The organism is Arthrobacter sp. NicSoilB11 (assembly GCF_019977375.1).
Taxonomy (GTDB): domain Bacteria; phylum Actinomycetota; class Actinomycetes; order Actinomycetales; family Micrococcaceae; genus Arthrobacter.
Genome location: NZ_AP024657.1, coordinates 909,315 through 966,575 on the forward strand (window position 1 = coordinate 909,315; position 57,261 = coordinate 966,575).

The following is a 57,261-nucleotide window of genomic DNA, read 5'->3' on the forward strand; positions in this document are numbered from 1 at the left end:
AGGCTTCCCAACCGATCCAACCGGTTCAACGAGGAATCATGACAAAGATATTTGACGATCCAGCGCAGTTCGCAGACGACGCCCTCGACGGTTTCGTGGCCGCCAACCGCAAGTATGTGGCGCGAGTCGACGGCGGCGTTGTCCGTTCCACCGAAACACCAGAGGGCCAGGTGGCAGTGGTCATTGGCGGCGGTTCCGGCCATTACCCCGCCTTCGCCGGCCTGGTGGGGGCAGGGCTCGCCGCCGGAAGCGCCTGCGGCAACATGTTCGCTTCCCCCTCCGCCGGGCAGGTGTACCGCGTGGCCAAGGCATCCCAGACCGGCGGCGGCGTCCTCCTGAGCTACGGCAACTACGCCGGCGATGTGCTCCACTTCGGCCAGGCCCAGGAGAAGCTGAACGCTGAGGGCATCGAAACCCGCACCGTCCTGGTGACTGACGACATCGCCAGCGCGCCCCTCGAGGAGATCGGCAAGCGCCGCGGCATCGCCGGCGACCTGACGGTCTTCAAGGTTGCCGGCGCGGCGGCAGAGGCCGGGCTGGACCTGGATGAGGTGGAGCGGCTTGCCATCAAGGCCAACCACCACACCCGTTCGCTGGGCGTGGCGTTCGCCGGCTGCACCCTCCCCGGAGCATCCGAGCCCCTCTTCACCGTGCCGGAAGGCATGATGTCCGTGGGACTGGGCATTCACGGCGAACCGGGGATTTCAGACCTGCCCCTGCCCAGTGCCAGTGAACTGGCCAAGCTGCTGGTGGACGGGCTTTTGAAGGACAAGCCGGAAACCGCAGGCCACCGGGTAGTGCCCATCCTCAACGGACTGGGAACAGTCAAGTACGACGAACTCTTCCTGTTGTTCGGCAAGATCGAGGCCCTGCTCACCGCTGCCGGACTCGAGATCGTTGAGCCGGAGTGCGGTGAACTGGTGACCAGCCTGGACATGTCCGGCCTGTCATTGACGCTGTTCTGGCTGGATGCGGAACTGGAGAAGTTCTGGGCCGCGCCGGCTGACACCCCCGCCTTCCGCAAGGGCAACCTGGCCCCGCGCCGGGCCCGGGCCGTCGAGTCCCTGGCCGAGGCGGCCACGATGCCGGGGCTGGCCGCCACGCCGGCGTCCACCGCGCTGGCTGCCACGGCGGTGGGAGTGTTGAAGGAAGCCCGGTCCGTCGTCGTCGAACACGAGGAGGCACTCGGGAAGCTGGATGCCATCGCCGGGGACGGCGACCACGGCATCGGAATGCGCCGCGGAGTGGATGCTGCCGTTGCCGCCGCGGAGAAGTCCCATGCCGGCGGTGCCGGCCTGGAGGAAGTGCTCGCGGCGGCGGGGGAGCAGTGGGCCGAGCGTGCCGGCGGTACCTCCGGGGCCCTTTGGGGCGCGGCGGTCACCGCCGTCGGCAGGACTCTGGGCAGCAAGGACGCCTACACCGCGGCCGACGCAGCGGCGGCCGTCAATGCCCTCCGCGACGCCATTGTCACCTTGGGCAAGGCCGAGGCGGGAGACAAGACCATGGTGGACGCGCTCCTTCCGTTCGCCGAGACCTTCACCAAAGCAATTGACGACGGCGGCAGCCTGGCCGGCAGCCTTCGTGCGGCAGCGGAGGCCGCCGCCGAGGCCGCTGACGCGACTGCCGGACTCAGCCCCAGGAAAGGCCGGGCGCGCCCGTTGGCCGAGAAGAGCCTGGGCCACCCGGATCCCGGCGCCGTTTCGTTCGGCCTCATTGCCCGCAGGGTGGCCGAGTACGCCGCCACCATCGAAAGCCACTAAGGAGAATCGCATGACCGAACACACCCAGCAAGGCTGGCGCATCGTCGTCGGCAATGACGAAGCCGGCGTCGAATACAAGAACGCGCTGCGCGAGATGCTGGAGGCAGACCCCCGGGTCGCCTCGGTGGAGGACGTGGGCGTGGGCGCCGACGACGCTACTGCCTATCCGCACCTTGCCGTCGCCGCAGCCCGCAAGGTCGCAGCCGGAGAGGCGGACCGTGCCCTGCTGATCTGCGGAACCGGCCTCGGCGTGGCCATCTCGGCCAACAAGGTTCCCGGCATCCGGGCCGTCACCGCACACGACAGCTACTCCGTGGAGCGTTCCGTGCTGTCCAACAACGCCCAGGTGCTGACCATGGGCCAGCGCGTCATCGGCCTGGAACTGGCCAAGAAACTGGTGGGCGAGTGGCTTGACCACCGCTTCGATGAAAACTCCGCATCCGCGGCCAAAGTAGACGCAATCTCCTCCTACGAGGACGCGTCGGAAGGACTTGAAGACAAATGAGCAACCGCAACATCGCCGTCGTCGGCTCAGGCTATATGGGCGGCGGGATCGCCCAGGTCCTGGCACTCGCAGGAGCCCGCGTGGCACTCGCCGACGTCTCCGCTGAAATCGCGCAAAGCAACTACGAGCGGCTCCTGAAGGAGTCCGACGAGTTCGTCGCCGCCGGCCTGTTCCCGGCCAACGCCACCGACCTGCTCAAGGAAAACCTCTGGGCAGCCAAGGACATCGAAGAAGCCGTGGCCGGCGCCGAGTACATCGAGGAGGCAGTGCCGGAAATCCTGGAGATCAAGCACGCCACCCTGGGCAGGATCAGCGCCGCCGCCCGCCCCGAGGCCATCATTGGTTCCAACACCTCCACCATTTCCATCGCCAAGCTGGCCGAGGTGGTGGACAACCCGGACCGCTTCCTGGGCGTCCACTTCTCCAACCCGGCACCATTCATTCCCGGCGTGGAAGTCATCCCGCACGAGGGCACCTCCGAGGCCACCATCCAGGCGGCCCGCACCATTGTGGGGGAGACCGGCAAGGAAACAGCCACCGTCAAGGACGTGACCGGCTTCGTGCTCAACCGGCTCCAGTACGCCCTGTTCCACGAGGCAGCCCAAGTGGTGGAGGAAGGCATCGCCACCGCGGAGGACGTGGACACCCTGGTGCGCACCACCTTCGGCTTCCGGCTGCCGTTCTTCGGGCCGTTTGCGATCGCCGACATGGCGGGCCTGGACGTATATGCGTTCTGCTACAAGTCCCTCCAGACCGGGTTCCCGGAGCGGTTCGCCACCCCCAAGATCCTGCAGGAAAAGGTCGACGCCGGCCAGCTGGGCACCAAGACCGGTTCCGGCTTCCTTGACGTCCCCGCAGACCGGACCGCAGCCCTGGTTGCCTACCGGAACAAGGCGTACGTCGCCATGCAGAAGCTCATCGAAGAGCTGGGCCCTGCCCCGCTTTCCTGATCCGAAGGAACACCTCCATGACAGCATTTCCCACAGACCGCACGGTGATCGTTACCGGCGCTGTCTCCGAACGCGGCATCGGCCGGGCCACCGCAGACTACCTGGCAGAGCGCGGCTGGAACATCGGCGTGATCGACATCGATGACGCCGCCACCAAGGCCGTGGCCAAGGAGCTGGCCGAAAAGTACGGAATCAAGGCCCACGGAGCAGGCGCAGACGTCAGCAACGAAGCGTCGGTCCGGGCGGCCATCGACGAGATCGAGGCCGAACTTCCGCAGCTGGTGGCCCTGGCCAACATCGCGGGCGTCAGCTCCCCGGTGCCGTACCTGGAACTGGACGCCGCCGAATGGGACCGGGTACTCAGCATCAACTTGAACGGCGTCCACTACGCCACCCGCCGTGCCGCCGAATCGATGGTCAAGAACCAGCTGGGCCGGATTGTGAACATTTCCTCCGTCTCCGCCCAGCGCGGTGGCGGAACCTTCAGCAAGACCCCGTACTCCGTGGCCAAGGCCGGCGTCATCGGCCTGACCCGCGCCACCGCCCGTGAACTGGGGGAGTACGACATCACTGTCAACGCCATCTCGCCCGGGCCGATCGACACCGACATCATGGGCGGCACCCTGAGCGAGGAACGCAAGGACGAGCTGGTCAAGGACCTGGTGGTGAACCGCGTGGGCAACACGCGCGACATCGCTGCCGCCATCCATTTCCTGATTGGCGAGGACGCCGGGTATATCTCCGGCCAGACGCTGAACGTCGACGGCGGACTGTACATGCACTGACGGCCTCCGTTTCCCTTCGCATCACGAAGACCGGAGCCACCACCAACATGCGGGCCGCCGGCCCGCGGAAACCACCACGTCACCACTCGAAGGAGAGTGTTGTGTCCGAAACCACCGCAACATCCAAGGAACTTCTGGCCCGTCCGGTCCTGAAGTCCGCGATCTTCAAGGCGGCCCGCCGGCTCATGCCGATGCTGGTCATCCTGTACGTCGTTTCGTTCCTGGACCGCACCAACGTCGGCTTTGCCGAGGCGGCCCTCGGGGCGGACAAAGGAGTGTCCGCCGCAGCCTTCGCCCTGGGCGCCGGCATCTTCTTCATTGGCTACGCGATCTTCGAGATCCCCAGCAACCTGCTGCTCAAGAAGGTCGGCGCCAAGATCTGGCTGGCGCGCATCGCCATCACCTGGGGCATCGTTTCGGCGTGCTTCGCCTTCGTCCAGGGCGAGACCTCGTTCGTGATCCTGCGTTTCCTCCTCGGCGTGACCGAGGCCGGCCTGTTCCCCGGCGTGATCATGTACCTGGCCGAATGGTTCCCCAACAAGGTGCGCGTCCAGATGTTCGCCATCTTCTACCTGGCCCAGCCGTTCTCCCAGATGATCGGCAACCCCCTCTCCGGCTGGCTGATCAACATCGGCGACCAGGTGCCGGGCCTGCGCGGCTGGCAGGTCATGTTCTTCGTCGAGGGCCTGCTCGCAGTCCTGGCCGGCATCGCCGCCTTCTTCTTCCTGATCAACGGTCCTGAAAAGGCCAAGTTCCTCAGCCGGGAGGAGAAGTACGCGCTCAAGGAAGTCATGGCACTGGAAGACAACATCAAGGACCAGACCGGCCCCCGCGGCATCCTCGCCGCCATGCGCAACGGCCGGGTCTGGTACTTCACCGCCATCTACTTCTGCCTGCAGATCGCCGTCTACGGCGTGACGTTCTTCCTGCCGCAGCAGGTGTCGTCCCTGACCGGGCAGAAAGTGGGCCTCGCCGTCGGCCTGCTGATCGCGGTCCCGTGGTTCTTCGGCATCTTCTCCTGCTACTTCATCGGCCGGGCGGCTAACACCGTTGCCAAGCGGCGGAAGTTCGGCACCATCCTGTTTCTCTCCACCGGCCTGTGCATCTTCGGCTCGGCCTGGGCGGGAACCAACCACCAGCCGGTCCTGGGCATGATCTTCATAACCCTGGCAGTCTGCAGCTTCCTCGCCGTCGGTCCGGTGGTCTGGTCCTACCCAACCGCGTTCCTCGCCGGATCCGCAGCAGCTGCCGGCATCGGCCTGATCAACTCGCTGGGCAACCTGGGCGGCTTTGTGGCCCCGATCCTGCGGACCGCCGTCAACGAGGCCACGCACTCGCCCACCGGATCCATGGGTGTGTACGCCCTGGGCGTCCTGCCCTTCGTGGCCGCCGCAATGATGTACGCCACCAAGCGGTTCAAGAACAAGGCCGACGACCTGCTCGACTGAGCCCGTCACAACACACCGCAAGGAACTTCATGCGCACCTCCGGCAGCAGCACAGGCAACGGCACCGTCCACATCGGCGTCAGCACCAAAATGTACCTGGGTTACCAGGCAAGCCTGCGCTGGCTGTCGGAGGTGCGCTCCGTTGTGGACGAAAGGCCCGGGCTGGGTGCGCATTCCGCCAAGGACGCACCGGTCCGGGTCTTCGTCATCCCTTCCTTCCCCGTCCTGGAGCCGGCCACACGGATCCTGGCCGGCTCACCCGTCCTGCTCGGCGCCCAGAACTGCGCCTGGGGGGACGGGCCCCTCACCGGGGAAGTCAGCCCCGGCATGCTGGCCGAACTGGGCGTCCAGCTCGTCGAGATCGGCCACGCGGAACGCCGCAGCCTGTTCGCCGAGGACGACGCCGTGGTGGCACGCAAGGTGCGTGCCGCCGTCGACAGTTCCCTTACCCCGCTGCTTTGCATCGGTGAGCCGGACAGGCTCGACGCCGGTGCTGCCGCCGACTTTTGCGTGCGGCAGGTCCACGCCGCTACTGGCGGTGACGCCAGCCTCCTAAGCTGCCTGGTCCTGGCCTATGAACCCGTATGGGCTATCGGTGCTCCTGCACCCGCCCCGCCGCAGCACATCAACTCCGTGTTGACCCTGCTCCGGGCCGCACTGGGCCCGGACTGCCCCCTGATTTATGGCGGCAGTGCCGGGCCAGGGCTGCTGCCGCAGCTTCCCGCAGCGGACGGACTCTTCCTGGGCCGTTTTGCGCACGACGCCGCCAACCTTGGCCGCGTGCTGGACGAAGCCCTCGCCCTGGCTCAGACCCGCGCCCCGGCCAGCAATTCCTCCAGCCGCTCGTAGCCCTCGCTCAGGCCGCCCTCCATCCCGGACTGGGCCATGCCGTCGCGCGCCTCCTGGCTTGGGTAGACGGAGTGGCCCCGCAACCGGGTCCTTCCGTTGCCCAGGTCCTCAAACGTCATGAAGTCCAGGCTGACCACATCCGGGTATCCGCCGAACTCAAAGGTCTGGATGGCGAATTCGTTGTCCCGGACGGTGTGGAAGATGCCCTTGAACTCGTAGGCCACACCGTCCGGTCCTGTGTGCAGGTAGCGGTAGCTGCCGCCGGTGCGGAAATCGTAGTGGTCGATCTCCATTTTCAAGCCCCGCGGGCCCAGCCACTGGACAATCAGGTCCGGTTCTTTGTGGGCGCGGAACACGTCCGCCACCGGGAAATCAAACTCGCGCTCGTAATCGATGAAGGGGACGCCCTCAGGAACGCTGAGTTTCAGGGAATTGCTCATCATGACTCCTTGGAGGATTTTTCGCCGCTGTCCGCAGCGTTTGACCTAAGAACGGCGTCGAGGCTGCGGAACTGGCCTTCGCGGACCAACCGGTACCGGTCAATCCAGGCGGTCAGCTCCTCGAGCCGCGCCGGGTTCAGGTGGACGGGCCTGCGCTGTGCATCCCTGCTTCGGGTCACCAGCGCGGCCTGCTCGAGTACCTGGATGTGTTTCGAGACCGCCTGCTTGGAGATCTCGAACGGTTCTGCCAATTCGTTCACTGTTGCCGGGCCCCGGCTGAGCCGGGCGATGATGCTTCTCCGCACGGGATCTGCCAGGGCCATGAAGGCCGAGTCCAATGCCGCACTTTCAGGGTTCATTGCCTGCCCGTTTCTAATCAACCTCCAGGTTTATCAACCTTTAGGTTGTTTAAGCATAAGAGTCCCAGGGTGACGATTCAAGACCCGGGTCTTCAGGGATTCCGGTTACGTGGAAACAGTGCCCGGTGGCTGGTCCTTCGACTTCGGCTGCGCGCAGTACGCACGGGAGAGTTGGCCGTCGCTAAAAAGTAGTTCCGGCACCCGAAATATTGGGACCGCGGCGCCCGGCAGCTTCAGTTGTAAGTATGTCAGTACAAACCTTTGACAGGACATTGGATCTAAGGCAAAGTAGTGCCTGTGGCCCACGCCACGGCCTGCCAGTCCCGGAACTCCTGCCCCTCGAAGGATCCGCGTTCCACACCAGAAAGGTCCACGATTCCCGTGACCCACGAGCTTCTTACGATCGGGCGCATCAGCGTTGATATCTACCCGAACGACATCGGGGTTGGCCTGGAGGACGTTGATTCCTTCGGCAAATACCTTGGCGGTTCACCGTCCAACGTCGCGGTTGCCGCCGCCCGCCACGGACGCCGCACCGGGGTCATTACCCGGACCGGGGATGATCCGTTCGGCGCCTACCTGCACCGCGAACTGCAAAAGTTCAACGTCGATGACGCCTTTGTTACCCCGGTGAAGGATTGGCCCACGGCGGTGACCTTCTGCGCGATCAAGCCGGCCACGGACGAGTTCCCGCTGTACTTCTACGGCCGGTTCCCCACGGCGCCGGACCTGCAGATCAAGGCTGAAGAGCTGGACCTGGACGCCATCCGTGAGGCCGGGATCTTTTGGTCCACGGTGACCGGCCTGTGCCAGGAGCCCTCCCGATCAGCGCACATTGCCGCGCATGAGGCGCGGCCGCGGACCGGGCTGGCTGAGGGCCAGTTCACCATCCTGGACCTGGATTACCGGCCGATGTTCTGGGCTTCCGAGGAAGAGGCCCGGGCCGAGGTTGCCAAGGTCCTGCCGCACGTCACGGTCGCGATCGGCAACGACAAGGAATGTGCCGTGGCAGTCGGCGAGGGAAGCCCTGATGAGCAGGCGGACCGCCTGCTCGCTGCCGGCGTGGAAATCGCCGTCGTCAAGCTCGGCCCCGAAGGCGTGATGGCCAAGACCCGCACCGAACGCGTGGTCTCCGCGCCCGTCCCGGTGGAAACCCTCAACGGCTTGGGTGCCGGCGACTCCTTTGGCGGCGCCTTCTGCCACGGACTCCTCTCCGGCTGGCCGCTGGCACAGGTCCTGGACTACGCCAACGCCGCCGGCGCCATCGTCGCCTCACGCCTTTCCTGCGCCGATGCCATGCCGACGCCGGAGGAGGTCACCTCGCTGCTGGCCGAACGCGGCCGCGCGGTTCCGGGCGCCTCGATTCCCGAAGGAGCAGCACTGTGACCCTCACCTCTCTTGCTTCCAACAACGCTGTGGACGACGATCCGCGCCGCTATGAGCACCTGAGCACTATACGGCTGGAAGACCCGGAGGCGGTGGCCCGGGCGGCCAAGTCCCGCCGGCGCCACCCCGGCCTGAAGTCGGGGCGGCAGAACTTCATCGTCGCCGCCGACCACCCCGCCCGCGGCGCCCTTGCCGTCGGCAGCGACCCCGTGGCCATGGCTGACCGGCGTCAGCTGCTGGACCGGCTGCAGATCGCCCTGGCCAACCCCGCCGTCGACGGTGTCCTGGCGTCCCCGGACATCATGGACGACCTGCTGCTGCTGGGCGCCCTGGACGGCAAGCTGGTCTTCGGTTCCATGAACCGCGGCGGCCTCTCCGGGCTGGTCAACGAGTTCGATGACCGCTTCACCGGCCACACCGCCGCCGCTCTGGAGGCCCTGGGTGCTGACGGCGGCAAGATGCTCACCCGCATCTGCCTGGGCGACCCCGACACCGTGGCCACCCTGGAAGCGACCGCCAAGGCCATCGATTCGCTGGCGGAGCGCAAGCTGATTGCCATGGTGGAACCATTCCTGTCGGTCCGGGAAAACGGCCGCGTCCGCAACGATCTGTCCACCAACGCCGTGATCAAGTCCATCGCCATCGCAGAGGGCCTGGGCTCCACCAGCGCCTACACCTGGATGAAGCTTCCCGTCGTGGCGGAGATGGAACGCGTCATGGCGGCCACCACCATGCCCACCGTCCTGCTGGGCGGAGACCCGGATGGGTCCCAGGACGAGGTCTTTGCGTCCTGGCAGGCGGCACTGGCGCTCCCGGGCGTCCAGGGCCTCACTGTTGGCCGGACGCTCCTGTACCCGGCCGACGGAGACGTCGCCGGCGCCGTCGCCAGCGCCGCTTCGCTCCTGAACCACACCACGGAAGTATCGGAGTAGCCTCCCCATGGACACAACAGGAACGCGCAGGATGACGGTGGCCCAGGCCGTCGTCGAATACCTGTCCAAGCAATACACCGTCGACAAGGTGGGCGGTGTGGACTACCGGGAGCGGCTCATCCCCGGCACGTTCGGTATTTTCGGGCACGGTAACGTTGCCGGTGTGGGGCAGGCCCTGAAGCAGTACCAGCAGCTGGACCCGGCCATCATGCCGTACTACCAGGGCCGGAACGAGCAGGCCCAGGCGCACCAGGCCGTGGGGTATGCCCGGCATACCCGCCGCCGCCAGACCTTCGCCATCAGCACCTCGATCGGCCCGGGGTCCTCCAACCTGCTGACCGGTGCCGCTTTGGCCACGACGAACCGGCTGCCGGTGCTGCTGCTGCCCAGCGACACCTTTGCCACCCGCGCCGCGGACCCGGTGCTGCAGCAGCTCGAACAGCCCTACGCCTACGACATCACCGTTAATGACGCGTTCCGGCCACTGTCCAAGTTCTTTGACCGGGTCACCCGCCCGGAGCAGCTGTTCTCCGCGTTCCACCACGGCCTGCGTGTCCTGACGGATCCGGCGGAGACCGGTGCGGTGACCATTTCGCTGCCGCAGGATGTCCAGGCCGAGGCGTTCGATGTCCCGGCGGAGTTCCTGGCCGAGCGGGAGTGGTGGATCCGCCGCCCGGAGGCCGACGACGACGACATCGCCCGTGCCGCGGCGGCGATCCGTGCCGCGAAGCGCCCGCTGATCATCGCCGGCGGCGGCGTCCTCTACGCCTACGCCAACGACGAGCTCGCAAAGCTCGCCCAGCTGACGGGCATCCCGGTAGGCAACACGCAGGCCGGCGTCGGCGTCCTGCCGTGGGACCACCAGTTCAGCCTGGGTGCCATCGGCTCCACCGGTACGACGGCGGCCAACGCCATCGCTGCCGACGCCGACCTGATCATCGGCATCGGCACCCGCTACGAGGACTTCACCACCGCGTCACGCACAGCGTTCCAGAACCCCGAGGTGCGCTTCATCAACATCAACGTTGCCCCGATCGACGCGTACAAGCACGGCACCACGCTGCCGATCGTCGCCGACGCCCGCAAGGCACTGGTCAAGCTCAACGCAGCACTGGGCGGCTACCGGGTAGGCGCCGACCTGGAGGACAAGGTCGCCGCCGGGAAAAAGCGCTGGAACGCCACTGTGGACGAGGCCTTTGACACCCGCTACACCCCGCTGCCGGCACAGAACGAAATCATCGGCGCCGCCAACCGGGCCATGGACGCTGCGGATGTGGTGATTTGCGCGGCCGGGTCCCTGCCCGGGGACCTGCACAAGATGTGGCGTGTCCGGGACCCGTTCGGCTACCACGTCGAATATGCCTACTCCTGCATGGGCTACGAAATCCCCGGAGGCCTCGGGGTCAAGCGCGCAGCCCTGGCCGAAGCCGCGCGCGGCGGCGAGCAGCGGGACGTCGTGGTGATGGTGGGGGATGGCTCCTACCTGATGATGCACACCGAACTGGTCACCGCCGTCGCCGAACGCATCAAACTGATCGTGGTCCTGATCCAGAACCATGGATACGCCTCCATCGGCTCCCTGTCCGAATCCCTGGGCTCGCAGCGCTTCGGCACCCGCTACCGGGCACTGGACGAAGAACAGCACAGCTTCGACGAAGGGGACACCCTGCCGGTGGACCTTGCCCTGAACGCCGAGTCCCTGGGCGTGAAGGTCATCCGGATCGAACCCGGCGAGAAAGTCATCGCCGAACTGGAACAGGCCATCCGCGACGCCAAGGCCGCCCCCGAGGGCAGCGGGCCCATCCTCATCCATGTCGAGTCCGACCCGCTCCTGGACGCACCATCCTCCGAGTCCTGGTGGGACGTCCCCGTCTCCCAGGTCTCCGAACTGGATTCCACCAAGCAGGCCTTCCATACCTACGTCGACCACAAGTCCCGCCAGCGCAAACTGCTCGGCTAACCCTCCTCCAGACACCACCCCCTCAAGGAAGAGTCCCCATGACTGCCACCACCCAGACCACCGATACCCAGACCACCGATACCCAGACCACCGTGATCAACCACTTCATCAACGGCGCCGAAACCGCCGGCGCTGGCGACCGCACCACCCTTGTGTACAACCCGGCCACTGGGGCCGTGACCGGCGAGCTGCGCCTGGCCAACCGCGCCGACCTTGACGCCGCCGTCGCCGCCGCCCGGAAGGCTGCCGACAGCTGGGGTGACATCTCCCTGGCCAAGCGCACCGCCGTCTTGTTCAAGTTCCGCGAACTCGTCGCCGCCCACGTGGACGACCTCGCTGAACTAATCACGACCGAGCACGGCAAGGTCCTCTCCGACGCCAAGGGCGAAATCGGCCGCGGCCTGGAAGTCATCGAGTACGCCTGCGGCATCCCCACCCTGCTCAAGGGCGACTACTCGGACCAGGTCTCCACCGGTATCGACGTGTTCAACTTCCGCGAGCCCCTCGGCGTGGTCGCCGGCATCACCCCGTTCAACTTCCCGGTCATGGTGCCGCTGTGGATGGCCCCGATGGCGATCGCCACCGGCAACGCCTTCATCCTCAAGCCCTCCGAGCGCGACCCCTCCGCGTCCCTGCTGCTGGCCAAGCTCTGGAAGGAAGCCGGCCTGCCCGACGGCGTGTTCCAGGTCCTGCACGGCGACAAGGAAACCGTCGACGGGCTCCTGACCCACCCGGACGTGGACGGCATCTCCTTCGTCGGGTCCACCCCGATCGCGCAGTACGTCCACGAAACCGCCACCAAACACGGCAAGCGCGTCCAGGCCCTGGGCGGGGCGAAGAACCACGCCATCATCCTGCCCGACGCCGACCTGGACAACGCCGCCGACCACCTCGCTGCCGCCGCCTTCGGCTCCGCCGGCGAACGCTGCATGGCGATCTCCGTCGCCGTCGCCGTCGGGGACGCCGCCGACCTGCTGGTCAAGAAAGTCGAAGAACGCGCCCTGGCCGTGAAGGTCAACAACGGCACCGCCCCCGACGCCGAAATGGGCCCGGTCATCACCCCGGCCTCCAAGGAACGCATCGTACGGATCGTCACCGAAGCCGAGGCCGCCGGCGCCGCCATGGTGGTGGACGGCCGCGACCTGGTGGTCCCGGGCCACGAAGACGGCTTCTGGGTGGGGCCTACCGTGATCGACCACGTCAAGACCGAAATGACGGCTTACACGGAAGAGATCTTCGGACCCGTCCTCGTCGTGGTCCGCGTCGACACCCTCGAAGACGGCATCAAGCTGATCAACGCCAACCCCTACGGCAACGGCACCGCCATCTTCACCTCCTCCGGCGCCGCCGCCCGCAAGTTCCAGCGCTCCGTCACCGTCGGCATGATCGGCATCAACGTGCCCCTCCCGGTCCCCGTGGCCTACCACTCCTTCGGCGGCTGGAAAGCATCCCTCTTCGGCGACAAACACATCTACGGCCCCGAAGGCGTCTCCTTCTACACCCGCGGCAAAGTCGTCACCTCCCGCTGGCCCGAAACCCACCACGCCTCCGAAGCCTCCTACAACTTCCCGTCCAACTAACACCCAGAGAGACAACGCTGTCATGACTGAGAACAAGCTGATCATCGGCACGGCGCCGGACTCCTGGGGCGTCTGGTTTGCGGACGATCCGAAGCAGACCCCGTGGGAACGCTTCCTCGACGAAGTGGCCGAGTCCGGCTACAAGTGGATCGAACTTGGCCCGTACGGCTACCTTCCCACCGACCCGGCCCGCCTGGCGGAGGAACTCAAGCAGCGCGACCTGAAAGTCACAGCCGGCACCGTGTTCACCGCCTTCCACCGCGGCGTGGACCAGTGGGAGACCGCCTGGGAGCCGGCCCGCAAGGTCGCCGAACTCACCGCGGCAATGGGCGGCGGGCACATCGTGGTCATTCCGGCCATGTGGCGCGACGACGTCACCGGCGAGGCCGTGGAAAGCGGCACGCTAAGCGACAAGGCCTGGAGCGACCTGTTCGCCGGCCACAACCGCCTGGGCAAGACCCTGCTGGAGGACTTCGGCCTGAAGCAGCAGTTCCACTCCCACGCTGACTCCCACGTTGGCGCGCAGGAGGACATCGAAACGCTGCTGGGAGCTACCGATCCGCAGTACCTGAACCTCTGCCTGGACACCGGCCACGCGGAATACTGCGGCGCCTCCAGCCTGGAGCTCATCAAGAACTACCCTGACCGCATCGGCTACCTGCATTTGAAGCAGATCAATCCGGACATCCTCAGGCGAGTCAACGAGGAAAACATGACATGGGCCGCGGCCAACCTCGCCGGCGTCATGACCGAACCGCCGAGCGGGCTGCCCGACCTCCGCGCCGTCATCGAGGCCGTGGAAGCCCTGAACCGCCCCATCTTCGGGATCGTGGAACAGGACATGTACCCGGTGGCCTTCGACGTCCCGATGCCGATCGCCAAGCGCACCCGCAACTACCTGCTGACCTGCGGCTCCCGCACCGCCGTCAACTGACCTCTTCCTGCTAACGCCAAAAGGACCAAACAATGACTGAAACCCTCCGCGTCGCCGTCATCGGCGCCGGCCGCATGGGCGCCGACCACATCCAGCGCCTCAACAAGCGGATCCATGGCGCCGAAGTGGCCGCCGTCGTCGACGTCGACCTCGCCCGCGCCGAGGCCGCCGTCGAAGACATCCCCGGCGCAGTCGCCCTGGCCGACGCTGACGAAGCCCTCAACAACGGCGACGTCAACGCCGTTCTCATCGCCACCCCGGGCTTCCTGCATCAGGACATCCTGCTCAAGGCCATCGCCAGGGACATTCCGATCCTCTGCGAAAAGCCGCTGACCCCGGACGCCGAATCCTCCTGGAAGATTGTCGAAGCCGAAGTGGCGCTGGGCCACCAGCGCATCCAGGTGGGCTTCATGCGCCGCTTCGACGCCGAATACGCAGCGCTCCGCTCCATCATCCGCAACCATGAGCTGGGCGAACTGCTGATGCTGCACCACCAGCACCGCAACCCCAACACCCCTGAGGGCTTCACCAACGAGATGCTCATCAATGACTCCGTGGTCCACGAATTCGACGCCATCCGGTTCTTCACCGGCGAGGAAATCACCAGCATCCAGGTCCGGCTGGGCAAGCCCACCCGCAATGCTCCCAACGGCCAGCACGACCCCCAGCACGTCCTGATCGAGACCGAGTCCGGCGTCCTGGCGGACGTCGAGATCTACGTCAACGCCAAATTCGGTTACGAGGTGGCCACCCAGGCCTCCTTCGAGGACGGCATCGTCAGCATCGGCGGCGACAAGGGTCCCTACACCCGCAGTTCCGGCCGCTGGGGCGGCAGCGTCACCCCAGGCTTCGAAGAGCGTTTCGGCGCCGCGTACGACGTCGAAATCCAGTCATGGGTGGACGCTGCACTGAGGGGCGAAATCGGTGGCCCCTCCGCCTGGGACGGGTACGCCACCGCGGCATGCTGCGAGGCAGGCGTCGAGGCGCAGAAGAACGGCGAAAAGGTCGCCGTGAAGCTGGCTGCGAAGCCCGACCTCTACAAGTAGGACAGGAGAAGGGGACGGAGGGGAAAACGACCATACAGCAGCCCGGCAACCACCAGCGCGCCCTGCGGACCGCCACGATCATCTCCACCTTTGGCGGCCTGCTGTTTGGCTACGACACCGGCGTAATCAACGGCGCGCTGCCCTATATGCAGCAGGATCTGGGCCTCACCCCGCTGACCGAGGGCCTGGTGACCTCGTCCCTGTTGTTCGGCGCCGCGTTTGGCGCCCTGTTCGGCGGCCGCCTGGCAGACCGCAACGGCAGGCGCGGGATGATCATGGTCCTGGCAGTCGTCTTCCTGCTGGGCACCCTGGGCTGCACCTTCGCGCCGAACACCGAAGTGTTAATCGCCGCGCGGTTTATCCTGGGGCTTGCCGTGGGCGGGGCATCCGTTACCGTTCCGGTCTACCTGGCCGAGATATCGCCGCGCGACCGGCGCGGCCGGATCGTCACCCAGAACGAACTCATGATCGTCACCGGGCAGTTGCTGGCCTTCATTTTCAACGCCTACCTGGGCAACTCCTTCGGCGAATCGCACGGCATCTGGCGCTGGATGCTGGTCATCGCCACCCTGCCGGCCATCGCGCTGTGGATCGGGATGAACGTCATGCCCGAGAGTCCACGCTGGCTGGCCTCCATCGGCAGCTTCGGCGAGACGCTCAGCGTGCTGCAGCGGATCCGGTCGCAGGAGGAAGCCCGCAGGGAGTTCGAGGAAGTCAAGGCCATGGCCGCGGAGGACTACAAGTCCAAAATGGGTTCATGGAAGGACCTGGGCATCCCGTGGCTCCGCAGGATCTTCGTGGTGGGCCTGGGCCTCGCGGTGATCCAGCAAGATCACCGGCCGAGTGGGAACCACGACGGCGCTGCTGCTCATCGGCCTCTTCTCCCTGATCCTGCCGGAATCGCCTTTGCCGCCAAATACGTGCCCGAGACCAAGGACAAAAGCCTGGAGGACCTGGAGCACTACTTCAAGAATGTGGCCGGCAGCAAGGCCGGGGCCGCCGCGGCGAAGGTTCCCTGACCGGACCAGCGCCCCGCTGCTCCTTGCAAAGCCCCTATGAGGATCCTCAAAGGGGCTCTGCTGTCCTATGCGCGCGCATGCAGCCCGGGCAGTGCGTCAACCAGCGGTGCGAGTTCCGGCATGGCCATCGCCTGGCCGAGGGCCCGCTCAAGCGTGGCATCGTGGACGGGCCGTGCTTCCTCAAGGAGGCTCAGGCCGGTGGGCGTCAGTTCCGTATAAATTCCACGGCGGTCGTCGTCGCACAGGATCCTGGTCAGGAGGCCGCGGTCCTCAAGCCGGTTCACCAGCCGGGTGGTGGCGCTGGGGCTGAGCGCCGTGGCACGCGCCAACTGCTGCATCCGCATGTGCCAGCCGTCCTGCCGGCTGAGGGCGTCCAGCACTGTGTACTCCACCACGGAGAGCTTCGACTCTGCCTGGAGGGAGCGCTCCAGCTCGCCTTCGATCAGCCCATGCAGGGCCGCCAGGGTGCGCCAGCCCTGGGCGCGGACCTCGACGGCGTCGTCCTTGATGCCCATGGTTGCTCCTTTACGAATTGTCCCGGCGGGAGAGCCCTCCGGCAGCCGCGGGTAGAGATAGTTGCTTGCGCGGCATATTTGCATGTGCAACAATAAATACCGCGCCTGCAACTATCTTAGGCGCCTTCCACTTCACGGAACAACCACACGTACAGCTCAAAGGAGCATTCGCATGCCTGTTGGCCTGATAGCACTCGCCCTGGGCGGGTTTGGCATAGGACTCACGGAATTCGTCATCGCCGGCCTCCTCCCGCAGGTGGCAACCGACTTTGGCGTCACCGAAGCGGAGGCCGGCTGGTTCATCTCCGGCTACGCACTCTCCGTGGTGGTGGGCGCGCTGGGCCTGACGGCAGCCGTGACGCGATTCCAGCGCAAGCCCGTACTGGCCGCACTGCTGGTCCTGTTCATTGCCGGAAACCTGCTTTCCGCCACTGCTGACGGTTACTGGCCAATGATGCTGGGCCGCGTTGTTGCCGCCCTCTCGCACGGCGCCTTCTTTGGCATCGGGGCAGTGGTGGCGGCCGGCATGGTCCCGCCCAGCAAGAAGGCAGGCGCCATCGCGCTCATGTTCACGGGACTGACCGCGGCCAACGTCCTTGGCGTGCCGTTCGGGACGTTGCTGGGCCAGGCGGCCGGCTGGCGTGCCACCTTCTGGGCCATCACGGTCATTGGCGTGGCTGCGCTCGCCGGCATCCTGGCCCTGGTTCCCAAGCCGGCCCGTGAAGCGGGGCAGGCGGGAAGCCTCCGCTCCGAGCTTCGGGCCTTCCGCTCCGGCCAGGTGTGGCTTTCCATCCTGGTGACCATCCTCGGCTTCGGCGGCATGTTCGGCGCGTTCACCTACATTGCGTACACCCTCACCGAGGTGTCCGGATTTGCGGCCTCCACCGTGCCATGGCTGCTCATTGTCTTCGGGGCGGGTCTCTTCGCCGGCAACACCCTTGGCGGCAAAGCCGCAGACCGCAACGTGGACCGGACGCTCCTGGTGGTGCTCGCCGCGCTGGCCGTGGTCATGGTGGTGTTCGCTCTGACGGCCGCCAGCCCTGTCCTGACGGTCATGTCGCTGGTCCTGATGGGCGGCTTCGGCTTCGCCACCGTGCCGGGCCTGCAAATGCGCGTGATGAAGTATGCCTCCGGGGCTCCCACCCTGGCCTCCGGCGCCAACATCGGTGCCTTCAATGTGGGCAACGCCCTGGGCGCCTGGCTGGGAGGGGTCACCATCACCGCCGGCCTCGGCTACACCTCACCCATCTGGGCGGGCGCCGTGATCACCGTTGCGGGCCTGGCCGTCATGGCGTTCGCCGCCGCCACGGCCAAGCGGGAACGGCAGCTTGAAGGCCAGGTGCCGGTGCCTGTCGAGGAGCTGGCCAGCCGCTAGGCGGCGGGGTTCCTTAGGCACCGAACGGAAGCCGCGGGTCGATGTTTTGGGTCTCCCAGGTCTGACGCACCCAGCCATGGTGGGGATCGTCGCTGATCAGCCATTCCCGCACCGGGCCCGGACCTGCCATGACGTTGAGGTAGTAGAGGTCGTAGCCGGGCGCGGCCATCGCCGGGCCGTGCCAGCCGTAGGGGACCAGGACCACGTCGCCGGTGCGCACCTCGGCCGACACATCGATGGGCCGCTCATCGGAGGCGTAGACGCGCTGGTACCCGATGGCGTCGGCGTCGGGTGGTGCTGCGGAGCCGGACGCCACCTGGGTTTCGAAGTAGTAGATCTCTTCGAGCTGGGTCTCGCCGTCCTTTTCCTCGTCATGCTTGTGGGGAGGGTAGGAAGACCAGTTCCCTGCGGGGGTGAGGACCTCGCAGACGATGAACCGGTCGGCCTCCAGCGCTGCCGGGGTGCCGAAGTTGTGGACCTGGCGCGAGCAGTTGCCGGCGCCGCGCAGTTCCACGGGGGTCTCCGCGGCATGGACCAGCCGGGTGGGGTAGGAGGCTTTCGCGGGGGCCGTGGCCACTGCCACCCTGCCGCCGTCGGCGGATTTGATCCTCACGGCGCGTCCGGCGCCGGAATAAAGGACGTCGCTGGGCCCGGAGAAGACCGAGGGCCGGCCCGCCAGGGGATAGTCGGTGCCGTCAACCGTCACGGTGAAGGCCCCGTTGAGGGGCACCACGATCCGTTCCTCGTCCGCGGCGGAGAGTTCGACGGCGGCACCGGCCGGCACCGTGGCCACCTTCAGGCCGGTGTGCGCCCAGCCGTCCACGGCGAGGGAGGAGTCGGAGGTTCCGATCGAAATGTCCCATTTGCCGTCAGCGGCGGTGCCCAGGGGGTAAACCCAGTTGGTCATGGAGTTGGCTCCTTGGATTATCGCTGTACGAGAGTCATTTCAAAACTGTAGGAATCGGCGCGGTACACGTGGTGGCCCGTTTCCACGCGCCGCCCGGTGTCGTCGACGGCAGTACGTTCCATGGTGACCAGCGCGGATCCCGGCGTCGTGTCCAGCATGGAGGCCTGGTAGTCGTTGGCATTGACGGCGCCGATGCGCTGGTTGGCCAGGCGGAAGTTGACCCCGCCGCGCCGGAGGATCGAATACAGGCCTTCAGCGGCGAGCATGGCCTCATCCATTTCCGCGATGTCGTCCCGAACCCAGTTCTCCATGAGGGCCAGCGGATTGCCGCCTACCTTCCGGAGCCGGGTGAAGTGATAGACCTTTGAGCCTGCCGGAAGCTGCAGTGTTGCCCGGGTGGCGTCGTCGGCTTCAACGTGGGAGAAGCTCAGGACTTCGGTGGTGGGTTTCTTGCCGTCGTTGGTGAGGTCGTCGTAAAGGCTGGAAAGCTCGAGCGGACGGCGCACCTGGCTGGAGACCACCTGGGTTCCCACGCCGCGTTTACGGACCAGGAGTCCGGAGCGGACCAGCTCGTCCATGGCCTTGCGCATGGTGGGCCGGGACAGGTTGAGCTGGGCGGCCAGGTCGATTTCGTTCTCCAGCCGGCTTCCGGGTTCCAGCACCCCGCTGTAGATGGCCGCTTCGATGCCCTGGACCACCTGGTGGTACAGGGGCACGGGAGAAGAGCGGTCGATGCTGAGTCCCAGATTGTTCGCCACGGTGCGTTCCCTCATGTTCATGTCTGCGCGTCCGCCCGACCGGCGCCTGCGCCAGTGGCGCACTGCCACCATATGTTCGCTTGATAGGACATACTCTTCTTCCACGATCGTAGCAGGCGCTACTCCCGGGTCAAGGGAGGCAGGCAGAAGCAGGCGGGGTGGCAGGCTTCCGGTCCCCGGGAGAATTTGAGAGGCAACAAGGTCCTGCCAGCGTTGCGTTGCGTGGCCTAGGCTGGCTCCATGATGTGGACTGGAAGGCGGCAGCCGTGAATTTTGCCGGAAGCCTTGGTCCCCGTCCCCGCAACCTCGAGGTCCAGGATCTGGCCAGCTTCGACCGCCTGGTGGCCGGCGGCGCAGTTAACCTGCATGGCTGGCACGCGCAGTCGCTGGACCTGCGGGGCCGGTCGGCCGCCCTGAAGAGCGTCACCGTCGAAGGTGCCATGTTCCTCGGCTGCCTGTTCGACGACGGCATGGAAGGCAACCTGCGCAGCCGCGGTGCACTGATTTTTCCCCGGCTGGAAGGCGTCCCCTTCGACCCCTACCGGGCATCGCTGTACTCCCCGGCTGAACTGTATGCCGGACTGGCATCGTCTCCCTACGAGGAACTGCCGGACGCCCGCATCTACCACTGGAGCATCCAGTCCGGCCAGCGGCGCCGCGTGGATGCGACCCTGGCCTCTGCCCTGCACGACCATGCCATCGGGGACGCGCTGGAAGAGCTGACGGGGTCGGCGGCCTGGACCCGCCGCTCCATCGTCGGGGTCATGGGCGGCCATGCAGCGCCGCGCGGCAGCCTGGAGTTCGCGGAGGCGGCACGGCTGGGCAGGCTCCTGGCCCTCCAGGGGTATTCGGTGGCTACCGGCGGCGGGCCCGGCGCCATGGAGGCGGCCAACCTGGGCGCTTACCTGAGCCAGGCGTCCGACGGCGACCTGGACGCAGCGCTAGGCACGCTTGCCGCGGTCCCCGGGTTCCGTCCCTCGGTGTCGGCGTGGGCACGCGCGGCGGCGGCCGTCGTCGAACGCCATCCGGGCGGGACTGCATCCCTGGGGATCCCCACCTGGTTCTACGGGCACGAACCGCCCAACTACTTTGCCACGCACATCGCCAAATACTTCGCCAACGCCATCCGGGAGGCCATCCTGCTGGAACTATGCCACGGCGGAATCGTCTTCCTGCCCGGAGCAGCCGGGACCGTCCAGGAGATCTTCCAGGACGCCTGCGAAAACTACTATGGCGCCCGCGAGAAAGTGGCGCCCATGGTGCTGGTGGGGCGGCGCCACTGGGAGCAGGAGTACCCGGCCTGGCCCATGCTGCGCAGCCTGGCCGCCGGGCGGCCCATGGCGGACTACATTCACCTGGTGGATACGGTGGATCAGGCCGTGGAGGTCCTCCGGGGCTGAGCCCTATCCGACCGCCGTGCCGAAGAGCAGGCCCAGCAGGTAGGTGATGCCGGCGGCGCCGAGGCCGATGGCGAGCTGGCGCAGGCCGCGGGTCAGCGGGGAGGTGCCGGACAGCAGGCCGACGGCGGCACCGGTGGCCAGCAGGGCGATGCCCACCAGCACCCCGGCCACCACCAATGCGGCGACCCCGGTCAGGCCGAACAGGAACGGCAGGATGGGCACGATGGCGCCGGAGGCAAAGAAGCAGAAGCTGGAAAGCGCCGCACCCCAGGCCGTCCCCACGGCCTCGTGCTGGTCCTCTTCCTCCGGCAGGTCCGGCTGCAGGGACAGGCTGGGGTCGCAGTCGCAGGACAGCAGCCCCATGCGCTCGGCCACCCGGTGTTCCGCCGCCTCGCGGGACATCCCGCGGGCCAGGTACACCAGGAGGAGTTCGTTGTGTTCAAGGTCCAGCTGGGGCGCGGCCGCCAGCGTGATCTGCGTGGGGCGGGTGGCCGCCAGCAGCTCGCGCTGGGAACGCACGGAGATGAATTCCCCGGCGCCCATGGACATGGCACCGGCCAGCAGCCCGGCGATGCCGCTCAGCAGCACCACGGTGCTGGCCACGCCGGACGCCGCCATGCCCATCACCAGGGAGAGGTTGCTGACCAGGCCGTCGTTCGCGCCGAAGACCGCTGCGCGGAACGTACCGGCCAGGCGGTTGCGGCCGCGCGTTGCCAGGCCCCGCACCACTTCCTCATGGATCTGCTCATCGGCGGCCATGGCCGGAGTGGCGTTGGGGTCCTTGGCGTAGGGGGAGCGGCCCTCGGCGCGCTGGGCGAGGGCCAGCACAAACACGGAGCCAAAGTGCCGGGCCAGGAACCCCAGGAAACGGCTCCGCGCCGAGGCCCTCTTTGGTTTGCCCGCGTGGTCTCCCAGCAGGGCCAGCCAGTGGGCCTCGTGCCGGCCTTCGGCCTCGGCCAGGGCCAGGAGGATGTCCCGTTCCTCCCCCTCGCGGTTCTGGGCGAGGTCCCGGTAGACGGCTGCTTCCGCGCGCTCGTCCGCCAGGTATTGGCGCCACCGTTTGATGTTCGACGGCGAGGGCTGGCTTTGCGGGGTGCCGGCGGCCTCCGGGTGCGGGGTCCGGGAATTGGACCCGACGTTGTTGGACTGGGCGTGCTGCGACACTGGTAACTCCTGGGCTGGAAAGGGCATGTTTATCGCGCCTTTGCCTTGCCAGCGTACTGCGTATTTCCGCGGTTTTTTGGCTGGCCAACCTCGCTGGGAACTTTCGGTATGCCTTAAAACCGGGGCCGATACCGCCCCCGTTGGCCACTCTTCCGGGCGCCGCCACGACTATTGACCCGTCCGCCCGGCGGGTGCTGTGATGAAGGTGTGGCGCATCCTGCGCCCTACCCTAAAGAGCACGTCAGGCGAATAACGGAGGTTGAATCATGAGCACCACCGGACAGCACCCGGACATGCCGCACCTGGACGCCGTGGAAGCGGACCCCGCCTACGATTACGCCGAGGATGCACCGGTAGACGATGCGGACGCGGAGGACGGGGTCCTTGATGAAGGGGAACCGGTGGTCCAGCCGCCACCGATAGTCATCGACGCCGAGGACCGCGAGGTCCCGCTGGATGACGACGAGCCCCGCGACACTGAGGGGTAGGGACCCAGGAGGGTAGGACTTACGACGGCGGCGCCTCCTTGCGCGTGAATGCGAAAGGAGGCGCCGCCGTCGTGCTTAATGCTTGGTCAGGTCAGCGGCCGGCGAGGACTTCCTCGGGCGCTTCTTCCGGCTCCTGGCCGGCAACACGAAGCTGCCAGGCCCGCATGACGGCGGGGTCCGTGGGGCGGGTGAGCAGCGAAGCCGTGATGTAGACAACCGCGGAGGCGATCAGGCCGTAGTAGATGGGCTCGTTGGCGTATATCCCGTCCAGCGGGGCCTTGGCGTTCACTTCCAGGATGATCATGGTGCCGAGGGTGATGACCGACCCGACAGCCATGGACGCGGCGGCAGCAACGCCGGTGCCTCGCTTCCACACCAGGCCGCCCAGGATGGCCACCAGCAGGCCGCCCACCAGGATGTCGTAGGCAATGGTCAGGGCCGCTACCACGTCCTTGGTGATGATGGCGATGACGATGGCCACAATGCCCAGCGCCAGGACCCAGATGCGGTTGGCCTTGACGTCGTGTTCCGGGTTTTCGGTGTCGCCGGTGTTGACGTCCTTGCCGAACCAGCCGGCAACGAACGGCAGGACGTCGGCACGGGCAACGGTGGCGGCGGCGATGAGGGCGCCGGACGCGGTGGACATCATGGCAGCCACGGCGGCGGCCAGGACCAGTCCGCCGATGCCGACGGGGAGCAGGTTCTGGGCCACCTCGGCGTAGACGTCGTCCTTCGCCGCGATCTTGACGTTGGCCAGGGCCACGTTGGCGGCCATGCCGATCAGCGCACCGGCCACGCCGTAGAGGATGCAGTAGATGCCTGCGGTGGCGCCGCCCCAACGGGCCACCCTTGGGGTCTTGGCGGTGAACACGCGCTGCCAGATGTCCTGGCCGATCAGCAGGCCCAGGGTGTAGACGACGAAGTAGGTGATGATCGTCTGGACGCCGATGCCGTCCATCTGGAAGAAGCTGGCATCCACGCGGCTGCGGATCCCGTCGAGGCCGCCCGCGGCGTTCAGGGTGAAGGGGAGCATGAGGAAGAAGATGCCCACCGTCTTGATCACGAACTGGACCTGGTCCGCAAGGGTGATGGACCACATGCCGCCGATGGTGGAGTACACCAGGACGATCGCGCCGCCGATGGCGATGGCCAGCGCCCGGTCCAGGTTGAACAGCACGACGAAGATGGTGGCATAGGCGCCGGTTGACGTGGCGCAGAGCATCAACGTGTACGCGAGCATGACGATGCCGGAGGCTTGGGTGGCCTTGCTCCCGTAGCGGAGGGTGAGCATCTGGGACACGGTGTAGATCTTCAGTTTCTGGATGGTCCCGGCGAAGAGAAGGCTCAGCAGCAGGACGCCGGCGCCAATGGCCACCACCAGCCACATGCCGGAGATGCCGAACTTGTAGCCAAGGCCCACGCCGCCCACCGTGGACGCCCCGCCGAGGACGACGGCGGCCATGGTCCCGGTGTACAGGAACGGTCCCAGGCGACGGCCGGCAACGAGGAAGTCGCTGTTGTTCCTGGTGCGGGATTTGCCCCACCAGCCGAAGGCCAGCATTGCGAGCAGATACACCACCACGATGGCGATGTTGATGGCACTTGCATCCATAGTTGGCTCCTTGGAGCTGTGGGCCGGGTGTGGTGCCGGGGGCGACGGCGCCCGGCACCGCCGCGGACGAACGGAGAGGGGTTCCTGGTATTGCCTTATAGGCAACAGGAGTTTCCAAAGACTAGAGTGTGACGGCTGCAACAGTCAAGGATCGGAACGCCGGTGCCGCTCCCGTGTGGCATGCGCGTGTCACAAAAGCGCCGCAGATTAGTATGGCTCGAGAGTGGAGCCGGACTGCCGGCCATGAAAGGTTCGTAGATGAAGGCACTGCCAGTTGAGCCCAGTAACGTCCCTGTTGCCATCGGCTCAAGGATCCGGGCCGCCCGGCAGTCCCAGCGGCTCACCATCGAGCAGGTTGCCGATGCCACCGGCCTGACAAAGGGTTTCCTCAGCAGGGTGGAGCGGGACCTGACCTCACCGTCGGTGGCCTCACTGGTGACGCTCTGCCAGGTCCTGTCCATTTCCATTGGCGACCTTTTTGCGGCACCCGAGACCCACTTGACCAAGCGGAACGACGGCCCCCGGATTTCGCTCGGCGGCCAGGGCATCGTGGAGCGGCTCCTGACGGCGCGCTCGGAGCGCAGGGTCCAGATCATCCAGGCCGTGATCGAGCCGCACGGCCGCGGCGAGTCCGAGCTCTATGCGGTGGACTGCGACGTGGATGTGCTGCATGTGATCAAGGGGTCCATCAAGCTGATCCTCACCAACGAGGAATACGACCTGAGCGCCGGCGACACCGTAACCTTTCCCGGCCGCGAACCCCATACCTGGGCCAACCCCACGGACAAGCCCGTAGAGGTGCTCTGGGTCCTGGTGCCCGCCGCCAGCCGCTGACTTGTCCTCGGGGTTCGGGGGCAGGTTTGGTAAACACCTGATGCTCTAAGGGAAACAGGAGTGTATGATTGCAGTCACACCTGTCCCTTACCTCCTCGAAGGAGAGGCCTCCATTGGAAGAGCTGCGCATTGAAGCCAACGGCAACCTTGGCCCTATCGATTCATCCCGGATTCCCCGCTATGCCGGAGCTGCCACCTATGCCCGTCTTCCCCGCCTGGACCAGGTGGCCAAGGCTGACGTGACCGTGGTGGGGGTGCCGTTCGATTCAGGTGTTTCCTACCGCCCCGGGGCCCGTTTCGGCGCCAACCATGTCCGCGAGGCCAGCCGGCTGCTGCGTCCCTACAATCCCGCCTGGGATGTCAGCCCGTTCGAGAACATCCAGGTGGCCGACGCCGGCGACATGGCCGTCAACCCGTTCCACATCAACGAAGCCATCGAAACCATCCAGCAGAACGCGCTGGACCTCACCGCCGCCGGGAGCAAGCTGTTGACCCTGGGCGGGGACCACACCATCGCGCTGCCGCTGCTGCGGGCCGCTGCCGAGCGCGCCGGCGGGCCCATTGCCATGCTCCACTTCGATGCCCACCTGGACACCTGGGACACCTACTTCGGCGCCGAATACACCCATGGCACGCCCTTCCGCCGCGCGGTGGAGGAAGGCATCCTGGACACTGAAGCCATCAGCCACATCGGCACCCGCGGCCCGCTCTACGGCAAGAAGGATCTCGACGACGACCACCGCTTTGGGTTTGGCATTGTCACTTCAGCGGACGTCTACTATCAGGGCGTGCTGGAAACCGTCGCCAAGGTCCGCGACCGGATCGGCAACCGCCCGCTCTACATCTCGGTGGACATTGACGTCCTGGATCCGGCACACGCACCGGGCACCGGCACGCCGGAAGCAGGCGGCATCACTAGCCGCGAACTCCTGGAGATCATCCGCGGCTTCCGCGGCATGAACCTGGTGGGGGCCGACGTCGTTGAAGTAGCGCCCGCCTACGACCATGCCGAAATTACCGGTGTTGCCGCCAGCCACGTGGCGTACGAACTGGTGACCCTCATGGCGGACAATGCCGTTCCCGGGAGCCGCTTCGGAGCCGAAACGGGCTACCAGGCGCAGGCCCTGGGCCAGGAGGCCCGCCGTCCCGCCGGCTTCGCCGCGGCCACCAAGGAGTAGGGCGGTGACCGAACTGGCGGCACCCGCCCCCGCGGAGGGAAGGGGTGCCCGCAATGGCGGGGACCTCGTCGTCGAGACCCTCGAAGCGTTGGGTGCCAAGACGGTGTTCGGCATCCCGGGGCAGCATGCCCTGGGACTGTTCGACGCGATGGGACGCGGCAACCTGCACTTCGTCTCCTCCCGGATCGAGAACAACAGCGCCTTTGCCGCGGACGGCTACTCCCGCGCCACCGGGGAAGTGGGCGTGCTGTTCCTGTCCACCGGCCCCGGCGCGCTGACGTCCCTGGCCGGCCTACAGGAGGCTTACGCCACGGGTGTGCCCATGGTGGTGGTGGCCAGCCAGATTCCCCTGGAGGGGCTGGGTGCCCGGCGCAAGGGCATGCTGCACCAGCTTGATGACCAGAAGGCGTCGGCGGCGAACGTAACCAAGAGCCAGCGCCTGATCCAGCATGCCTCGGGCATCCCGTCCGCCATCCAGGACGCCTGGACCGAGGCCATCTCCTCACCGCAGGGCCCGGTCTGGCTGGAGATTCCGCAAAACGTGCTGCTGGATCCCATCATGGTGCCTCCAGTGGAGGATGCCTTGGCGGAGGCAGCGGACAACCCGCCGCGGATCGAACTGGTGCGGGAGGCCGTGAAGTGGCTGGAAGCAGCCAGGCGCCCGGCAATCATTGCAGGAGGCGGCACCCGCCGCGGCAAGGCGGAGAAGTCCCTGCTGTCCATCGCGGAGAAACTCCGCGCTCCCGTGATTTGCACGCCGGGCGGCAATGGCGCGTTCCCCTGGAACCACGAGTTGTCCCTCCAGGCCTGGATCGAGGACCGCTACATGACCGACGTCCTGGAGGACGCCGACGTCCTGGTGGTGATCGGCTCCTCGCTGGGCGAGGTGACGTCCAACTACTTCACGTTCGAACCACGCGGGCGGATCATCCAGATCGACGCCGAACCGCGGGTGCTGGAATCCAACCGGCCTGGCCTTGGCATCCGTGCCGACGCCGGGCAGGCGCTCGCAGCTCTTGATGAAGCACTGCAGCCCGGCAGGGCCGCGGCCCCGGACTGGCATGGCGCCACGCCGGAGTCGCTGGTGCAGGAATCGCTCGCCAAGGTCCGTGCCCGGCTGGAATCCCAGGACCTGGGCAAGGAACTGAAGTTCATGGCCGACATCCGCGAGGCCGTGCCGGCGGACATGCAGACCTTCTGGGACATGACCATCGCCGCCTACTGGGGCTGGTCCTGCTGGGACGCGCGGCAGGGGCAGTTCCACTCAGCCCAGGGCGCCGGCGGCCTGGGCTTCGCGTTTCCCGGCGCCATTGGAGCGGCCGTGGGATTGGAAACCCAGGGGAGGCCGGGCCGGGTACTCGCCGTGTCCGGCGATGGCTCCTCGATGTATTCCATCGCCGAACTGGCTACGGCGAAACAGCACAACGTGCCGGTCACCTGGCTGATCGTGGACGACGGCGGCTACGGCATCCTGCGTGAATACATGGTGGGTGCCTTCGGCAAGGCAACCGCTACCGAACTGGCCCGCCCGGACTTCGTCAGGCTTGCCGAGTCCTTCGGCATTCCCGCCACCCGGGTTGCCCCGGAGGATGTGGGGGACGCGCTGAAGGCGGGCTTCGCCGGGGACGGGCCCAACGTCGTCGTGGTTGAGACGCTTTTGAAGATGTTCGGGCCCACCCACCTGGGCGACTGATGTAGCCAATAACGCTCACACGCTCCCTCACTTCTGCCACAACGGCTGAAGTGGGGGAGCGTGTGTGTTTAAGCGCCAGCGGCAACAACTTCGTTTCCCTAAGCAACCTTTTCCTGATACAGTTGCTTGCAGCAACTAATTCTTTAGGGAGGATCATGTCTGTCGCACCGGCCACTGCAGCCGACCTCGTCAGCAACATCTATGACCTCCAGCGCGCATTGCGCTGCGTCACCATGATCAACATCAAGGGCCAGGACACGGGCATCGCCCTCCAGGGCGTGCTCAAGTTCATCGGCGAAGGGGAGACCCGTGCCGCGCACCTGGCTGAGCGGCTGGGGGTCAGCCCTCCGGTGCTGAGCCGGCATGTGGCGGAGCTGGCGGACGCGGGCCTGGTGGTCCGCACCCCGGATCCGGACGACGGCCGGGCCCAGCTGTTGGCACTCTCCCCGCGCGGCAAGGAAAAGCTTGCGGAGTTGGTGCGGCACCGGGCGGAGACCCTGCAGGCCTACCTCGCCGACTGGAACGAGGACGACGCCGTGGCAACAGCCGCGATGCTGAGCAAGCTCACCACATCCCTGAAGAATTCCATCCGGGCAAGGGCGGCCGGAACCACCATTGAACACGAAACGCAGGAGTCCATTAATGGCTAACGTCACCGCCGCCGCGGACCAGGAACAGGAGCGCCAGCGCCAACGCAGCGCCAAACAGGAGTCGCGGCAATCCAAGCGCCACGAACCCGGCGCACCCATGAACCACCGGCAGATCATGGAGGCCCTGACCGGTCTCCTCGCTGCCTTCTTTACCGCAATCCTCAGCAGCACCATCGTGGCCAACGCGCTGCCCACCATCATGTCCGAGCTCAAGGGCACCCAGACCGACTTCGCGTGGGTCATCACAGCCGCGCTGCTGGCCAACGCAGCAACCACCCCCATCTGGGGCAAGCTCGCCGACCTCTTCGACAAAAAGGTCCTGGTCCAGCTCAGCATCGTGATTTTCGTGGCCGGCTCGGTGATGGCAGGCTTCTCCGAAAACATCCCGTTCCTGCTCACCGCCCGCGTGATCCAGGGCATCGCCATGGGTGGGCTGACTGCCCTGGCCCAGGCGATCATCGGCTCCATCATTCCGCCGCGTGAACGCGGCAAGTACTCCGGCTACATGGGTGCCGTCATGGCCGTCGGTACCGCCGGCGGACCGCTGCTGGGCGGCTTCATCGTGGACAGCTCGCTTGGCTGGCGCTGGACGTTCTTCGTCTGCGTGCCGCTCGCCGTCGTCGCCCTGATCCTGCTCCAGGTCACGCTCAAGGTTCCGCACATCAAGCGCCCGGCCAAGATCGACTGGCTCGGTGCCATCCTGCTCACCTCCGGCGTCAGCCTGCTCCTGGTCTGGGTCTCCTTCGCAGGCAAAGCCGACTATTACGACTGGTGGTCCTGGCAGACCGCGGTAATGGTGGGCGGCGGCGTCCTCCTGCTCGCACTGCTGGTCCTGGTTGAATCCAAGGTCTCGCAGCCGATCATCCCGCTGAAGATCATCTCCGAACGCACCACCGCGCTGGCCATCGTGGCATCCGTTGCCGTGGGCGTGGCCATGTTCGGCTCCTCCACCTTCCTGGGCCAGTACTACCAGGTGGCCCGCGGCGCCACGCCCACCGAGGCGGGCCTGCTGACCCTGCCCATGATCGCCGGCAACCTGGTCGGTTCCGTCCTGTCCGGCCAGCTGATCAGCCGCTACGGCAAGTGGAAGCGCTTCCTGATCGGCGGCACCGTCCTGCTGATCGGCGGCCTGGCGCTAGCCGGAACCATGGACCACACCACCGAACTCTGGCTGACCGGCCTTTATACCGGCATCTTCGGCATCGGCCTGGGCATGCTGATGCAGAACCTGGTCCTCGCCGTGCAGAACACGGTCCAGGCCAAGGACATCGGTTCCGCGAGTGCCTCCGTCGCGTTCTTCCGCTCGGTGGGCGGCGCCATCGGCGTGTCCGTCCTGGGCGCCGTCATGGCCAACCACGTCAAGGACCTGGCCACCGATGGACTGTCGAAGCTGGGCATCCAGGCTTCCGGCAACAGCGGCGCCAGCATGGACCTCAAGGACCTGCCCGCACCGGTCGCGGACATCATGCGGGCGGCCTACGGTGACGCGACTGCCGGCATCTTCATGATTTCCGCGGTCGTGAGCGCGGTTGCCCTCATCGCCGTGATCTTCATCAAGGAGGTGCCGCTGCGCAGGACCGTGGACATCACCCCCGAGGCCACACTGCAGGCCAACGCCGCCGGCGAAGCCGGAATGACCGCCATGACCGGCCAGCTGCCCGTGGTCCCGCCGGCCGGGAACGCCCCCGGGAACGGACTGCCCGCAAGGAGTGCCACACCTGCAGGGCTGGGTTCAGCGCCGGCCAAGATGTACGACGGCGGTGCTGCCGCTGCTGCCGCGGCGTCCGGGCGGGTGGCCACGGAGGACTTCGAGGAAGTCTTCGCCAGGAGCTTCCGTTCCGAAGGGCTGGACCTGCGCTCTGCCGACACGATGGACAAGGCTGCCGACGCGGTGGCCAGCGCCGCCGCCACCCTGCAGAAACTGCAGGACACCCAGCACCTGCTGGCCCGCCAGCAGGCGGAACTGGGCGGCCTGGTGCTGGACATCCAGGAACAGCTGCGCTCCCAGCAGGACGTGGCGGCCAGGCAGGCGGCCACCGCGGCAGAGCTCAGCAGGATGCAGCGCAAGCTCCTGAAGGAGCGAAAGATCCAGGCAGCGGCCGCGCTGTACCTGGCAGGGCGCGGGAAGCACAGTGCCGCAGCGCCTGACGCACCGTCAGCCGATGCCCTGTCAGCCGATGCCCTGTCAGCCGAGGCTCCGTCCGCCGGGGCCGGCTCCTAGCAGCGCCTGGCAGGCCATCGACAGCAGGGCGCGGCCCCCCGCACCGGCAACACCAACGCCGCAGCCCGCACCGGGAAGACACTTCCCGGTGCGGGCTGCGGCTTCTACTGCGGACTGCGGGGAATGCCGCTGCCCATGGTGCCCCCGTAGACTGGCCCTCCACCAGTGGCTCCGGCCGGAAAACCTGCTTCCAAGGGGACCCAATGTCGGTGGGCATCACTAGAGTTGAGTCCATGCTCCTCACCCTTATACGGCGCTACTCCAAACCGTATTTGCCGTACATCCTGGCTGTCCTCGTTTTCCAGCTCGCGTCCACCATTGCCGCCCTGTATCTGCCCAGCCTGAATGCGCAGATCATTGACGAAGGGGTGGCCCGCGGAGACACCGATTTCATCTGGCGCACCGGTGCAGTGATGCTCCTGGTGGCCTTCGCCCAGATAGCTGCGGCCATTGCCGGCGTCTACTTCGGCTCCAGGACGGCCATGGCGGTGGGCCGCGACCTGCGCCGCGCGGTGTTCCGCAAAGTCACCAGCTTCTCCGCCAAGGACGTCAACGCGTTCGGCGCTCCCACGCTCATCACCCGCGGCACCAACGATGTCCAGCAGGTGCAGATGCTCCTGCTGATGGCGCTGAACTTCATGGTCGCCACCCCCATCATGTGCATCGGCGGCATCATCATGGCGCTGCGTGAGGACATCAACCTCTCCTGGCTGGTGTGGGTGTCCGTCCCGCTGCTGGCCGTGGTGGTGGGGTACCTGGTGGTCCGCCTCATGCCGCTGTTCCGCTCCATGCAGCGGAAGATCGACCGGATCAACGCCGTCCTGCGCGAACAGATCATCGGTATCCGCGTGGTCCGGGCCTTCGTCCGCGAACCGTATGAGACGGACCGGTTCGGTGGCGCCAATAAGGAACTCACGGACGTCTCCCTCCGCATCGGCGCCCTGTTCGTCCTGATGTTCCCGGCCATCAGCATGATCCTGCATCTGTCCACTGCCGCTGTGCTGTGGTTTGGCGGGCAGCGGGTGGACGCCGGTGCCATGCAGGTGGGTTCGCTGACCGCATTCCTGCAGTACCTGCTGCAGATCCTGATGGCCGTCATGATGGGCACGTTCATGGCCATGATGATCCCGCGCGCCTCAGTCTGTGCTGACCGCATCGGCGAGGTGCTCGGCGTCGAACCTTCCATCCACGACCCCGAGCGTCCCGAAGCCCCGGCCTCCCTGCAAGGCGTGGTTGAGTACCGCAACGTCACGTTTGCCTACCCGGGAGCCGAGTCCCCGGTGCTTAGCAACATCAGCTTCACTGCACGCCCCGGCCAGACCATCGCCATCATTGGGTCAACCGGTGCCGGCAAAACGTCCCTCCTTTCCCTCCTGCCGCGGTTGTACGACGCCGCAGAAGGCCAGGTGCTGCTTGACGGCGTCCCGGTGGACAGGCTGGACCGCGCGGAGATCACCAAACGCGTCGCCCTGGTGCCGCAGCGTCCCTACCTGTTCTCCGGCACCATCGGGCACAACCTCCGGTTCGGCAAGACCGAGGCGACCGACCAGGAACTGTGGGATGCGCTCCGGACAGCCCAGGGTGAATCATTTGTCCGGGAAAAGAAGAACGGACTCGATTCCCGGATCTCGCAGGGCGGCACCAACGTCTCCGGCGGCCAGCGCCAGCGCCTGTGCATCGCCCGCGCGCTGGTGACCAAACCGCGCGTCTACCTGTTTGACGACTCCTTCTCCGCCCTGGACGTTGCCACCGACGCCCGGCTCCGTGCCGCCCTCAAACGCACCACCTCGGACGCCACGGTGATCATCGTGGCCCAGCGGATCTCCACCATTACCGAGGCTGACCAGATCCTGGTCCTGGACAACGGGCGGATCGTTGACCGTGGAACCCATGAGGAACTGTTGGAAACCTCACCCACCTACCAGGAAATCGTTGAATCCCAGCTGAGTGTGGAGGAAGTGGCATGAGCCCGCGCAAGAAGGACTCCAGTCCCGTGGAAGAGACGCCAATGTCCGTCCAGCCGCCCGCGGGGGAGGCACAACCGGGCGCAGGGCAGCCGGAGGATGACGACTACGTCGAAGAGGAGTTCCAGCCCACCGAAGCCGACGGCGGCATGTTCGGTGCCATGCCGGCCAAGAAAGCCGAGCATTTCTGGCCGTCTGCCAAACGTCTCATGGGGCTGCTGAAGCCCGAAGCGCTGGGCATCTATGCCGTGGTGGGCCTGGTGGTCATCTCCGTGGTCCTCAACGTCATCGCCCCCAAGATCCTGGGCCAGGCCATGGACGTGATCTTCGCCGGGGTGGTTGGCAAACAACTTCCCGCCGGGGCCAGCAAGGAGCAGTTCGTTGCCGGCCTCCGGCAGCAGGGGCAGGACAACTTTGCGGACATGGTGGCCCGCATGGAACTTGTGCCCGGCACCGGCATCAACTTCGACAAGCTCACCATGCTCATCGCCATCGTGCTGCTCATGTACTTCGTGGCGAACATCTTCATGTGGCTGCAGGGGTACGTGCTGAACCGGATCGTCATGAAGGTCATCCGGCGGCTGCGTGATGACACCGAGGCCAAGCTGAACCGGCTTCCCCTGAACTACTTCGACACCCGGCAGCGCGGCGACGTGCTGTCCCGGGTGACCAACGACGTCGACAACATCCAGCAGGCACTCCAGCAGGCCTTCGCCCAACTGGTCAATTCCGTGCTGAGCGTGGTGGGCATCGTGATCATGATGTTTATCGTCTCCTGGCAGCTGGCCCTGATTGCCCTGATCGCGCTTCCGCTGTCCGGGGTGGCCGCTGGCCTGATCGGAGTCCGGAGCCAGAAGCTCTTTGCTGCCCAGTGGAAGAACACCGGGTCATTGAACGGCCAGATCGAGGAGTCCTTTTCCGGGCACGACCTGGTCCGCGTCTTCGGCCGCGATGCGGACATGCTGGCCCGGTTCGAGGAACGCAACGAGGCCCTTTACAAGGCAAGCTTTGGGGCGCAGTTCGTGTCCGGAATCATCTTCCCCGTCATGCAGTTCGTCTCCTACTTGAGCTACGTGGGCATCGCAGTGGTGGGCGGCCTGCGGGTGGCATCCGGCGCCATGTCCCTGGGTGATGCCACCGCGTTCATCCAGTACTCCCGTGAGTTCACCCAGCCCCTGGGCCAGATGGCGGGCATGGCCAACATGCTGCAGTCCGGCGTGGCATCCTCCGAGCGCGTCTTCGAATTCCTGGACGCCGACGAACAGGACGCCGAGACCGCCACCGAACACCTGCCGCCGAAGACCGACGGGCATGTGGACTTCCGGAACGTTACCTTCAGCTACACCCCGGACAAGCCGCTCATCGAGAACCTGTCCTTCACGGCAGAGCCCGGCAACACAGTGGCGATTGTGGGGCCCACGGGCGCCGGCAAGACCACGCTGGTGAACCTGGTTATGCGGTTCTACGAGCTCAACGCCGGCTCCATCATGCTCGACGGCGTGGACATTACGCACCTCAGCCGCTCCGAGCTGCGCTCCAAAGTGGGTATGGTCCTCCAGGACGCGTGGCTGTTCGGCGGCTCCATCTACGACAACATCCGCTACGGCAACCTCAACGCCACGCACGAGCAGGTGATGGCCGCCGCGAAGGCCACCTTCGTGGACCGCTTCGTGCGGGCCCTGCCCGAGGGCTACAACACCGTGATTGACGAGGAGGGCAACAACGTCAGCGCCGGCGAGAAACAGCTCATCACCATCGCCCGTGCTTTCGTGGCGAACCCCTCGCTGCTGATCCTGGACGAGGCCACCAGTTCCGTGGACACCCGCACCGAACTCCTGGTGCAGAAGGCCATGGCCGCGTTGCGCTCGGACCGCACGAGCTTCGTCATCGCCCACCGGCTCTCCACCATCCGCGATGCCGATACCATCCTGGTCATGGAAAACGGACAAATCGTGGAACAGGGCAACCACCAGGTGCTGCTCGACGCCCGGGGCGCCTACCACCGCCTCTACATGTCACAGTTCGCGGGTGCAGATGCCGGAGAAGTACCGGTGGACGATTCGACGGCGGTGCGCAGCTGAGCGCCCAGCAGGCCGAGGCAGCCCAGCGGCTGCAGCGGCAGGAAGACGGACGGGAGGCCGCGGAAGGGGCCGGGCCGGACGGCGGTAAGCGCATTGAGGTCCTGGTGCCGATGCGCTGGGGAGACATGGACGCCTACGGCCATATCAACAATGTCCAGATCGTCAGGATGCTGGAGGAGGCGAGGATCGCCGCCTTCGGGCCGCCCCGGGGCGCGGGTCTGCCCGGTGTGGAGCCGCCGGTATCGCTGTTCAACGACGTTCCGGCCGGAACCATGGCGCTGGTAGTGGATCACAAGATCCGCTACGTCCGGACGCTGGAGTACCGCAACATTCCGGCGGTGGTGCAGCTCTGGATCGGCGCCGTCAAGGGAGCCAGCTTCGATATCCACTACCTGCTCCAGGACCCCGTCACCCGCGAGGACTGCGTGAAGGCGAGCAGCCACCTGGCGTTCGTGGACGAAACGACCGGCCGGGTGCAGAGACTCAGCCAGGAACAAAAGGAACGGATGGCCCCCTACAGGCAGTAAGCCTCTGGACAGGGCCGGTCTGGACACACTGGACTGGAACAACCAGCGAACGGTGAAAGGAAGCCCCGATGGCTAAAAACAAGATGGCTAAAAACAAGATGGCAAAGAACAAGACCCATGGCCGCCGGAACAAGAAGACATGGAAGGAAATGTCCCCATCCGGCAGGGCGGGCATCATCCTTACCGCGATCATGCAGGTGTCCCTGCTGGTTGCCGCCCAACGGGACATCTCGCGCAGGCCCGCCGAGCTGATTAACGGCCCAAAGGCTGTTTGGCGGGCGGCCTCGTTCATCAATTTCATCGGCCCCATGGGGTACTTCGTCTTCGGCAGGAAGCGGCCCGCCACCGGCATTTAGCCCGGCATGGCGGATGGGCGGCCGGACGGTTTGGAGCGGCCGCCCAGCTTGACCCTGTAAATTTGGAGGCATGACCCCCACTGCCACTGTTGCCATGACCCGCGCCCTCGGCATCTCCAAGGAGATCGAGGATGCGGCGTGGTTCGTGCTGGGGCCCGGTCTCCAAGGCAAGGCTTCACCCCTGGACGGCCGCACCCGGACCTGGTCGGTTCCGGCGGCCGCGGAGTTGCTCGACCGCCTGGACCGGGGCATCGCCGACTCCAAGGCCCCGATGATGACCAACCTCCGCGAGAACTTGGAGGGCGCCACCCGCGGGGCCAAGCAGTTGGCCGTGGAGCTGCTGTTCCTGCAGTCGCTTCCGCTGGCCCACGAAGTGAAGTCGTTGAAGGTCAAGCGCGCCCGCGTGGCCGAGGCCGCGGGCTGGCTTGAGCCGCCGCTGGAGCTTCCCGAGGAGCTGTACGCCGGCATGACGGACCACGGCGTGATCCGCGATCGGACCGCCGAATTCAACTGGACCATCTGGGACCACCTGAAGTGGCTGTGCCGGTTTGTGCAGAACGTGGCGCAGCGGCCGGCAAGCGTGGTGCAGGCGGCCATCAAGGACCCCGTGCAGTTCCACCGCCTCGCTGCATCAACTCCCGACGATCAGCCCGCCATCCGCCGCAGCATTGAGTTCCTGGCCTGGCCCAGCTACTTCGAGCCGGTGGTGGCGGACGTGGAGCGGCAGGAAATCCGGGACGCGTTCGCGTCGCTGGTGGGCGGGGCCAACGGCGACAGCGAAGAGGACATCACGGCGGACATCCACCGCATCCGGCTGCACCTGGACGAGCAGGCGGGCCAGCGCACGGACTGGTACTCCCGCCAGCTGGTCAGCCAGTGGCGCAAAGTGGGCGACCCCGGCCGGCGGGCCTGGCTGCTCCGCACGCACAGCGACCACGCCGAGCTGCTCACGGCCTGGCACGGCGAGGAAAAGGTGACCCTCGACGTCGAACATCTCCGGCACCTGGACCCCGGCGTCACCGCCGGCCTGGTCCAGCACGCCGTGGACGAGGACTACAAACACCTGGGCTACGTGGAACGCGAGGACACCAAGACTGCGGTGTTTGCCTTCCTGACCGTCATGAAACCGGGTGATCTGGTGCTCTACCAGCACGCCGGAACTGTCCGGCTGGGCGGCGTGCTGGGGGAGCCCGAGTACAACGACGACAACCGCCGGCTGCGGCGCAAGGTGCGCTGGTTCGACGACGGGCACACCACCACCAGCCTTCCCCGGCACGTCCAGCGCCAGCTCGCCACCCCCGGCATCGTGGTGGACGTGACCCGGGTGGTCCAGGCGCTGCAGGCGCTGCTGCCTGCCGAGGCGGAAACCGAGCCCGACGGCGACACTGACGGTGCCGCCGTCGTCCAGCCTGTCCAGGAGGGCTTCCGCCCGCTGACGCAGGAATTCGCGGCGTCGCTGCACATGGAGCTGGAACCGCTCCAGGAGATCGCGGACCTGCTGGAGGAGAACCGCCAGCTGGTCCTCTACGGCCCTCCGGGCACCGGCAAGACCTACCTGGCCAAGCACCTCGCCGCCGAGCTGGCGGACGACACCACCGACGAGCGCGTCAAGCTGGTCCAGTTCCACCCGTCCTATGCCTACGAGGACTTCTTCGAGGGCTACCGGCCGGACAAGACGGACGAGGGCCAGGTGTCCTTCAAGCTGGTGGCTGGCCCGCTGCGCAGGCTGGCGGAGGAAGCCGCTAAACCCGGGAACGGGAAGAAGCCGTACTTCCTGATCATCGATGAGATGAACCGCGCCAACCTGGCCAAGGTGTTCGGCGAGCTGTACTTCCTGCTGGAATACCGCGACGACCGGATCTACCTGCAGTACAGCCCCAACGAACCGTTCACGCTGCCGGACAACCTCTACATCATCGGCACCATGAACACTGCGGACCGCTCCATCGCCATGATGGACGCAGCCATCCGCCGCCGGTTCTCCTTCATTGAGCTGCACCCGCAGACCGAGCCGGTTAACGGCTCCCTGCTCCGGTTCCTGCAGGCCCGGCAGCTGGACACCACCCCGGCGCTGCTGCTGGATGCGCTGAACGGTGCCATCGACGAGTGGGACCGGGACCTGATGATCGGGCCGTCCTACTTCATGAAGCCAGCGGCCCAAACCCCGGCCGGGCTCCGCCGGATCTGGAAGTATGAGCTGATGCCGCTGCTGGAGGAGCACTACCACGGCCAGCTCACGCGGGCACAGCTGGAGGAGCGCTTCGGGCTGGACCAGCTGCTGGGACGCGTTGCAGCGCGCTGATCCCCGGGCGTCCGTGCGGCACCTGGTCCTGGACGAGCTGTCAGGCGGCCTGGTGGAACGGCTGGACGCGCCAAGTGCTTCCTTCCTGAACTCCAGCGGGCTGGCCAAGGCATCCCCCATGGGCATGGGGCTGTACAGGATTGAACCAGTGGGCAAGGTGGGCTCCGTCCGGACCCCCACGCTCCAGCTGGACGTCCGGCCCAAGGACAGGCTGGGGCTCAGCCGGCTCCTCTTCCTCCTCAGCTATGCGGGGGATCAGGGCTTCCGGCCGGACCTGGTGGCCGCTGACGAGGACCGTGACCTGTGGAGCGCCCTGGCCGAGTCGCTGGCGCAGCTGGCCGAAGGGGCCCTGGGCCGTGGTGTCCTGCAGGGCTACCTCACCGTGGACGAGTCGCTGCGGACGGTCAAGGGACGCATCCGGATTTCGGACCAGATCTCCCGCCGTCCCGGGATGCTGGTTCCCCTGGAGGTCTCCTACGACGAGTTCACCGAGGACATCGCGGAAAACCGGATCCTGCGCGCTGCGCTGGAGCGGATGGGGCAGGTGCCGGGGGTACGGCCGGAGGTGCTGGGCAGGCTGCGGCAGCTGAAGGGAAAGCTCGACGCCGTCACGCGCCTTCCGTCCGGGGCGCCGGTGCCGCCGTGGAAGCCCACCAGGATGAACCTGCGCTACCACGCCGTGCTGCGCCTGGCGGAGCTGATCCTGCGCAACGCGTCCGCGGAAGCGGGGGAGGGCAGGCAGCGGACGGCCTCGTTCGTGGTGGACATGGCCCAGGTGTTCGGGGACTTCGTGGGAACCGCACTGCGGGCGGCGATGGCCGCGTATCCGGGGGAGCTTCGGCTGCGGTACAACGCCCTCCTCAGCGAGGCGGTGCGCGACTCGGACCGCCTGTCCGTGCGCCCGGATGCTGTCCACCTGCTGGGTGGGCGGCCGGTGGTGGCGTACAACGCCAAGTACCGGGCCGCGTCGGACGCCGGTGCGTCCCTCACCGCAGACCATTACCAGATGCTGGCGCACTGCACGGCGCTGGCCGTACCCACCGCCTGGCTCGTCTATGCCGGCAAGGGCGAAATGAAACTCCGCCGCATCCTTAACACCGATATCGACATCGTGGAGTTCCCGCTGGATCTCAGCCAGCCGCCGTCGGCCATCCTTGCCTCCGTCAGGGACCTCGTCCGCCAGTCCTGGGGCGAGGTGGTTTCCCACCCGCGTCCTGCCCCCGCAGGCCCGGCCAGGTAACCCCGTGGGCGCGGGGCCGCTACACCGGCACCCGGAACATGAAGGTGGTCCCTTCACCCAGCGTGCTGTCGACGCCGATGGTGCCGCCATGTGCCTCGACGATCGCCTTGCTGATGGGCAGGCCCAGGCCCACGCCGGGGATGGCGGTGCGGCGGACGCTGCTGGTGCGGAAGAACTTGGCGAACACTTCGGAGGCGTCCTCCGGGCTCATCCCCATGCCGGTGTCGGTGACGCGGCAGGCCACGTGGCCGTCCTCCTGCGCCAGCGACACCACCACCTCGCCGCCGTCCGGGGAGTACTTGATGGCATTGGACACCAGGTTGTCCAGGACCTGGGAGATCCGGGCGCTGTCCACGTGAGCTTCCAGGCGCTCCGGGGTTTCGGCCCGCAGTTCGACGCCGGCGGCGGCGGCCCGCGGCATCGCGGAGGAGACGCTGCTGCGCACGAGTTCGGCCACATCGACGGCGTGGGGCGTGACGATCAACTGGCCGTTCCTGCTGGACAGCAGGTCCGACACCAGGGTCAGGAGCCGCTCGGAGTTCCGGCGGATGATCTCCAGCATCTCGCGCTGCGGCCCTTCCAGCTCATCGGCCAGCAGGATCTCCACGTACCCGAGGATGGAGGTCAATGGCGTGCGGAATTCGTGGGAGACGCTGGAGACGAAGTCGTCCTTGGCGGTGAGCGCGTTCACCAGGTCCGTGACGTCGCTGAAGACGATGACAGAGCCGCCGAGGTTGCCATCGGAATCCTTCATGGCGCGTGCCGTCGTGACAAAGGCCCGCTGTTCTTTCCCCTCGCCCAGCCAGACGAGGTAATCGGTGAAGGTTTCCCCCAGGACGGCCCGGCGGACCGGCCGCTCCTCCACGGCGACCAGCGTCTTGCGGTCAGGGCCGAAGACCAGCAGCTGTGACTCGTTGGGGTCCGCGATATTCTTTGGCCTGGCCAGTTCATGGTTGGCGCGCTGTTTCCGGTTCATCAGGACGTCGTGGCCGTCGGCGTCGACGGCAAGGACGCCCAGGTGCACGGTTTCCAGCACGGTGTTTAACAGGGCCTCCTGGCGCTTGCTGATGCGCAGGTTGGCCCGCAGCTGCTCGTCTTTTTCCTCCAGCTGCGTCTGCTGGCGCATCATGCTCAGGGTCAGGACGCTCACTGAGACGCCAATGCCCAGCATCATGACCGGCAGCAGGAGCGACCGGGCAAAGTCCTGTGGCGTGTAGTTTCCCTTCAGGAGCAACGGCACCCAGATAATGGCCAGCGGTCCCAGGAAGGAGAGCCACAAGGCGGCCCGCGGGTAGTAGCCCGACGCGCAGAGCCAGATGACCGGGAACACGGCCAGCAGGCTGATACCCGCGAGGCTTTCCTGTCCGCCCTCCCGGCCGGCGGCGATCGAGATGAAGTCCAGCAGGGGGATGGCCAGGAAGCTGGTGTAGGGCAGGCGCTCCCAGGGGATGAGGTAGCACAGCGCCATGATCGCCAGCTGGGAGATGAGGAACGTGACGAAAAGGGGGTTGTCCATGGTGTCCGGGAAGAACGCCCAGACCAGCAGGGCCGTCAGGATGGTGGTCACGAACAACGGCATCTGGCTCATGGCCACCCGGTCCGTCAGCCGGTACTCGTGAAAGGGCCGCTTGAAAAACCGCAGCCGTCCGGAGGACCAGGCTGTGGGGTCGCTCATGGGGTGGAAGACGCGGATGTGGGGGTTTGCAGGGCCATACCAGCAGGATATCCGCAGCCAGCTATACTTCTGACGTTGGCACTGAGGGGGCTCTATGAGTGAGGCACGTGTGGGTCTGGTCATCGAGGATGACCACGACATTCGGGAACTGGTTCGCACTGTGCTGACCCAGGCTGGATTCGACGTCTCGGTCGCCAGCGGCGGCGCGGAGGGCGTCCTGATGGCAAAGAGCCTGAATCCTGACGTCATCACCCTGGACCTGGGGTTGCCGGACATCGACGGATTCGAGGTGTCGCGGCAGATCCGCGAGTTTTCGGATGCCTACATCGTGATGCTCACGGCCCGCACCGAGGAACTGGACACCCTGATCGGGCTCGAGTCGGGTGCGGACGACTACCTCACCAAACCGTTCCGGCCGCGCGAATTGCGCGCCCGCGTCGCGGCCATGATGCGGCGGCCACGCTCCGTTCCCGAGCCCGGCGAGGTAACGGTGGATGCTTCCCAAGACGGAACCGCCCACCCCGAGCGTGGAAACTTCAGCCACAACGGGCTGGAACTCAGCTACGCGTCCCGCACGGTGGCCGTCGACGGCAAAGAGATGAACCTGACCCGAACGGAGTTCGAACTCCTGTACGCGCTCCTGGAAGCCGGCCGGACGGTCCGGACCAAGTCCGACCTGGTGCGCAGGCTTCGGGATGAGGATTACGACGTCGGCAGTTACATCAGCGAGGCCGACGAACGTTCCGTCGAGGTCCACATGGGAAACCTGCGCAAAAAGCTGGGCGACTCGCCGCAGCAGCCGCGGTGGCTGCAAACAGTCCGCGGAGTGGGTTATCGCTTGGCGCCCGGGCAGCACTGAGCCTGCAGCCGGTGCGTGGTTTGCCTGCTGCACTGGGTGATGGGCCGCAGGTACGCGGCTGCCAGCCTGGGCAATGCCACCGTCATGTCAGCGTGTCGCGCCTCGGCCCGGATCTCGTTCTCCAGTTCCAGGGCAAGCCCCGCCAGCCGCTCGGCTCCAACCATCTGGCTTGAGGTCTTCAAGCTGAGGACGGCATCCATCGATCCGTCGAGGTCTCCGGTGGTCAGGGCAAGCCGCAAACGGGCCAGCCGTTGTGGCAGGTACTCGATGAAGTTCCCCACGAAGACCCTGCTGTAGCCTTCTTCCTCCTCAAGCTCTTCCCGCAGCCGGTCCAGGACGGACTGGTCTACCAGCGGCCTGGGCGCATCATCTGAAGTGCTCATGACACTCCTTTCTGCTGGAATTGCTGACTCGGAAAACAGGGTGGTAATGCGGAGGTGCTTCGTCTTTTTTCAGGTTAGGACCGTTCCCTTTACCTTGCAGAAGACTCGGCAAGAATTGTGGTTTTCTTGATGGGAGTGCGGTTTGCTGCCCATAGGATCAAGGCCAGTGCTTTCCGCATTGACGTCAACAGCGGCCCAAAACCGCCTTCAATCTGGGGATAGATTGCCGTGTTCCGAACGCTCAGGACCTTATTTGCCGCGCTCTTAATCGTGGCTGGTTTGGCCGTGTCCATAATCCAGCCGGCCAGCGCAGCCACTTCACCTCAAGTTATGCTCAACCCGGCTTCCGGTCCGGCCGGTTCCGCGGTGACCGTTACCGGAACAGGGTTCAAGGTCTCCACTACCGGGACAGTGATTGTGGGTTCCACGACCTTCGCGTTCCAGACCACATCGACGGGTGCTTTCAGTACGGGGATCACCATTCCAGCGGCGTCAACCGGAAACCTCACCATCACTGCCAAGACCTCGTCCATCAAGGCTTCCGCGATTTTCGTGGTTCAGGCTGCCCCGGCTCCAGCACCAGCGCCCGCCCCGCAGCCGCCCACAGTCAGCACGGCTCCCTTGCGCTTCGGAGTGGCAACCGCCGGGGGAGCGCTGGCCGGCACCGAGCTTGACGAGGTGGCCACCCTGGCCGGGGAAAGTCCCTCGATGGTCATGATCTACAAGGATTTCCTGCAGTCTCCGCCAATCACCGAGATGGATGCGGTGCGCTCGCGGGGTGCCACGCCCCTGGTGACCTGGGAGCCGTGGGCTTGGGGCGGCGGGGTGGAACAGCCGGCCTATTCGCTTGACCGGGTGGCTGCCGGTGACTTCGACGCAAATATCACCCAGTGGGGCCAGTCGCTGGCGGCCTGGGGCAAGCCGGTCATGCTGCGCTTTGCGCACGAGATGAACGGCAACTGGTACCCGTGGGCCGAGGGCGTCAACGGCAACCAGCCCGGAGACTATGTGGCCGCTTGGCGTCATGTGCACGACGTTGTCGCCGCGACGGGTGCCGCCAATGTCCAGTGGGTTTGGTCCCCGAACGTGCCCTACTGGGGCTCGACCGACCTGGCCGGCCTGTACCCGGGGGCAGGTTACGTGGACATCGTGGCGCTGGACGGCTACAACTGGGGCACGTCCCAAACCTGGAGCAGCTGGGTTTCCCCGGTGGATCTCCTTGGCCCCGGCATCTCCCAGCTCCGCACCCTGGCACCCGGAAAACCCGTCCTGATCGCGGAGACAGCGTCCAGTGAGTTGGGTGGTTCCAAAGCCGCCTGGAACACGGACCTCGTGTCTTATCTGGCCGCGCAGCCGGACGTGATGGGCTTCGTCTGGTTCCATCTGCAGAAGGAAACGGACTGGCGCATCAACAGCAGTGACTCGTCGGCATCCGCCTTCAAGTCCGCCCTGTTGGCCCGGAGAAGCTAGGGGATAGGGGATAGCCGCTCCGAAACTGTCAGTGGCGTGCTGCCTGATCGCGGCAACCCGTTCATCCTGCCTCGCCAGGATCAAGGACAGTGCTGGCAGCGGCTTAAGATTTCCTCAAGAATTCCTGCGTCAGCCGCCGGCGTCCAGGAAGTTCACCAACTGGGTTTCGAGGGCTGAACGGTCCTTCAGCTCGCACTCCCAGACTGTCAGCACTTCCCAGCCGGCGTCTTCCAACTGCCGGCGCTGACCTTCGTCGCGCTCTCGCGTCCGGATGCGTTTGGCGGCCCAGAACTCGGCGTTGGTTTTCGGAGCGTGCAGGCCCACCCTGCAGTCATGGAAATGCCAGAAGCAGCCGTTGACGAAGATCACCTTGTGCCGGGCGGCGAAGACGAGATCCGGATTTCCCGGAAGTTTGGTGCCGCCGGACCTGCCGTGCAGGCGGTACCGATAGCCCTTGGCGTGCAGCAACCTGCGGACCAGAAGCTCGGGTTTGGTGTTCTTGCCGCGGATCCGGGACATGTTCCAGCTGCGCTGCTCGGGGGTGAGCTTGTCTGCAGTGGACCTGTCCGCCATCCTTCCAGTCTAGGAGCGGTTAGATCTCCCGTTCCGGCTGTTCGCCGAACACGAAGTGCCGGCCACTGACGGACTTCGGTTCGATCTCCACGTAGAAGTCCTTGAGTGTTGGAACCCAGGTCTTCAGGCCAAGCTCCTCAATGGCTGCGAGCTCATCCGAATTGCTGAGCACCCGCGCTGTGCCCCTCAGGACAACCGACCAGGCCTCCTGCGAGAGGATGCCGTCGGTCTCGAACAGCACCTGGGCGTTGATGGTCAGTTGCGCGAGTTTGTTTCCCGGCGCCGTGCGCAGGTAGACCTTCCGGTTTGAGGTCACGTAATTCACCGGGAAAATGTCCGGTTCCCCCGCAACAGAAACCACCAGCCGCCCGTGCTGCGTTGCCGCCAGCAGGCGCCAGGACTGCTCGTCATCGAGTTCCAGGACGGGATTGCCGTCCGCGTGTTCAAACATCATGCGGCCATTGTTCTACTCGCAGTAGAAATGCGCCAGAGGCTTTGTACCCATCTCCGCCTGTTTGTGACAGGTCCGTCAAGGCTTAACACTTCCGAAACAGGCTTGTGACCGGACTGTCTTTCCTGCTGGATAGCGTCGCACGCAGGGCCGTGATGGCTAAACGCAAACGAAAGCGACGCACCTAATGGGCAACGACACAGACACAACGCAATTACTGGAACCGGCGGCACCATCCGTTGCCGCCGTCGTCGGACATTCCCCGGCAACCCCGACGGCAGGCAACACCGCGGCGCTGAACGCCACCAAGGAAAGCCTGGAGGACTACACGCTGCGGTTCGCGCCGCGCTCCTACCGCAAGTGGAGTGCAGGAGTGGTGGCAACGAGCGCGCTGGGCGGCATCGCCTACCTGGCGGACTTCTCGATCGGCGCGAACATCGGGATCTCGTACGGCACTGTCAACGCGATCCTGGGGATCCTGGTCGCAGCCGTCGTCATCTTCGCCACCGGATTCCCCTTGGCCTACTACGCGGCCCGGTACAACATCGACCTGGACCTGATCACCCGCGGTTCCGGCTTTGGCTACTACGGATCGGTGGTCACGAACGTTATTTTCGCGACCTTCACCTTCATCTTCTTTGCGCTGGAGGGCTCCATCATGGCGCAGGGCCTGGAGCTCGGGCTCGGCGTCCCGCAGTGGCTGGGGTATGCCGCCTCCACCGTGATCATCATCCCGTTGGTGATTTATGGGATGAACACCCTGGCCAAACTTCAAGTGTGGACCACTCCGCTGTGGCTGCTGCTGATGGTGGTTCCCGTGGGCTACCTGCTGATGTCCCATCCGGAGAGCATCGACAGCTTCTTTGCGTACACGGGTGCGTCCGGCGATGGCGGACCGAACCTGGCGTCCGTGATGCTCGCAGCCGGAGTGTGCCTGTCCCTGATGGCGCAGATCGCCGAGCAGATCGACTACCTCCGGTTCATGCCGCCGCGTACCGAGGCCAACAAGGGAGCCTGGTGGCGTGCGGTGATCCTTGCCGGGCCGGGCTGGGTGATCTTTGGGGCGATCAAGCAGATTGTGGGACTGTTTATCGCCATCTACCTGATCGCCACACTGGACCCCGCCGCCTCTGCCACGGCCAATGAGCCCGTGCACCAGTTCCTGGGCGTCTACCAGGAGATGATGCCGGCCTGGCTGGCCATGACGCTGGCCGTGGTGCTGGTGGTCATCTCGCAGATCAAGATCAACGTCACCAACGCATATTCGGGCTCCCTGGCGTGGACCAACTCGTTCACGCGCATCACTAAGACGTACCCGGGCCGGATGGTGTTCGTCGTGGTGAACCTGCTGATTGCGCTGGTTCTGATGGAAGCGAACATGTTCGATTTCCTCAATACCATCCTCGGTTTCTACGCCAACTGCGCCATGGCCTGGGTGGTCACGGTGGCGTCCGATATCGCCATCAACAAGTACCTGCTGAAGATCTCGCCGAAGGTGCCGGAGTTCCGCCGCGGCATGCTGTACGCCGTGAACCCGGTCGGATTCGTGTCCATGCTGGTGTCCGCAGGAATTTCCATTGCCGTGTTCTTTGGTGCGTTCGGTGCCGCAATCCAGCCGTACTCGCCCATTTTCGCGGTTGGCCTGGCGCTGGTCCTGCCGCCGGTTCTCGCTGTGCTGACCCGCGGCAGGTTTTATCTTCGCCGCACCGAAGACGGCATTGATCTGCCCATGTTCGACGCCGATGGGAACCCGAGCGACGCCAAGCTCCTATGCCACGTGACGGGGTTGGAATTCGAGCGGCCGGACATGGTGCGTTCCGCGCAGGACGCTCCCGACGGCGGTATCCAGTACGTTTCTTCGCTCGCCTTGTCGACGGACAAGACAGGGGAGTTGGTGCTCCCAGCCGGAAAATAGGCGCTTTAGTTCTGGCGGTCATTACAAAAAGGAAGCCGGTGCACGTGGTGTGCCGGCTTCCTTTATGACTTCTTCTGTCGCATTCCGGATGGTAGAAACGGAACCGGGTCCGCCTGTGGATAAGTTCGGTCGCCGAATTGTGACGTGGGCTACCCTTAACTCACTGTCCGGAGCAAGCCGTCTTGAAATTTACTGGGGGTACAGCGGCCCATGACATCACAGAACTTCTTTACGTCCCGCGCTGTGCGGTCCGGGGCAGCAGCCCTTGTTATTGGTCTTTCACTGGCTCTGTCCGGCTGCAATTCCGGGGGCTCTCCGGGGCCGGGCGGCACTTCGTCGCCCGTGGCGGCCGAGACGCCCACAGCCAGCACCACGCCGACTCCCATCCCCACACCCAGCGCCGTCTATAAGCCAGCCGACGCGTCCGGCCCCGCCCAAAACGTGCCGGTTCCCGTGCTGCCGGAAGTAGCCAAGACAGAAACGAGGGAAGGACTAGAGGCGTTTACTGCCTATTGGTTTGAACTACTCAATTACGCTTACCAGACTGGTGATGTGGCGGGCCTAGAGTCAGTAACCTCGCCAGGCTGTGACTATTGCTCGAAACTAAGCACTTCTCTGATTACCAACTATCAAGGGAATCGCTGGCTGTCGGGTGGGAAGATCACGATTCCCGTCAGGACGACTACGTTTGAGAGATCTGCTGATGGAAACTTCCAAGTCATTTTGCAGGTCCTGCAGAGTCCTATCAGTTACTACGAGCCCGGCGGCAGGGAGTTTAGAACTGCCAGTAACGGTTCGAACACGGGCAACGTACTGTTGGCCAACTTCGAGGCTGGCGCCTGGCGCGTCAACGATCTGCATCCCTTACGCTGATGCTTCGATTAAGCTCGCGAAGCATTGTTTCGTTCCTGATCATATTGGTGGTTTTGAACGCCGGGCTCGTGCCCCCAGGATTTGCGGATGACGGTCTTGAAGCTGATTTCGGTGAGGTGGGAATAGACGTTGACAGTTGGACTAAGGATCCAGTCACCGGTCATATGTCTCCACCTGAACCTGGGACTGTAAGCACCGACCCCAACGAGTACAAGTACGAGCTCCAATGCCACCTCGGCGGAGGAGACTTTGACACCCCTTGCCTTGCCCGCCAGCTCGACTGCAAGGACCGGGAGGACGGTGCCAAGGGCATTCCGGTCGTGTGGCTGTCGCGGCCGCGGGGCGTGCCCGGCGCGGTTTGGGCGCATCACTCAGGACCCACCTGCCTTTACGACCCGAAGCCCGAGGACCTCCTGCCCCGGATCGCCGCCGATATCCAGCGCCAGTTCCAGAACCTGCCGGTCAACGCCGGGAAGGTTGTGGCGCAGCCCAGCCCCAATACCCTCCGGGGCGCGGAGACGAACTTTTACGCGGAAGCCATTGAACAGCAGTTCGACATCACCATGTTCGGCCAACAGGTACACGTGGTGGCGACACCCGTCCAATACACCTGGAACTACGGGGACGGCACGGTTTTCGGCCCCCAGCCGTCAATGGGCGGCGCCTTGCCACAGGACAGGTGGGGCGAGAAGACCCGGACCAGCCACGCCTACGCATCCACCGGCGATTTCCAGGTGGTGCTGACAACCTCGTTCCAAGGCACCTATTCGGTGAACTCCGGTCCACCCCTTCCGATACCCGGCCAGGGCCAGTTCAGCGCGCCCCCGCAAGGGATCAGCGTCTGGCGCTCGCTCACCCGCAACTACGCCGACGACTGCAACGCCAATCCCCAGGGGCAGGGCTGTCCGGGTGCCGAAGCACCACGGTAGGTTCAAAAGCAGGGCAGAACTGGCTGTGATCCCTATCGCACCCGCGAAAGTCCGGAATAGTTGCACGCGCCCCACAGTTGGCAAAGGCAGTACGTCTTCAGCCTTCGAAAGGAACTGCGCATGCTGTTTTCCCCACTCACCCTCGGCGAACTTGAACTTCCCAACCGGCTGGTGATGGCACCCCTGACCCGCCTCCGCGCCGGTCAGGAAGGCATCCCGGGCCCGCTCGTCGTCGAGCACTACCGCCAGCGCGCGTCCCTTGGCCTCATCGTCAGCGAGGGCACCTACCCCACTCCCGCAGGACAGGCCTATCCCGGCCAGCCGGGCATCGTCACCCAGGAGCAGGTTGCAGGGTGGAAAAAGGTTACGGATGCCGTCCACGCCGAAGGCGGGCGCATGTTCGCCCAGATCATGCACGGCGGCCGGGTTTCGCACCCTGACATCACCGGCGGTCTGCCCATCGTCGCCCCCAGTGCAGTAGCGATTGACGGCGACGTCCGGACGCCGGCCGGCAAGAAGCCCTACCCGGTGCCGCAGGCACTGACCACCGACGAACTCCCCGTCGTCATCCAGGAGATCGTCAACGCCTCCCTGAACGCAATTGAGGCAGGGTTCGACGGTGTGGAACTGCACTCGGCCAACGGTTACCTCCTGCACGAGTTCCTGGCGCCAAATTCCAACATCCGGACCGACAGCTACGGCGGATCACCCGAGAACCGCGCCCGTTTTGTGATCGAAACGGTCAACGCAGTGGTTGCCGCCCTCGGCGCAAACCGGGTGGGGCTGCGCATTTCCCCGGAGCACAATGTCCAGGGCATTGCCGAGACCGACGCCGCGGATGTTCGTGCTACGTACGAAGTCCTCGTGGACAGCATTGCGCCGCTCAACCTCGCCTACCTGAGCATCCTGCACCACGAACCTGCCGGCGAACTTGTCCAGGACCTTCGCGTACGCTTCGGCGGCACCTTCCTGGTGAACACAGGCTTCGGCGTGGTCACCACCCGGGAAGAAGCCGTGAGCCTGGTGGCTGAGGGCCATGCGGACGCCGTGGTGGTGGGCCGCCCCGCGATCGCCAACCCGGACCTTGCCCGCCGCTGGAAGGAAAGCCTTCCGCTGAACGAGCCCGACGCCTCCACCTTCTACGCCGAAGGCGCCACCGGTTACACGGATTACCCGGCCTACCAGGGCTGAGCGGCGGATCGGCCGAGCTGAACAAAACGACGACGGCGGCACCCATCATGGGTGCCGCCGTCGTTGGCTGTCTGGGGTGCTGGTCCCGGGCAGCAACACCGGAAGGTCATCCGACGACCTCACGGCTGAAGAATTATGTGGCCCGCCGGACTCCATCGGATGCCGGCGGTGATCAGATGCTACTCCAACGAATGGACTCTTACCAGAGCCAGTTTTGCCGCAAGGAAAAAGCGCTAGAGCACGGCTTCCCGGCCGGTCCCTTCCTTCATCACCAAGCGCCCGTCCTCGATGGACACCAGCACACTCTTGGGCCTGCCGCTGACCTTGGTGATGGCTTTCAGCCCACGGTTGGTGACCTCAACGCCCACCTGGGCACCCTTGGCCGGCAGCTCTACCGAGACCTCTGACGCGATGCCGAGAAGCGGATTCGTGGAAATCCCCACATCCCTGCGCACAGCCTTCCCGTTCACGGTCACGGTGACGTTCGCTTCGTCGAACCCGTCCTGAAACACAACCAGCAATTCCCGCATGGTGGCCTCTTCCTCGAGCATGGGTGCCAGTGATGGCTAGTCCACTACAGCACTTTGCGCGTCCCAGGGGAATACCTGCTTTTCCCGATGGCGCCTCAGCGAGTACGGCGGCGGTGGAGCCCCGCAGGCCGGTAAGGCAAGATGTTCTGGTGACCCAAATGCCAGGACCTTCCGCCGCTTCCGTCCGCCCCAGCGCATCAGGGGAGGACGAACTCTTTGCCCAGATCGCTGCTGAGCTGGGGGTCAAGGCCTGGCAAGTGAAGGCTGCAGTTGAATTGCTCGACGGCGGCTCGACAGTTCCGTTCATCGCCCGGTACCGCAAGGAAGCCACCGGGACGCTGGACGACACCCAACTCCGCGACCTCGACGAACGGCTCCGCTACCTCCGGGAGCTGGCGGACCGCCGTCGTGCCGTCCTCGACGCGATCGAAGCGCAAGGCCAGCTGACGCCGGAACTGCGCAAGGCAATCCTGGCGGCGGACATCAAGTCGCGGCTTGAGGACATCTACCTGCCGTTCAAGTCCAAGCGGCGGACGAAGGCCCAGATCGCCCGGGAAGCAGGCCTGGAGCCGCTCGCGGACACACTCTTGAAGCGGCCGGACCTGGATCCCGACCGCGAGGCCGCGAAGTACCTCAACAGCGCGCATTCCGTTGATGACGCCGCCGCCGCGCTCGCAGGTGCACGCTCCATCCTGGTGGAAAGGGTGGCCCAGGATCCCGACCTCGCAGCAAATTTGCGGGACCGGCTGTGGGTCCAGGGCCGGATGGTGTCCCGCGTCAAGAAGGGCAAAGAGGCAGAAGGCCAGAAATTTGCGGACTACTTTGAGTTCGCCCAGGCGCCGGACAGGATGCCATCCCACCGGGTCCTCGCGCTGTTCCGCGGGGAGAAGGACGGCATCCTTGAGCTGGACCTCGCCGAAGCCGATCCATCGGACGACGCCGCCCTCACCGCCGCCCGCGCCCGCTACGAGTCCGCCGTGGCCAGGTTCCTCGGGGTCGCTGACCGCGGCCGCCCCGCCGACGCCTGGCTGCTGCAGACCGCGCAGGTGGCATGGCGCTCCCGCGTGCTGTCCCGCCTCACCTCTGATCTTCGGGCAAGGTTATTCGCGGCGGCAGAAGACGAAGCGGTCAGGGTGTTCGCGGCAAACCTCCGCGACGTCCTGCTGGCCGCCCCTGCTGGAAACCGCGCCACGCTGGGGCTGGATCCCGGACTGCGCACGGGCGTCAAGGTCGCAGTGGTGGACGGCACCGGCAAGGTGGTGGCCACAGACACGGTCTACCCGCACGCCCCGGCACGCAGGTGGGACGACGCCCTGGCCACCCTGGTGCGGTTGGCGCGGCAGCACGCCGTCGAACTCGTAGCCATCGGCAACGGCACGGCGTCCCGCGAGACGGACAAATTGGCTGCCGAACTGATCAAGCTCCTCCCGGACGTGGACCGGAAACCGCAGAAACTCGTGGTGTCCGAGGCTGGCGCGTCCGTCTACTCTGCTTCCGCGCTCGCCGCCGCGGAACTGCCGGGAATGGACGTTTCGCTCCGGGGCGCCGTTTCCATTGCCCGGCGGCTGCAGGATCCGCTGGCCGAACTCGTGAAGATCGACCCCAAATCCATCGGCGTGGGCCAGTACCAGCACGACGTGACGGCGTCGAAGCTGGACCGCAGCCTGGACGCCGTCGTGGAGGACTGCGTCAACGCCGTGGGTGTTGACGTCAACACCGCCTCGCCCGCGCTGCTGAGCCGGGTGGCCGGCGTCGGTCCTTTGCTGAGCGAAAACATTGTGGCCTACCGGAACGAGCACGGACCCTTCAACAAGCGCACCGACCTCAAGAAGGTACCGCGGCTGGGCGCGAAGGCCTTCGAACAGTGTGCCGGCTTCCTGAGGATCTCCGGAGGAGCCGAGCCGTTGGACGCGTCGAGCGTGCACCCGGAGGCATACGCCGTCGCGCGCAAGGTTTTGAAGGCCGCGGGCGCGGCCCCGGCGTCGTCCCTGGACCCACAGAAGTTCGTTGACGATACCTTCGGTCTGCCGACGGTCAGGGACATCTTGGCTGAGCTGGACAAACCGGGGCGCGACCCCCGGCCCGCCTTTGCCGCCGCCACCTTCTCGGAGGGGATCGAAAAGATCGCTGACCTGTTGCCGGGCATGATTCTCGAAGGAACCGTGACCAACGTTGCGGCGTTTGGTGCCTTCGTGGACATCGGAGTCCACCAGGACGGCCTGGTCCACGTCTCCGCCCTGGCCAACCGCTTTGTGTCCGATCCGCGCGAGGTGGTGAAGTCCGGCCAGGTGGTCAAGGTCAAGGTCCTGGAAGCTGATCCTGAGCGGAAGCGGATTTCGTTGACCCTAAGGCTCGACGACGAACCGGCCAGCGGCGGTGCAGGTTCCGGGCGGAGCGGCTCGGCGAAGCCCGGGGCAGGGAGACCGGGCGGGAACGACAACCGCCGGGGAGTGGGCGGCGGCAAGGGTGAGCGCAGCGGACGCCCGGACCGGCAACAGCCAGGGAATCAGCCGTCAGGCAGGACCGCGGGTGGTGGCCGTCCCACTCCTGTAGCCCAGCCCGTCAACACGGCAATGGCGGAGGCGCTCAGGAAGGCCGGCCTGGGCAAGTAGTCCATCAGGGCTTTTGGCAGTGGCGGCTTTTCTGCAAGGGTGGAGTATGACTTATTTCCTGGAGTACACAGTTCCTGCCGCTCCCGGTGATGCCGAGTTCGAGTTCCCGCACGACGAGATCAACACCGGCACCACGGTTCCGCTGACCCAGACCGGCGCCGACGTGGTGCACACGCCCGAGCTCCCGGCCCGTACGGCAATTATCGGAGCTACCGTGCCCGAGGCGAAGCTCGAGGCTGAGCAGCTGATCACCCACAGCCGCGCCTCGGAGGCATCCTTGTACTTCGACCCGTCGAACTCCCTGCAGGCGGGGGTGGGCACGCTGGTGAGTACTTTCAGCGAAGGCCAGGGCTGGCAGGACGTCTAAAGGTTTGCATCAGCCGGATCGTGAGGTTTAGCCGGTGGCGCTGGCGCAGACCAGGCGTGGCCTGCCGAATCTGGTCCGGACTCCAGGCGAGTAGAGGACAGACTCGGGCGGCCCGCCCACACTGATGCCGGCAGCTTTGATGAGTCCGTCGCTGAGCTGGTGGACATTAGCTCCGAACAGTGGCCACGCTTGGTGCGTGTTCGGTATGAAGGCCGTCCTTCCGAAGAAGTGCCCATGCATGCCGAACCTGGCGGTCAGAAAGACTGACAGGGGATCGCCGGCGGCGGCGCGGAGTCTGGGAACCACCGTGAAGTCGCTGCGTGCCGCCGCGCTGCCGAACCGGCGCACGGAGTAGCCCACAGGAAATTCATCAGTGATCGCGGCGGCCTCGACCTCGCTGTGGCCATGCTGGCGCCGGACGACGCTACTGCCGGGAAAAGGCGGCCTTTGCCGGATACGGGACCACACGTAGGGAATTCCCACCGCTCGCGTTGCCAGAACGACGGGCAGCCGGTTCGCATCCAGGCTCAGGAACACTACGCCGCGGGTCCCATTTGGTTCCCGCGAATACAGCCGAACGTTGACCTCGTTGAAGCTCCCCAGATAGGGAATGCCCGGCCCGCGTCCAAGTCCCGCCTGTTCCATGCGGAAACCGATCAGGCCCACCCACGAACTGCCGTCGAACACGTCCGGCCGGACGCCATCGGGCATGAAAGTTGCTGCCTCTTCCTCCGTGATGCGCCAGTGGAGGAAGACTGCGTCGAGCCACCGCTGGTCGGAGAATACCGGCGCAGGAAGTTCCGGTGGCCGCGGCCACACTGCCGGGGCACCCAAGTTTCCGGTCAAGGCCCATGTGCTCCTTCGATTGGCCCGGCTGAATAGGCTCGCTGGACTGATCTAGGCAGAGAAATTCAGCAACGTTCGCACTGATGTGCCCGTCATGCTTGAAGCCTAACTGAGGCTGCCGGTCCCCGGGTGGTGTTGTCGAAGGAAGGGCCGGGCCGGGCCGGAAGAGCCTGATGGCAAGGGGGGTCCCGGCCGGGACTTCTGGGCAACCGTAGTGGCAAGGCCGTCTGGTTCATTCGTGTTGGTGGGGTGGTGGTGGGGGTTTGAAGTAGTGGTTTTGTTGGGGTTTTTGGGTGGGGTCGATGTGGGGTGGGGGGATGAAGGTTGGGGTGTGGTTGGTGGTGGTGATGGTCCATTGTTCTTTGTGGATGAGGTGGTGGTGGTGACTGCAGAGCAGGACGCCGTTGTTGGTGGTGGTGGGTCCGCCGTGTGACCAGTAGGTGATGTGGTGGGCTTCGCACCAGGGTGCGGGGATGGTGCAGTTGGGGAAGGCGCAGCCTTGGTCGCGGGTGGTGAGGGCGGTGCGTTGGGCTGGGGTGAAGAGGCGGGTTTTGCGGCCGAGGTCGAGGATTTCGTTGTTGGTGCCCAGGAGCGCGGGGATGATGTCGGCGTCGCAGGCGATTTTCCGTAGGGTGGTGGCGGCGACGGGGCCGGTGAACGCGAAAGCCCCGGCCCCGGCCCGTGTCCCTGTGCCTGTCTGTGTCCCTGGTGGTGCGGGTATTCCCGGCCGTTCTCCTGTCGCTGTTGCTGTGGTGTGGGTGGGGAAGAGGTCCCGGTAGTGGATGGTGGCGATGATTTGGGGTTTGTTGCCGCCGGTGGTGGGCAGGGTGTTGGTGGCGAGTGCGGTTTTGGCGGCGGTGATGATGCCGTCGAGTTGTTTTTGGGCGCGGGTGCGCCGGTCCAGGTCCGGCAGGGCCGGCTGGGCAGGCAGGTCGGGCACGGCTGCTGTTTCGGCTGTTCGTCCGTGGTGTTCGGTGCCGGTGGTTGGGGTGGTAGTGCCGGTGCTGGTGTTTGGGGTGGTGGTGCGGGGGTTGGTGGCGGTGTTCATGACGGTGAGGAGGTGTTCGTATTGGTCGGTGGTGGCGAAGATTTCGAGGTGGTGCAGGCCGTGGCGTGGTTTGCGGATGAAGGCGCCTTGGGTGTGGCGGAGGGCTTCTTCGGTGGGTTCGGTGCCGTCGGCGTCGATGGTGTCGGTCCAGCGTTGGGCCAGGCGGGTGAGGAAGTCGGGGTCGGTGGTGGTGGCTGCGGTGGTGAGGTGCTTTTCGATCCGGTCCAGGGTGTGCGGGGTGGTGTGGTGTTGGAGCCGGTCCAGGGTGGCGGTGATGAGGGTCGCGGCGTGGGAGGACACGGCCGGTGCCTGGAGGGTGGTTCCGGTGGGCGGTTGCGGGGTCCGGTCCGTGGCGGGGTGGGGTGTGAGGGCGGTGGCGAGGTGGGGCCGGGTTGGCGGGAGTGGTTCGCCGGTGAGGCTGGTGCGGGGCAGGGTGTGCTGGGCGAGGGTGAGGCGGCGGCGTGCTTCGCGGATGGGGATGCGGAGCCTGAGGCGGAGGAACTCTGCGGTGTTGCGGCAGCCGTCATCGGCAGGGGAGGGCACGGCAGGGTGGGTGGTCCTGGCCGCGGCCTGGGTGATGGCCTGGGTGCGGGTCCGGTCCACAGTCAGGGCTGAGATGAGTTGCAGGTACTCCACGGTGCGGGCAAGGTTCTCGACCCTGGCGGCGTAATCGGCGGCCTCGATGTAGGTGGCGGTGGCCAGCACGCCCGGGGCGGCCAGGGCGGCGGTGGCGAGTTCTTCGGCAAGTGCCCCGAGGATGGCAGGGCCGGATCCCTCCCCGCCGGGGACGGCGCGAAGGCGGGCCGGACTCGTCCGCCGGCTGCCGGCGTCGTCAGCGTTCCCGCCGAGCAACCCACCGTATAACCCGCCGAACGGCCCGTCCAGCTGCTCCCCAATGGCCTCCATAACCCAACTCTGCCAGCCACCACCGACAATCAAGAGCCCCCAAAACCCCTATGTGGAAAACCCAACCCCGGGTGCTCAGCTGGGGGCGGCGGCGGAGCCGGTACGGGCCGCGGCCGGCTCCTTTTGCCAGGGCCAGCGCCCCGTGATTTCCAATTCCAGGGAGAAGCTGAGGAACGTCCTGATCAGCACGATGATAGCCAGCACCCCAACGCTGGCGAACGTGGGTGTGACGGCAACGGTGCGGATGATGTCGGCGGCGACGAGCAGTTCAAGGCCCAGCAGGATGGACCGGCCCAGCAACTGGCGGTAGGACCGGTAGAAACCCAGCTTCCCGGCCCCCGGCGGAAGCTGGTGCGCCTGATGGCCACGGATCGCCAGCGGGAGGGACACCACGGCCCCGATCACCATCACCGCGACTCCCGCAAAGTCGACAAGCTGCCCAACTGCCTCAATGACCTGCCGAAATTCCATGCCCCGCCTTAGCTCGGGCCAGGCATCCCGCGGCCAACCTGGCTGTAACCCATTGGACGGCGGCCTTCGTCACGGATGGCGGATGCCGTTCCCTGCTATGACGTCCCTGTACCCTTCCCGGAACGTGGGAAACGTGAAGGTGAACCCGGTGCTTCGGAGCAGGTGGTTACGGCAACGCTTGTTGCCTCCACGAGCGGGACCGGCGTCACCCACCCGGGGTTCTGGAAGCCCAAGTTCGGCTGCAAGGAACCGCAACACGGAACCCAGCTCGGCCGGCTCATCATCCACGCCGATATATGCCGGCGCGGGCGCAGCCTCCATGGTGGCAAGGTGCACAATGGCGGCCGCTGCATCGTCACGGTGGATCCGGTTGGTGTAGCGCACGTCCTCGGGAACCACGGCCGAGCCTGTCTTCACCTGGTCAATCAGCCGCGTCCGGTCCGGCCCGTAGATGCCTCCCAACCTGAGCGCAATACCGGTGGTCCCGGTTCCCGCAAGCCTGTTGTGCAGGAGATCCTCGGCTTCCACCAGCACCCGTCCGGAGAAGCCGCCCGGATCCGGCGCCGTGGATTCATCCACCCAGCCGCCACCCGCATCGCCGTAGACGGCCGTGGAGGAAACAAATAACACCCGGTCCGGGTGCACGCCGTCACGCTCGAGCGCATCCAGGACATGTGCCACACCACGTACATACGCCGTCCGGTATGCCTCTTCCGAGGGGGAATCGGCAGCGACGGCAATGACGACGGCGGTGGTGTCCGCAGGGACTGGCGGCAGTTCGGGCGAGCCCAGGTCCGCCGCAGCACCTTCAATGGCTGCCGGAAGCTTCGCAGGGGACCGGCGCCAGCCCACAACCCTGTGCCCCGACGCAGCGAACCTGAGCCCCGCTTCGGTACCCAGGTCGCCGCACCCTGCCAAAAGAATCGTCACGGCCTACGGCGCCTC

The 57,261-nt window shown here is 65.9% G+C and carries 52 protein-coding genes (1 of these 52 cut by a window edge); 35 read left to right on the forward strand and 17 right to left on the reverse strand.

The annotated features are described in order from the left end of the window. Positions 1–38: 38 nt before the first annotated feature. From dhaL to LDO14_RS04330, 6 genes are all read left to right on the forward strand, one after another. The gene (gene dhaL / locus LDO14_RS04305) at positions 39–1,760 is read left to right on the forward strand and encodes a dihydroxyacetone kinase subunit DhaL (protein ID WP_223993916.1); all 1,722 of its coding nucleotides are present in this window, start codon (positions 39–41) and stop codon (positions 1,758–1,760) included. Between the two features lie 10 nt (positions 1,761–1,770). Further along, the gene (locus tag LDO14_RS04310) at positions 1,771–2,265 is read left to right on the forward strand and encodes a ribose-5-phosphate isomerase (RefSeq protein WP_018769579.1); all 495 of its coding nucleotides are present in this window, start codon (positions 1,771–1,773) and stop codon (positions 2,263–2,265) included. Then, positions 2,262–3,215, forward strand: a complete 954-nt coding sequence (locus tag LDO14_RS04315) for a 3-hydroxyacyl-CoA dehydrogenase family protein (RefSeq protein ID WP_223993918.1) — start codon at positions 2,262–2,264, stop codon at positions 3,213–3,215. The genes LDO14_RS04310 and LDO14_RS04315 overlap by 4 nt, the downstream gene beginning before the upstream one ends. Before the next feature lie 17 nt (positions 3,216–3,232). After that, the gene (locus LDO14_RS04320; protein WP_018769581.1) at positions 3,233–4,000 is read left to right on the forward strand and encodes an SDR family NAD(P)-dependent oxidoreductase; all 768 of its coding nucleotides are present in this window, start codon (positions 3,233–3,235) and stop codon (positions 3,998–4,000) included. A 101-nt stretch (positions 4,001–4,101) separates the two neighbouring features. Beyond that, positions 4,102–5,448 carry an MFS transporter gene (locus tag LDO14_RS04325; protein WP_018769582.1) on the forward strand — a complete coding sequence of 449 codons (1,347 nt, stop codon included), beginning with the start codon at positions 4,102–4,104 and terminating at the stop codon, positions 5,446–5,448. A 29-nt stretch (positions 5,449–5,477) separates the two neighbouring features. Next, on the forward strand, positions 5,478–6,296 hold the full coding sequence (locus LDO14_RS04330; protein ID WP_134165628.1) for a triose-phosphate isomerase family protein: 819 nt from the start codon (positions 5,478–5,480) through the stop codon (positions 6,294–6,296). Here the strand turns inward: LDO14_RS04330 and LDO14_RS04335 are convergent. Both LDO14_RS04335 and LDO14_RS04340 read right to left on the reverse strand, forming a co-directional pair. Continuing rightward, positions 6,254–6,736 carry an SRPBCC family protein gene (locus LDO14_RS04335; RefSeq protein ID WP_018769584.1) on the reverse strand — a complete coding sequence of 161 codons (483 nt, stop codon included), beginning with the start codon at positions 6,734–6,736 and terminating at the stop codon, positions 6,254–6,256. The two genes, LDO14_RS04330 and LDO14_RS04335, sit on opposite strands and share 43 nt — an antisense overlap. Continuing rightward, positions 6,736–7,095, reverse strand: a complete 360-nt coding sequence (locus LDO14_RS04340; protein WP_056389079.1) for a metalloregulator ArsR/SmtB family transcription factor — start codon at positions 7,093–7,095, stop codon at positions 6,736–6,738. Before LDO14_RS04340 ends, LDO14_RS04335 begins: the two co-directional genes overlap by 1 nt. Positions 7,096–7,476: 381 nt before the next feature. Here LDO14_RS04340 and iolC point away from each other — a divergent pair, with 381 nt between their 5' ends. From iolC to LDO14_RS04375, 7 genes are read left to right on the forward strand one after another with little or no spacing between them, the layout of a single operon-like run. Continuing rightward, positions 7,477–8,481: a 5-dehydro-2-deoxygluconokinase gene (gene iolC / locus LDO14_RS04345; protein ID WP_223993920.1), complete on the forward strand. Its 1,005-nt coding sequence runs from the start codon at positions 7,477–7,479 to the stop codon at positions 8,479–8,481. After that, on the forward strand, positions 8,478–9,413 hold the full coding sequence (locus tag LDO14_RS04350; RefSeq protein ID WP_223993922.1) for a deoxyribose-phosphate aldolase: 936 nt from the start codon (positions 8,478–8,480) through the stop codon (positions 9,411–9,413). The genes iolC and LDO14_RS04350 overlap by 4 nt, the downstream gene beginning before the upstream one ends. A gap of 31 nt (positions 9,414–9,444) precedes the next feature. After that, a complete protein-coding gene (gene iolD, locus LDO14_RS04355) occupies positions 9,445–11,373 on the forward strand; it encodes a 3D-(3,5/4)-trihydroxycyclohexane-1,2-dione acylhydrolase (decyclizing) (protein ID WP_223995115.1) in 1,929 nt (642 codons plus the stop codon). A 38-nt stretch (positions 11,374–11,411) separates the two neighbouring features. Further along, entirely contained in the window at positions 11,412–12,953 is a 1,542-nt protein-coding gene (locus LDO14_RS04360; protein WP_223993924.1) for a CoA-acylating methylmalonate-semialdehyde dehydrogenase, read from the forward strand. A 22-nt stretch (positions 12,954–12,975) separates the two neighbouring features. Next, a complete protein-coding gene (locus LDO14_RS04365) occupies positions 12,976–13,887 on the forward strand; it encodes a sugar phosphate isomerase/epimerase (RefSeq protein ID WP_223993925.1) in 912 nt (303 codons plus the stop codon). Positions 13,888–13,919: 32 nt separating this feature from the next. After that, positions 13,920–14,933: a Gfo/Idh/MocA family oxidoreductase gene (locus LDO14_RS04370; protein WP_018769591.1), complete on the forward strand. Its 1,014-nt coding sequence runs from the start codon at positions 13,920–13,922 to the stop codon at positions 14,931–14,933. Continuing rightward, positions 14,849–15,952, forward strand: a complete 1,104-nt coding sequence (locus tag LDO14_RS04375) for an MFS transporter (RefSeq protein WP_276573329.1) — start codon at positions 14,849–14,851, stop codon at positions 15,950–15,952. The genes LDO14_RS04370 and LDO14_RS04375 overlap by 85 nt, the downstream gene beginning before the upstream one ends. A 65-nt stretch (positions 15,953–16,017) precedes the next feature. Here LDO14_RS04375 and LDO14_RS04380 read toward each other — a convergent pair whose 3' ends face one another. Beyond that, the gene (locus tag LDO14_RS04380; RefSeq protein ID WP_223993927.1) at positions 16,018–16,467 is read right to left on the reverse strand and encodes a MarR family transcriptional regulator; all 450 of its coding nucleotides are present in this window, start codon (positions 16,465–16,467) and stop codon (positions 16,018–16,020) included. A gap of 172 nt (positions 16,468–16,639) precedes the next feature. On the opposite strand from LDO14_RS04380, the gene LDO14_RS04385 reads away from it, so the two are divergent. After that, positions 16,640–17,842 carry an MFS transporter gene (locus LDO14_RS04385; protein ID WP_223993936.1) on the forward strand — a complete coding sequence of 401 codons (1,203 nt, stop codon included), beginning with the start codon at positions 16,640–16,642 and terminating at the stop codon, positions 17,840–17,842. A 13-nt stretch (positions 17,843–17,855) separates the two neighbouring features. On the opposite strand, the gene iolB is transcribed toward LDO14_RS04385, so the two are convergent. After that, positions 17,856–18,749, reverse strand: a complete 894-nt coding sequence (gene iolB / locus LDO14_RS04390; protein WP_018769595.1) for a 5-deoxy-glucuronate isomerase — start codon at positions 18,747–18,749, stop codon at positions 17,856–17,858. Between the two features lie 17 nt (positions 18,750–18,766). Next, entirely contained in the window at positions 18,767–19,507 is a 741-nt protein-coding gene (locus tag LDO14_RS04395) for a GntR family transcriptional regulator (RefSeq protein ID WP_056389192.1), read from the reverse strand. A 266-nt stretch (positions 19,508–19,773) separates the two neighbouring features. Between LDO14_RS04395 and LDO14_RS04400 the strand changes: the two genes are divergently transcribed. Next, on the forward strand, positions 19,774–20,907 hold the full coding sequence (locus tag LDO14_RS04400; RefSeq protein ID WP_134165621.1) for an LOG family protein: 1,134 nt from the start codon (positions 19,774–19,776) through the stop codon (positions 20,905–20,907). A gap of 3 nt (positions 20,908–20,910) precedes the next feature. Here the strand turns inward: LDO14_RS04400 and LDO14_RS04405 are convergent, their stop codons facing one another. Continuing rightward, positions 20,911–22,071 carry a VIT1/CCC1 transporter family protein gene (locus LDO14_RS04405; RefSeq protein WP_018769598.1) on the reverse strand — a complete coding sequence of 387 codons (1,161 nt, stop codon included), beginning with the start codon at positions 22,069–22,071 and terminating at the stop codon, positions 20,911–20,913. Between the two features lie 266 nt (positions 22,072–22,337). Between LDO14_RS04405 and LDO14_RS04410 the strand changes: the two genes are divergently transcribed. Beyond that, entirely contained in the window at positions 22,338–22,559 is a 222-nt protein-coding gene (locus LDO14_RS04410) for a hypothetical protein (RefSeq protein ID WP_018769599.1), read from the forward strand. A gap of 91 nt (positions 22,560–22,650) precedes the next feature. Here LDO14_RS04410 and LDO14_RS04415 read toward each other — a convergent pair whose 3' ends face one another. Then, complete coding sequence (locus LDO14_RS04415; protein ID WP_018769600.1) at positions 22,651–24,171, reverse strand: sodium:solute symporter; 1,521 nt, start codon at positions 24,169–24,171, stop codon at positions 22,651–22,653. Between the two features lie 258 nt (positions 24,172–24,429). Between LDO14_RS04415 and LDO14_RS04420 the strand changes: the two genes are divergently transcribed. The 11 genes from LDO14_RS04420 (at position 24,430) to LDO14_RS04470 (ending at position 39,217) form a co-directional block, all read left to right on the forward strand. Then, positions 24,430–25,005 carry a cupin domain-containing protein gene (locus LDO14_RS04420; RefSeq protein WP_223993938.1) on the forward strand — a complete coding sequence of 192 codons (576 nt, stop codon included), beginning with the start codon at positions 24,430–24,432 and terminating at the stop codon, positions 25,003–25,005. A 113-nt stretch (positions 25,006–25,118) separates the two neighbouring features. Then, entirely contained in the window at positions 25,119–26,183 is a 1,065-nt protein-coding gene (gene speB, locus LDO14_RS04425) for an agmatinase (RefSeq protein WP_018769602.1), read from the forward strand. Positions 26,184–26,187: 4 nt separating this feature from the next. Next, the gene (locus tag LDO14_RS04430; protein WP_144601266.1) at positions 26,188–27,876 is read left to right on the forward strand and encodes a thiamine pyrophosphate-binding protein; all 1,689 of its coding nucleotides are present in this window, start codon (positions 26,188–26,190) and stop codon (positions 27,874–27,876) included. Positions 27,877–28,031: 155 nt separating this feature from the next. After that, positions 28,032–28,526: a MarR family transcriptional regulator gene (locus LDO14_RS04435; protein WP_018769604.1), complete on the forward strand. Its 495-nt coding sequence runs from the start codon at positions 28,032–28,034 to the stop codon at positions 28,524–28,526. Next, positions 28,519–30,747, forward strand: a complete 2,229-nt coding sequence (locus LDO14_RS04440) for an MDR family MFS transporter (RefSeq protein WP_134165618.1) — start codon at positions 28,519–28,521, stop codon at positions 30,745–30,747. Before LDO14_RS04435 ends, LDO14_RS04440 begins: the two co-directional genes overlap by 8 nt. Positions 30,748–30,980: 233 nt before the next feature. Continuing rightward, entirely contained in the window at positions 30,981–32,714 is a 1,734-nt protein-coding gene (locus LDO14_RS04445; protein ID WP_223995117.1) for an ABC transporter ATP-binding protein, read from the forward strand. A 41-nt stretch (positions 32,715–32,755) separates the two neighbouring features. Next, entirely contained in the window at positions 32,756–34,792 is a 2,037-nt protein-coding gene (locus LDO14_RS04450; protein WP_056389187.1) for an ABC transporter ATP-binding protein, read from the forward strand. Positions 34,793–34,902: 110 nt separating this feature from the next. Next, positions 34,903–35,319 (forward strand): thioesterase family protein, encoded by a 417-nt coding sequence (locus LDO14_RS04455; protein WP_018769608.1) that lies wholly within the window; start codon positions 34,903–34,905, stop codon positions 35,317–35,319. Positions 35,320–35,417: 98 nt separating this feature from the next. Then, positions 35,418–35,675: a membrane protein gene (locus LDO14_RS04460; protein WP_026265820.1), complete on the forward strand. Its 258-nt coding sequence runs from the start codon at positions 35,418–35,420 to the stop codon at positions 35,673–35,675. 70 nt (positions 35,676–35,745) lie between these two features. Further along, positions 35,746–37,977, forward strand: a complete 2,232-nt coding sequence (locus tag LDO14_RS04465; RefSeq protein WP_223993940.1) for an AAA family ATPase — start codon at positions 35,746–35,748, stop codon at positions 37,975–37,977. Next, positions 37,964–39,217 (forward strand): McrC family protein, encoded by a 1,254-nt coding sequence (locus tag LDO14_RS04470; protein WP_223993942.1) that lies wholly within the window; start codon positions 37,964–37,966, stop codon positions 39,215–39,217. The genes LDO14_RS04465 and LDO14_RS04470 overlap by 14 nt, the downstream gene beginning before the upstream one ends. 19 nt (positions 39,218–39,236) lie before the next feature. Here LDO14_RS04470 and LDO14_RS04475 read toward each other — a convergent pair whose 3' ends face one another. Further along, positions 39,237–40,892, reverse strand: a complete 1,656-nt coding sequence (locus LDO14_RS04475) for a PAS domain-containing sensor histidine kinase (RefSeq protein ID WP_223993944.1) — start codon at positions 40,890–40,892, stop codon at positions 39,237–39,239. A 94-nt stretch (positions 40,893–40,986) separates the two neighbouring features. Here LDO14_RS04475 and LDO14_RS04480 point away from each other — a divergent pair, with 94 nt between their 5' ends. Beyond that, positions 40,987–41,751, forward strand: a complete 765-nt coding sequence (locus LDO14_RS04480) for a response regulator transcription factor (RefSeq protein WP_186447835.1) — start codon at positions 40,987–40,989, stop codon at positions 41,749–41,751. On the opposite strand, the gene LDO14_RS04485 is transcribed toward LDO14_RS04480, so the two are convergent. Then, positions 41,724–42,134 (reverse strand): Hpt domain-containing protein, encoded by a 411-nt coding sequence (locus tag LDO14_RS04485; RefSeq protein WP_018769614.1) that lies wholly within the window; start codon positions 42,132–42,134, stop codon positions 41,724–41,726. The two genes, LDO14_RS04480 and LDO14_RS04485, sit on opposite strands and share 28 nt — an antisense overlap. A gap of 330 nt (positions 42,135–42,464) precedes the next feature. Between LDO14_RS04485 and LDO14_RS04490 the strand changes: the two genes are divergently transcribed. After that, positions 42,465–43,604, forward strand: coding sequence for a glycosyl hydrolase (locus LDO14_RS04490; protein ID WP_223993946.1), 1,140 nt, complete (start codon positions 42,465–42,467; stop codon positions 43,602–43,604). A gap of 129 nt (positions 43,605–43,733) precedes the next feature. On the opposite strand, the gene LDO14_RS04495 is transcribed toward LDO14_RS04490, so the two are convergent. Further along, positions 43,734–44,177, reverse strand: coding sequence for a very short patch repair endonuclease (locus tag LDO14_RS04495; RefSeq protein ID WP_223993948.1), 444 nt, complete (start codon positions 44,175–44,177; stop codon positions 43,734–43,736). Positions 44,178–44,196: 19 nt separating this feature from the next. Then, positions 44,197–44,631 carry a pyridoxamine 5'-phosphate oxidase family protein gene (locus LDO14_RS04500; protein ID WP_026265824.1) on the reverse strand — a complete coding sequence of 145 codons (435 nt, stop codon included), beginning with the start codon at positions 44,629–44,631 and terminating at the stop codon, positions 44,197–44,199. 184 nt (positions 44,632–44,815) lie between these two features. Here LDO14_RS04500 and LDO14_RS04505 point away from each other — a divergent pair, with 184 nt between their 5' ends. The 4 genes from LDO14_RS04505 to LDO14_RS04520 all read left to right on the forward strand — a co-directional run bounded on the left by LDO14_RS04505 (position 44,816) and on the right by LDO14_RS04520 (position 49,536). Continuing rightward, a complete protein-coding gene (locus LDO14_RS04505) occupies positions 44,816–46,543 on the forward strand; it encodes a hypothetical protein (RefSeq protein ID WP_223993949.1) in 1,728 nt (575 codons plus the stop codon). Positions 46,544–46,753: 210 nt separating this feature from the next. Further along, positions 46,754–47,416 carry a DUF6318 family protein gene (locus tag LDO14_RS04510; protein ID WP_223993950.1) on the forward strand — a complete coding sequence of 221 codons (663 nt, stop codon included), beginning with the start codon at positions 46,754–46,756 and terminating at the stop codon, positions 47,414–47,416. A 164-nt stretch (positions 47,417–47,580) separates the two neighbouring features. Beyond that, a complete protein-coding gene (locus LDO14_RS04515) occupies positions 47,581–48,345 on the forward strand; it encodes a hypothetical protein (RefSeq protein ID WP_223993951.1) in 765 nt (254 codons plus the stop codon). Positions 48,346–48,465: 120 nt separating this feature from the next. Beyond that, the gene (locus LDO14_RS04520) at positions 48,466–49,536 is read left to right on the forward strand and encodes an alkene reductase (RefSeq protein WP_134165609.1); all 1,071 of its coding nucleotides are present in this window, start codon (positions 48,466–48,468) and stop codon (positions 49,534–49,536) included. 233 nt (positions 49,537–49,769) lie between these two features. On the opposite strand, the gene LDO14_RS04525 is transcribed toward LDO14_RS04520, so the two are convergent. Further along, positions 49,770–50,087 (reverse strand): hypothetical protein, encoded by a 318-nt coding sequence (locus tag LDO14_RS04525; protein WP_018769621.1) that lies wholly within the window; start codon positions 50,085–50,087, stop codon positions 49,770–49,772. 137 nt (positions 50,088–50,224) lie between these two features. Here LDO14_RS04525 and LDO14_RS04530 point away from each other — a divergent pair, with 137 nt between their 5' ends. After that, the gene (locus LDO14_RS04530) at positions 50,225–52,678 is read left to right on the forward strand and encodes a Tex family protein (protein ID WP_223995119.1); all 2,454 of its coding nucleotides are present in this window, start codon (positions 50,225–50,227) and stop codon (positions 52,676–52,678) included. A gap of 46 nt (positions 52,679–52,724) precedes the next feature. Continuing rightward, positions 52,725–53,045: a hypothetical protein gene (locus LDO14_RS04535; protein ID WP_018769623.1), complete on the forward strand. Its 321-nt coding sequence runs from the start codon at positions 52,725–52,727 to the stop codon at positions 53,043–53,045. Between the two features lie 27 nt (positions 53,046–53,072). On the opposite strand, the gene LDO14_RS04540 is transcribed toward LDO14_RS04535, so the two are convergent. From LDO14_RS04540 to LDO14_RS04560, 5 genes are all read right to left on the reverse strand, one after another. Continuing rightward, a complete protein-coding gene (locus tag LDO14_RS04540) occupies positions 53,073–53,891 on the reverse strand; it encodes a DUF2071 domain-containing protein (protein WP_223993952.1) in 819 nt (272 codons plus the stop codon). 232 nt (positions 53,892–54,123) lie between these two features. Further along, positions 54,124–55,845 carry an HNH endonuclease signature motif containing protein gene (locus LDO14_RS04545; protein WP_223993953.1) on the reverse strand — a complete coding sequence of 574 codons (1,722 nt, stop codon included), beginning with the start codon at positions 55,843–55,845 and terminating at the stop codon, positions 54,124–54,126. A gap of 75 nt (positions 55,846–55,920) precedes the next feature. Next, complete coding sequence (locus LDO14_RS04550) at positions 55,921–56,316, reverse strand: DUF1622 domain-containing protein (protein ID WP_223993955.1); 396 nt, start codon at positions 56,314–56,316, stop codon at positions 55,921–55,923. Positions 56,317–56,385: 69 nt separating this feature from the next. After that, a complete protein-coding gene (locus LDO14_RS04555; RefSeq protein WP_144601316.1) occupies positions 56,386–57,246 on the reverse strand; it encodes an SDR family oxidoreductase in 861 nt (286 codons plus the stop codon). A gap of 3 nt (positions 57,247–57,249) precedes the next feature. Continuing rightward, positions 57,250–57,261, reverse strand: partial view of an MSMEG_6728 family protein gene (locus LDO14_RS04560; protein WP_142068461.1) — the final stretch only. It continues 909 nt past the right edge of the window; only the last 12 of its 921 coding nucleotides appear in the window; the start codon falls outside the window, past its right edge — the gene reads right to left on this strand; it ends in the stop codon at positions 57,250–57,252.

Coding starts and splice junctions, on each gene's coding strand:
- LDO14_RS04465 (WP_223993940.1), top strand. CDS start 35,746: ATGACCCCCACTGCCACTGTTGCCATGACCCGCGCCCTCGGCATCTCC.
- LDO14_RS04335 (WP_018769584.1), bottom strand. CDS start 6,736: ATGAGCAATTCCCTGAAACTCAGCGTTCCTGAGGGCGTCCCCTTCATC.
- LDO14_RS04490 (WP_223993946.1), top strand. CDS start 42,465: ATGCTCAACCCGGCTTCCGGTCCGGCCGGTTCCGCGGTGACCGTTACC.
- LDO14_RS04440 (WP_134165618.1), top strand. CDS start 28,519: ATGGCTAACGTCACCGCCGCCGCGGACCAGGAACAGGAGCGCCAGCGC.
- LDO14_RS04550 (WP_223993955.1), bottom strand. CDS start 56,316: ATGGAATTTCGGCAGGTCATTGAGGCAGTTGGGCAGCTTGTCGACTTT.
- LDO14_RS04505 (WP_223993949.1), top strand. CDS start 44,816: ATGGGCAACGACACAGACACAACGCAATTACTGGAACCGGCGGCACCA.
- LDO14_RS04385 (WP_223993936.1), top strand. CDS start 16,640: ATGCCTGTTGGCCTGATAGCACTCGCCCTGGGCGGGTTTGGCATAGGA.
- LDO14_RS04450 (WP_056389187.1), top strand. CDS start 32,756: ATGTCCGTCCAGCCGCCCGCGGGGGAGGCACAACCGGGCGCAGGGCAG.
- LDO14_RS04530 (WP_223995119.1), top strand. CDS start 50,225: ATGCCAGGACCTTCCGCCGCTTCCGTCCGCCCCAGCGCATCAGGGGAG.
- LDO14_RS04410 (WP_018769599.1), top strand. CDS start 22,338: ATGAGCACCACCGGACAGCACCCGGACATGCCGCACCTGGACGCCGTG.
- iolD (WP_223995115.1), top strand. CDS start 9,445: ATGACGGTGGCCCAGGCCGTCGTCGAATACCTGTCCAAGCAATACACC.
- LDO14_RS04475 (WP_223993944.1), bottom strand. CDS start 40,892: ATGAGCGACCCCACAGCCTGGTCCTCCGGACGGCTGCGGTTTTTCAAG.
- LDO14_RS04435 (WP_018769604.1), top strand. CDS start 28,032: ATGTCTGTCGCACCGGCCACTGCAGCCGACCTCGTCAGCAACATCTAT.
- LDO14_RS04510 (WP_223993950.1), top strand. CDS start 46,754: ATGACATCACAGAACTTCTTTACGTCCCGCGCTGTGCGGTCCGGGGCA.
- LDO14_RS04330 (WP_134165628.1), top strand. CDS start 5,478: ATGCGCACCTCCGGCAGCAGCACAGGCAACGGCACCGTCCACATCGGC.
- LDO14_RS04370 (WP_018769591.1), top strand. CDS start 13,920: ATGACTGAAACCCTCCGCGTCGCCGTCATCGGCGCCGGCCGCATGGGC.
- LDO14_RS04495 (WP_223993948.1), bottom strand. CDS start 44,177: ATGGCGGACAGGTCCACTGCAGACAAGCTCACCCCCGAGCAGCGCAGC.
- LDO14_RS04365 (WP_223993925.1), top strand. CDS start 12,976: ATGACTGAGAACAAGCTGATCATCGGCACGGCGCCGGACTCCTGGGGC.
- LDO14_RS04515 (WP_223993951.1), top strand. CDS start 47,581: ATGTCTCCACCTGAACCTGGGACTGTAAGCACCGACCCCAACGAGTAC.
- LDO14_RS04535 (WP_018769623.1), top strand. CDS start 52,725: ATGACTTATTTCCTGGAGTACACAGTTCCTGCCGCTCCCGGTGATGCC.
- iolB (WP_018769595.1), bottom strand. CDS start 18,749: ATGACCAACTGGGTTTACCCCCTGGGCACCGCCGCTGACGGCAAATGG.
- LDO14_RS04375 (WP_276573329.1), top strand. CDS start 14,849: ATGCTGCGAGGCAGGCGTCGAGGCGCAGAAGAACGGCGAAAAGGTCGC.
- LDO14_RS04315 (WP_223993918.1), top strand. CDS start 2,262: ATGAGCAACCGCAACATCGCCGTCGTCGGCTCAGGCTATATGGGCGGC.
- LDO14_RS04320 (WP_018769581.1), top strand. CDS start 3,233: ATGACAGCATTTCCCACAGACCGCACGGTGATCGTTACCGGCGCTGTC.
- LDO14_RS04485 (WP_018769614.1), bottom strand. CDS start 42,134: ATGAGCACTTCAGATGATGCGCCCAGGCCGCTGGTAGACCAGTCCGTC.
- LDO14_RS04340 (WP_056389079.1), bottom strand. CDS start 7,095: ATGAACCCTGAAAGTGCGGCATTGGACTCGGCCTTCATGGCCCTGGCA.
- LDO14_RS04525 (WP_018769621.1), bottom strand. CDS start 50,087: ATGCTCGAGGAAGAGGCCACCATGCGGGAATTGCTGGTTGTGTTTCAG.
- LDO14_RS04310 (WP_018769579.1), top strand. CDS start 1,771: ATGACCGAACACACCCAGCAAGGCTGGCGCATCGTCGTCGGCAATGAC.
- LDO14_RS04500 (WP_026265824.1), bottom strand. CDS start 44,631: ATGATGTTTGAACACGCGGACGGCAATCCCGTCCTGGAACTCGATGAC.
- LDO14_RS04455 (WP_018769608.1), top strand. CDS start 34,903: ATGCGCTGGGGAGACATGGACGCCTACGGCCATATCAACAATGTCCAG.
- LDO14_RS04415 (WP_018769600.1), bottom strand. CDS start 24,171: ATGGATGCAAGTGCCATCAACATCGCCATCGTGGTGGTGTATCTGCTC.
- LDO14_RS04460 (WP_026265820.1), top strand. CDS start 35,418: ATGGCAAAGAACAAGACCCATGGCCGCCGGAACAAGAAGACATGGAAG.
- LDO14_RS04445 (WP_223995117.1), top strand. CDS start 30,981: ATGCTCCTCACCCTTATACGGCGCTACTCCAAACCGTATTTGCCGTAC.
- LDO14_RS04420 (WP_223993938.1), top strand. CDS start 24,430: ATGAAGGCACTGCCAGTTGAGCCCAGTAACGTCCCTGTTGCCATCGGC.
- LDO14_RS04360 (WP_223993924.1), top strand. CDS start 11,412: ATGACTGCCACCACCCAGACCACCGATACCCAGACCACCGATACCCAG.
- dhaL (WP_223993916.1), top strand. CDS start 39: ATGACAAAGATATTTGACGATCCAGCGCAGTTCGCAGACGACGCCCTC.
- LDO14_RS04380 (WP_223993927.1), bottom strand. CDS start 16,467: ATGGGCATCAAGGACGACGCCGTCGAGGTCCGCGCCCAGGGCTGGCGC.
- LDO14_RS04520 (WP_134165609.1), top strand. CDS start 48,466: ATGCTGTTTTCCCCACTCACCCTCGGCGAACTTGAACTTCCCAACCGG.
- LDO14_RS04545 (WP_223993953.1), bottom strand. CDS start 55,845: ATGGAGGCCATTGGGGAGCAGCTGGACGGGCCGTTCGGCGGGTTATAC.
- LDO14_RS04480 (WP_186447835.1), top strand. CDS start 40,987: ATGAGTGAGGCACGTGTGGGTCTGGTCATCGAGGATGACCACGACATT.